At 63.5% G+C, this 56,560-nt stretch carries 52 protein-coding genes, 2 tRNA genes and 1 pseudogene (2 of these 55 cut by a window edge); 28 read left to right on the top strand and 27 right to left on the bottom strand.

The window, feature by feature from the left end; genetic code table 11:
- A protein-coding gene (lon, locus tag CK220_RS08440; RefSeq protein ID WP_095811072.1) for an endopeptidase La crosses the window boundary here: on the top strand, nt 1–749 show its 3' end. The gene continues 1,663 nt to the left of window position 1, outside the view; the window shows 749 of its 2,412 coding nt (coding positions 1,664–2,412); the start codon falls outside the window, past its left edge; its stop codon occupies nt 747–749.
- Between the two features lie 195 nt (nt 750–944).
- Entirely contained in the window at nt 945–1,217 is a 273-nt protein-coding gene (gene hupB / locus CK220_RS08435; RefSeq protein ID WP_027166452.1) for a DNA-binding protein HupB, read from the top strand.
- 83 nt (nt 1,218–1,300) lie between these two features.
- Here hupB and CK220_RS08430 read toward each other — a convergent pair whose 3' ends face one another.
- Entirely contained in the window at nt 1,301–2,323 is a 1,023-nt protein-coding gene (locus tag CK220_RS08430) for an aldo/keto reductase (RefSeq protein ID WP_095811180.1), read from the bottom strand.
- Between the two features lie 188 nt (nt 2,324–2,511).
- On the opposite strand from CK220_RS08430, the gene CK220_RS08425 reads away from it, so the two are divergent.
- On the top strand, nt 2,512–3,078 hold the full coding sequence (locus tag CK220_RS08425) for an SIS domain-containing protein (protein ID WP_095811071.1): 567 nt from the start codon (nt 2,512–2,514) through the stop codon (nt 3,076–3,078).
- 5 nt (nt 3,079–3,083) lie between these two features.
- Nucleotides 3,084–3,827 (top strand): creatininase family protein, encoded by a 744-nt coding sequence (locus CK220_RS08420; protein ID WP_095811070.1) that lies wholly within the window; start codon nt 3,084–3,086, stop codon nt 3,825–3,827.
- Nucleotides 3,828–3,862: 35 nt separating this feature from the next.
- On the opposite strand, the gene CK220_RS08415 is transcribed toward CK220_RS08420, so the two are convergent.
- The 3 genes from CK220_RS08415 to CK220_RS08405 form a co-directional block, all read right to left on the bottom strand.
- Entirely contained in the window at nt 3,863–4,780 is a 918-nt protein-coding gene (locus CK220_RS08415; protein WP_095811069.1) for a carbohydrate ABC transporter permease, read from the bottom strand.
- A gap of 8 nt (nt 4,781–4,788) precedes the next feature.
- Nucleotides 4,789–5,910, bottom strand: a complete 1,122-nt coding sequence (locus tag CK220_RS08410; protein ID WP_095811179.1) for a sugar ABC transporter permease — start codon at nt 5,908–5,910, stop codon at nt 4,789–4,791.
- Between the two features lie 154 nt (nt 5,911–6,064).
- On the bottom strand, nt 6,065–7,729 hold the full coding sequence (locus CK220_RS08405; protein ID WP_095811068.1) for a sugar ABC transporter substrate-binding protein: 1,665 nt from the start codon (nt 7,727–7,729) through the stop codon (nt 6,065–6,067).
- Between the two features lie 279 nt (nt 7,730–8,008).
- On the opposite strand from CK220_RS08405, the gene ugpC reads away from it, so the two are divergent.
- The 4 genes from ugpC to CK220_RS08385 all read left to right on the top strand — a co-directional run bounded on the left by ugpC (nt 8,009) and on the right by CK220_RS08385 (nt 11,020).
- The gene (ugpC, locus tag CK220_RS08400) at nt 8,009–9,067 is read left to right on the top strand and encodes a sn-glycerol-3-phosphate ABC transporter ATP-binding protein UgpC (RefSeq protein ID WP_095811067.1); all 1,059 of its coding nucleotides are present in this window, start codon (nt 8,009–8,011) and stop codon (nt 9,065–9,067) included.
- A gap of 24 nt (nt 9,068–9,091) precedes the next feature.
- Nucleotides 9,092–9,544, top strand: a complete 453-nt coding sequence (locus CK220_RS08395; protein WP_095811066.1) for an RbsD/FucU family protein — start codon at nt 9,092–9,094, stop codon at nt 9,542–9,544.
- A gap of 5 nt (nt 9,545–9,549) precedes the next feature.
- The gene (gene rbsK, locus CK220_RS08390) at nt 9,550–10,479 is read left to right on the top strand and encodes a ribokinase (RefSeq protein WP_095811065.1); all 930 of its coding nucleotides are present in this window, start codon (nt 9,550–9,552) and stop codon (nt 10,477–10,479) included.
- Between the two features lie 295 nt (nt 10,480–10,774).
- On the top strand, nt 10,775–11,020 hold the full coding sequence (locus tag CK220_RS08385) for a hypothetical protein (protein WP_141245102.1): 246 nt from the start codon (nt 10,775–10,777) through the stop codon (nt 11,018–11,020).
- A gap of 454 nt (nt 11,021–11,474) precedes the next feature.
- Here the strand turns inward: CK220_RS08385 and CK220_RS08380 are convergent, their stop codons facing one another.
- Nucleotides 11,475–12,821 (bottom strand): FAD-binding oxidoreductase, encoded by a 1,347-nt coding sequence (locus tag CK220_RS08380; RefSeq protein ID WP_095811063.1) that lies wholly within the window; start codon nt 12,819–12,821, stop codon nt 11,475–11,477.
- Nucleotides 12,822–13,053: 232 nt separating this feature from the next.
- Nucleotides 13,054–13,130 (bottom strand) — tRNA-Asp (locus CK220_RS08375).
- Between the two features lie 218 nt (nt 13,131–13,348).
- Between CK220_RS08375 and CK220_RS08370 the strand changes: the two genes are divergently transcribed.
- Nucleotides 13,349–13,424: transfer RNA gene (locus CK220_RS08370), tRNA-Val, on the top strand.
- Nucleotides 13,425–13,445: 21 nt separating this feature from the next.
- Here the strand turns inward: CK220_RS08370 and CK220_RS08365 are convergent.
- The 13 genes from CK220_RS08365 to CK220_RS08305 form a co-directional block, all read right to left on the bottom strand.
- Nucleotides 13,446–14,216: an SDR family oxidoreductase gene (locus CK220_RS08365; RefSeq protein WP_095811062.1), complete on the bottom strand. Its 771-nt coding sequence runs from the start codon at nt 14,214–14,216 to the stop codon at nt 13,446–13,448.
- A 13-nt stretch (nt 14,217–14,229) separates the two neighbouring features.
- On the bottom strand, nt 14,230–15,225 hold the full coding sequence (locus CK220_RS08360) for an ABC transporter permease (protein WP_095811061.1): 996 nt from the start codon (nt 15,223–15,225) through the stop codon (nt 14,230–14,232).
- A gap of 97 nt (nt 15,226–15,322) precedes the next feature.
- The gene (locus CK220_RS08355; protein ID WP_095811060.1) at nt 15,323–16,363 is read right to left on the bottom strand and encodes a sugar ABC transporter substrate-binding protein; all 1,041 of its coding nucleotides are present in this window, start codon (nt 16,361–16,363) and stop codon (nt 15,323–15,325) included.
- A 40-nt stretch (nt 16,364–16,403) separates the two neighbouring features.
- On the bottom strand, nt 16,404–17,168 hold the full coding sequence (locus tag CK220_RS08350; protein WP_095811059.1) for an ATP-binding cassette domain-containing protein: 765 nt from the start codon (nt 17,166–17,168) through the stop codon (nt 16,404–16,406).
- Nucleotides 17,165–18,331 carry an ROK family transcriptional regulator gene (locus CK220_RS08345; protein WP_095811058.1) on the bottom strand — a complete coding sequence of 389 codons (1,167 nt, stop codon included), beginning with the start codon at nt 18,329–18,331 and terminating at the stop codon, nt 17,165–17,167. Before CK220_RS08345 ends, CK220_RS08350 begins: the two co-directional genes overlap by 4 nt.
- A gap of 138 nt (nt 18,332–18,469) precedes the next feature.
- The gene (locus CK220_RS08340; protein WP_095811057.1) at nt 18,470–19,225 is read right to left on the bottom strand and encodes an ABC transporter permease; all 756 of its coding nucleotides are present in this window, start codon (nt 19,223–19,225) and stop codon (nt 18,470–18,472) included.
- Nucleotides 19,222–19,995 carry an ABC transporter ATP-binding protein gene (locus CK220_RS08335; RefSeq protein ID WP_095811056.1) on the bottom strand — a complete coding sequence of 258 codons (774 nt, stop codon included), beginning with the start codon at nt 19,993–19,995 and terminating at the stop codon, nt 19,222–19,224. The genes CK220_RS08340 and CK220_RS08335 overlap by 4 nt, the downstream gene beginning before the upstream one ends.
- Nucleotides 19,995–21,047: an ABC transporter substrate-binding protein gene (locus CK220_RS08330; RefSeq protein ID WP_176479025.1), complete on the bottom strand. Its 1,053-nt coding sequence runs from the start codon at nt 21,045–21,047 to the stop codon at nt 19,995–19,997. The genes CK220_RS08335 and CK220_RS08330 overlap by 1 nt, the downstream gene beginning before the upstream one ends.
- 64 nt (nt 21,048–21,111) lie before the next feature.
- The gene (locus CK220_RS08325; protein WP_176479024.1) at nt 21,112–21,546 is read right to left on the bottom strand and encodes a VOC family protein; all 435 of its coding nucleotides are present in this window, start codon (nt 21,544–21,546) and stop codon (nt 21,112–21,114) included.
- Between the two features lie 2 nt (nt 21,547–21,548).
- Nucleotides 21,549–22,283, bottom strand: a complete 735-nt coding sequence (locus tag CK220_RS08320) for a FadR/GntR family transcriptional regulator (RefSeq protein ID WP_095811054.1) — start codon at nt 22,281–22,283, stop codon at nt 21,549–21,551.
- Entirely contained in the window at nt 22,280–23,716 is a 1,437-nt protein-coding gene (locus CK220_RS08315) for an FAD-binding oxidoreductase (protein ID WP_095811053.1), read from the bottom strand. The genes CK220_RS08320 and CK220_RS08315 overlap by 4 nt, the downstream gene beginning before the upstream one ends.
- A 136-nt stretch (nt 23,717–23,852) precedes the next feature.
- On the bottom strand, nt 23,853–25,136 hold the full coding sequence (locus CK220_RS08310) for a M23 family metallopeptidase (protein WP_095811052.1): 1,284 nt from the start codon (nt 25,134–25,136) through the stop codon (nt 23,853–23,855).
- A gap of 167 nt (nt 25,137–25,303) precedes the next feature.
- Nucleotides 25,304–25,771 carry a peroxiredoxin gene (locus tag CK220_RS08305; protein WP_095811177.1) on the bottom strand — a complete coding sequence of 156 codons (468 nt, stop codon included), beginning with the start codon at nt 25,769–25,771 and terminating at the stop codon, nt 25,304–25,306.
- Nucleotides 25,772–25,868: 97 nt separating this feature from the next.
- On the opposite strand from CK220_RS08305, the gene CK220_RS08300 reads away from it, so the two are divergent.
- Nucleotides 25,869–29,279: a DUF3971 domain-containing protein gene (locus CK220_RS08300; protein ID WP_095811051.1), complete on the top strand. Its 3,411-nt coding sequence runs from the start codon at nt 25,869–25,871 to the stop codon at nt 29,277–29,279.
- A 9-nt stretch (nt 29,280–29,288) separates the two neighbouring features.
- On the opposite strand, the gene tyrS is transcribed toward CK220_RS08300, so the two are convergent.
- Nucleotides 29,289–30,542 carry a tyrosine--tRNA ligase gene (gene tyrS / locus CK220_RS08295; RefSeq protein WP_095811050.1) on the bottom strand — a complete coding sequence of 418 codons (1,254 nt, stop codon included), beginning with the start codon at nt 30,540–30,542 and terminating at the stop codon, nt 29,289–29,291.
- 351 nt (nt 30,543–30,893) lie between these two features.
- Here tyrS and CK220_RS08285 point away from each other — a divergent pair, with 351 nt between their 5' ends.
- Complete coding sequence (locus tag CK220_RS08285; RefSeq protein WP_095811048.1) at nt 30,894–32,537, top strand: glycosyltransferase family 39 protein; 1,644 nt, start codon at nt 30,894–30,896, stop codon at nt 32,535–32,537.
- Nucleotides 32,538–32,543: 6 nt separating this feature from the next.
- On the top strand, nt 32,544–33,425 hold the full coding sequence (locus tag CK220_RS08280; RefSeq protein WP_176479023.1) for a phosphatase PAP2 family protein: 882 nt from the start codon (nt 32,544–32,546) through the stop codon (nt 33,423–33,425).
- A 29-nt stretch (nt 33,426–33,454) separates the two neighbouring features.
- On the opposite strand, the gene CK220_RS08275 is transcribed toward CK220_RS08280, so the two are convergent.
- Nucleotides 33,455–34,129 (bottom strand): alpha/beta hydrolase, encoded by a 675-nt coding sequence (locus CK220_RS08275; protein WP_066995082.1) that lies wholly within the window; start codon nt 34,127–34,129, stop codon nt 33,455–33,457.
- A 246-nt stretch (nt 34,130–34,375) separates the two neighbouring features.
- On the opposite strand from CK220_RS08275, the gene CK220_RS08270 reads away from it, so the two are divergent.
- From CK220_RS08270 to CK220_RS08235, 8 genes are all read left to right on the top strand, one after another.
- The gene (locus CK220_RS08270) at nt 34,376–35,536 is read left to right on the top strand and encodes a cysteine desulfurase family protein (protein WP_095811047.1); all 1,161 of its coding nucleotides are present in this window, start codon (nt 34,376–34,378) and stop codon (nt 35,534–35,536) included.
- A 237-nt stretch (nt 35,537–35,773) separates the two neighbouring features.
- Nucleotides 35,774–37,291, top strand: a complete 1,518-nt coding sequence (gene sufB, locus CK220_RS08265) for a Fe-S cluster assembly protein SufB (RefSeq protein ID WP_095811046.1) — start codon at nt 35,774–35,776, stop codon at nt 37,289–37,291.
- Between the two features lie 26 nt (nt 37,292–37,317).
- Nucleotides 37,318–38,073, top strand: coding sequence for a Fe-S cluster assembly ATPase SufC (gene sufC, locus CK220_RS08260; RefSeq protein ID WP_095811045.1), 756 nt, complete (start codon nt 37,318–37,320; stop codon nt 38,071–38,073).
- 25 nt (nt 38,074–38,098) lie between these two features.
- On the top strand, nt 38,099–39,379 hold the full coding sequence (gene sufD / locus CK220_RS08255; RefSeq protein ID WP_095811044.1) for a Fe-S cluster assembly protein SufD: 1,281 nt from the start codon (nt 38,099–38,101) through the stop codon (nt 39,377–39,379).
- Between the two features lie 164 nt (nt 39,380–39,543).
- Nucleotides 39,544–40,785: a cysteine desulfurase gene (locus CK220_RS08250; RefSeq protein ID WP_095811043.1), complete on the top strand. Its 1,242-nt coding sequence runs from the start codon at nt 39,544–39,546 to the stop codon at nt 40,783–40,785.
- 5 nt (nt 40,786–40,790) lie between these two features.
- Nucleotides 40,791–41,183 (top strand): SUF system Fe-S cluster assembly protein, encoded by a 393-nt coding sequence (locus CK220_RS08245; RefSeq protein ID WP_095811175.1) that lies wholly within the window; start codon nt 40,791–40,793, stop codon nt 41,181–41,183.
- A gap of 107 nt (nt 41,184–41,290) precedes the next feature.
- Complete coding sequence (gene sufA, locus CK220_RS08240) at nt 41,291–41,677, top strand: Fe-S cluster assembly scaffold SufA (RefSeq protein WP_066995098.1); 387 nt, start codon at nt 41,291–41,293, stop codon at nt 41,675–41,677.
- The gene (locus CK220_RS08235) at nt 41,678–42,202 is read left to right on the top strand and encodes a DUF2199 domain-containing protein (RefSeq protein ID WP_095811042.1); all 525 of its coding nucleotides are present in this window, start codon (nt 41,678–41,680) and stop codon (nt 42,200–42,202) included.
- Between the two features lie 4 nt (nt 42,203–42,206).
- On the opposite strand, the gene CK220_RS08230 is transcribed toward CK220_RS08235, so the two are convergent.
- Nucleotides 42,207–42,704: a GFA family protein gene (locus CK220_RS08230; RefSeq protein WP_095811041.1), complete on the bottom strand. Its 498-nt coding sequence runs from the start codon at nt 42,702–42,704 to the stop codon at nt 42,207–42,209.
- 89 nt (nt 42,705–42,793) lie between these two features.
- Between CK220_RS08230 and CK220_RS08225 the strand changes: the two genes are divergently transcribed.
- A complete protein-coding gene (locus CK220_RS08225) occupies nt 42,794–43,117 on the top strand; it encodes a TfoX/Sxy family protein (protein WP_095811040.1) in 324 nt (107 codons plus the stop codon).
- A gap of 249 nt (nt 43,118–43,366) precedes the next feature.
- Here CK220_RS08225 and CK220_RS08215 read toward each other — a convergent pair whose 3' ends face one another.
- Both CK220_RS08215 and CK220_RS08210 read right to left on the bottom strand, forming a co-directional pair.
- On the bottom strand, nt 43,367–44,284 hold the full coding sequence (locus tag CK220_RS08215) for a pseudouridine-5'-phosphate glycosidase (protein ID WP_095811039.1): 918 nt from the start codon (nt 44,282–44,284) through the stop codon (nt 43,367–43,369).
- Nucleotides 44,285–44,334: 50 nt separating this feature from the next.
- Nucleotides 44,335–45,273 carry a carbohydrate kinase family protein gene (locus CK220_RS08210; protein ID WP_095811038.1) on the bottom strand — a complete coding sequence of 313 codons (939 nt, stop codon included), beginning with the start codon at nt 45,271–45,273 and terminating at the stop codon, nt 44,335–44,337.
- A gap of 279 nt (nt 45,274–45,552) precedes the next feature.
- Between CK220_RS08210 and recA the strand changes: the two genes are divergently transcribed.
- Together recA and alaS are read left to right on the top strand one after the other, a co-directional pair.
- The gene (gene recA / locus CK220_RS08205) at nt 45,553–46,650 is read left to right on the top strand and encodes a recombinase RecA (protein WP_095811037.1); all 1,098 of its coding nucleotides are present in this window, start codon (nt 45,553–45,555) and stop codon (nt 46,648–46,650) included.
- A gap of 265 nt (nt 46,651–46,915) precedes the next feature.
- Nucleotides 46,916–49,585: an alanine--tRNA ligase gene (gene alaS, locus CK220_RS08200; RefSeq protein WP_095811036.1), complete on the top strand. Its 2,670-nt coding sequence runs from the start codon at nt 46,916–46,918 to the stop codon at nt 49,583–49,585.
- A gap of 9 nt (nt 49,586–49,594) precedes the next feature.
- Here the strand turns inward: alaS and CK220_RS08195 are convergent.
- The 3 genes and pseudogenes from CK220_RS08195 to CK220_RS08185 form a co-directional block, all read right to left on the bottom strand.
- Nucleotides 49,595–50,175, bottom strand: a pseudogene (locus tag CK220_RS08195) (demethoxyubiquinone hydroxylase family protein).
- On the bottom strand, nt 50,168–50,782 hold the full coding sequence (locus CK220_RS08190; protein WP_095811035.1) for a glutathione S-transferase family protein: 615 nt from the start codon (nt 50,780–50,782) through the stop codon (nt 50,168–50,170). The pseudogene CK220_RS08195 and the gene CK220_RS08190 overlap by 8 nt, the downstream one beginning before the upstream one ends.
- Nucleotides 50,783–51,525: 743 nt before the next feature.
- Nucleotides 51,526–52,737 (bottom strand): NADP-dependent isocitrate dehydrogenase, encoded by a 1,212-nt coding sequence (locus CK220_RS08185; RefSeq protein WP_095811034.1) that lies wholly within the window; start codon nt 52,735–52,737, stop codon nt 51,526–51,528.
- A 203-nt stretch (nt 52,738–52,940) separates the two neighbouring features.
- On the opposite strand from CK220_RS08185, the gene CK220_RS08180 reads away from it, so the two are divergent.
- The 5 genes from CK220_RS08180 to rpsD all read left to right on the top strand — a co-directional run.
- Nucleotides 52,941–53,780: an RNA methyltransferase gene (locus CK220_RS08180; protein WP_095811033.1), complete on the top strand. Its 840-nt coding sequence runs from the start codon at nt 52,941–52,943 to the stop codon at nt 53,778–53,780.
- 79 nt (nt 53,781–53,859) lie between these two features.
- Nucleotides 53,860–54,468 (top strand): hypothetical protein, encoded by a 609-nt coding sequence (locus tag CK220_RS08175; protein ID WP_095811032.1) that lies wholly within the window; start codon nt 53,860–53,862, stop codon nt 54,466–54,468.
- Between the two features lie 106 nt (nt 54,469–54,574).
- Entirely contained in the window at nt 54,575–55,375 is an 801-nt protein-coding gene (gene murI / locus CK220_RS08170) for a glutamate racemase (protein ID WP_095811031.1), read from the top strand.
- Between the two features lie 59 nt (nt 55,376–55,434).
- Complete coding sequence (locus tag CK220_RS08165; RefSeq protein WP_066995133.1) at nt 55,435–55,617, top strand: DUF3008 family protein; 183 nt, start codon at nt 55,435–55,437, stop codon at nt 55,615–55,617.
- 407 nt (nt 55,618–56,024) lie between these two features.
- Nucleotides 56,025–56,560 carry the 5' portion of a 30S ribosomal protein S4 gene (gene rpsD / locus CK220_RS08160; RefSeq protein WP_095811030.1) on the top strand. The gene runs 82 nt beyond the window's last position, so 536 of the gene's 618 nt are visible here — the first part of the coding sequence; its start codon is at nt 56,025–56,027; its stop codon lies off the right edge, out of view.

Below are 56,560 nucleotides of genomic sequence, written 5' to 3'. Positions count from 1 at the left end.
GCAAGGCGGTGACCGAGATCCTGAAGACGAAGAAGAAGACGGTAAAGATCACGGCGGACAACCTCGCCGATTATCTCGGCGTGCCGCGCTTCCGCTTCGGTCAGGTGGAGGCCGACGATCAGGTCGGCGTCGTCACGGGTCTTGCCTGGACGGAAGTCGGCGGCGAGCTGCTGACGGTCGAAGGCGTCATGATGCCCGGCAAGGGCCGCATGACGGTGACCGGCAACCTGCGCGACGTGATGAAGGAATCGATCTCCGCGGCTGCCTCTTATGTCCGCTCGCGGGCCATCGATTTCGGCATCGAGCCGCCGCTGTTCGACAAGCGCGACATCCACGTCCACGTGCCGGAGGGCGCGACGCCCAAGGACGGCCCGTCGGCGGGTGTGGCGATGGTGACGGCGATCGTCTCCGTGCTCACCGGCATTCCGGTCCGCGCCGATGTGGCAATGACCGGCGAGGTGACGCTGCGCGGCAGGGTGCTGCCGATCGGTGGCCTGAAGGAGAAGCTGCTTGCCGCGCTGCGCGGCGGCATCAAGAAGGTGCTGATCCCGGAAGACAATGCCAAGGACCTGGCGGAGATCCCGGACAATGTGAAGAACAACATGGAGATCATTCCGGTGTCGCGGGTCGGCGAGGTGCTGAGGCACGCGCTGGTCAGGATGCCTGAGCCGATCGAGTGGGTCGAACCGGTCAATCCGCCGGCTGGTCCGGATGCCGCCGACGACGCCGGCAAGTCGCTTGCGCATTAGTTTCTTCTAACGTTGCGACGCACAAAGAGAGAGCCGGGCTTTCAGCCCGGCTTTTTCATGTGAAAAATCTCCGAAAAAGTGGAAAAAAGCCCGGAATTCTGCGGTTTTCGGCTTGGGTTCCGGAACGCTTCTTTCTAAAGTCCGTTTCCTGCCGGATGAGTCGTAGTTCCGGTTTTCTCATGGAAGGGAATTTTTATGAACAAGAACGAATTGGTGTCCGCTGTCGCCGACTCCGCAAGCATTTCGAAGGCTGATGCGCAGTCCGCCGTCGATGCGGTGTTCTCTGTGATCACTGGCGAACTGAAGAAGGGCGGCGATGTCCGGCTTGTCGGCTTCGGAAATTTCACCGTGTCAAAACGTGCTGCTTCGACCGGCCGCAACCCGCAGACCGGCGCGGAAGTGAAGATTCCGGCGCGCACCGTGCCGAAGTTCTCGGCCGGCAAGGGCCTCAAGGACGCGGTCAACTAAGACCTTTTCTTTTTAAGATCAGATGAGCCGGGCTTGCCCGGCTCTTCCTTTTTGTGACCCTCGGCAGGGGCACGTGTGCGGCATCAGGCGGTAGGCGCGTCGGCGCGCATCAAGCCTTCCTGCTTGAGATCCGCCCACAAGGCTGTCGGGATCTTGACGTCGAGCAGCGCACGGTTGCTTTCGACTTCGGCCGGCCGTTGGCCGCCGGGGATTACCGACATCACGGAAGGGTGCCGCAGCGGGAACTGCAACGCCGCCTCGATCAGCCGCACGCCATGGCGCTTGCAGACCGCCTCGATGCGCGCCACGCGATCGAGCACGTCTTTCGGCGCCTCTGCGTAGTTGTAGAAGGCGCCGGGCTTCGGCCCTGTCGCCAGGATGCCGGAATTGTAGGGCCCGCCAAGAACGATGCCGATGCCGCGCTTCTCACAGAGCGGCAGGAAGCTCGCAAGCGCATCCTGCTCGAGCAGCGTATAGCGGCCGGCGAGCAGGAAGAGGTCGAAATCGCCGCGCTCGGCGAGCGTCTGGCAAACCTGCCACTCGTTGATACCGCCTCCGAAAGCCTTGATCACCCCCTGGTCACGCAGTGCAAGCAGCGCGTAATAGCCCGAAGACATAAACTCCTCGATGCGCCGGTCGGAAGCCTCCTTGCTGCCATGGGTGAAGATGTCGACATCGTGCACATAAAGGATGTCGATGCGGTCGACGCCGAGACGCTCGAGCGAGGCCTCGAAGGAGCGCATCACGCCGTCGTAACTGTAATCGTAGACTTCCCGGCGCGAGGGCGTCTCGAAGAACTTGCCGATGCCGGTTCGCTCGTCGGGCGCAGAGACGCGCATGAGACGGCCGACCTTGCTCGACAGAACATAGTCGTCGCGCTTCTTGCCGCGCAGGAACGGGTTGAGCCGGGTTTCGGAGAGGCCGAGGCCATAGAGCGGAGCGGTGTCGAAATAGCGGCAGCCGGTCTTCCACGCCGCCTCCAGCGTGGCATTGGCATCCTCATCCGAGACGGCGCGGTAGAGATTGCCGAGCGGCGCGGTGCCGAAACCAAGCTCGGTGAAGGTGATGCCGCCATTGCCGATGCGGTCGAAATGCCTTGTCTTCATATCCGCAATGATGTCCTGGATTGATTTGTCTGACATGACACTATCACGCCGGTGGCACAGCAAAAGCGCCGAGGCTCGTTGGACACGAATTTTCGCGGTGATAGCATGAACAAAAACAAGTGTTTCGCGCCGAACGCGACCGCAAAGCCGCATGCCTATTAAGACATCAGCAGACAGGATGAGCAGCCATGGCGCAAGCCGGATCGGAGTTGTTTGCGACTGCGCTGGACGAGCTTGGCGCCGTGATGGGGCGCATCGATGACGGTCGGGTCGACGCCGCCTGCGCGATGATCGCCGGCGCTGGCAAGATCGTCGTCTATGGCTGCGGCCGCGAAGCGCTGCAGGTCAAAGGCTTTGCGATGCGGCTGTTCCATCTCGGCTTGCCGGTCTCCGTAGTCGGCGACATGACCACGCCGCCGCTCGGCGAGGGCGATATTTTCCTGGCGAGTTCCGGACCGGGCGAGACCCCCACCGTTCTCACCTTGATGCGTGTGGCCCGCGCGGCCGGCGCCAAGGTGCTGCTGCTCACGGCCGAACCGGCGGGTAGCGCGGCAAAGCTTGCCGACTTCACGCTGCTCGTTCCGGCCCAGACCATGGCCAGCGACCAAGGCGCCGCCAGAAGCTCGGTGCTGCCGATGGGCTCACTGTTCGAGGGAGCGCTTTTCCTGTTGTTCGAGGTGATGGTGCTGAAACTCAAGGCGCTGACCGGCGCAACGCCGGAGGCGATGCGCGCCCGGCACACCAACATGGAGTAGGGGACATGCGCTACGAACTGATGCTGCCGCACCAGATCCGCAAGACGATCGAGGAGAACTGGCCGGTCGCGCTGCCGCTCGGCGTGCTCGAATACCATGGCGAGCACATGGCGGTCGGCATGGACACGCTCGCCGTCATCAAGACGCTCGAACTTGTCGAGAAGGAGCGGGACATCGTCATCCTGCCACCCTTCTATTATGGCGCGGCGAGCTATGCCGTGGCGCCGCCGGAAGGCAGCGGCTCGGTTCAGGTCGGCGGTCCGGTGCTGGCGCCTTTCGCCGAGGAGCTGTTCTACGGCCTGCTGCGCATCGGCTTCCGCAACATCCACGCCATCATCCATCACCAGACCGAGAATTTTGTTGCCGGCATGCCGACCGATCTCGCCTTCAAGACCGCCGGCCGGCAGGCGATCTTCCGCTTCCTGGAAAACGAACGCGGCGAGGGATGGTGGGGCTCGGACACGATGGTCGACTACTATGCCGGCCATGCCCAGGGCGAGAACGTCTTCAACTGGGTGCAGGTGCACCCGCTGATGCCGGCCGCAATGACCGGCAAGTATCCATTCGACCATGCCGGCATCGGCGAGACCTCGCTGATGCTGGCGCTCTGTCCCGAAGCGGTGGATGCCGGTCATTTCGCGGACAATACCGGCTGGTACACAAAAGGCGCATCGGATGCCTCGGCCGAGCTGGGCCGGAAGGGTGTGGCGATGATCCTCGAGCATTTGCGGGCGATATTGCGGGCCTAACTCCCCCTTCTCCCACAGGGGGAAGGGGAAGGCGCCTACTTCACCGAACCGGCCGTCATGCCCATGATCAGATAGCGTTCGAGCGCGATGCCGATGATCGCCAGCGGTGCGATGGCTGCCGTCGCCAGGGCCGCCATCGACCACCAGTTGATGCCTTGCGAGCCGGTCTGGCTCGCCACCATGACGGGAATGGTCTTGGCGTCCGTCGATGTCAGAAGGGCGGCGAAGAAATACTCGTTCCAGCACAGCACCATCGCCAGGATGAAGGCGGCGACCATGCCGGGGAGCGCGATCGGCATGACAATGCGGAAGAAGGCGCCCCAGATCGACAGGCCGTCGACGAGTGCCGCCTCTTCGAGCTCGACGGGAATGGAGTTGAACTGGTCGCGCATGATCCAGATGACGATCGGCAGAACCATCAGCGTATAGAGGAGCACAAGGCCAATGCGGGTGTCGAGCAGGGCCACTTCGCGGTAAAGCACCAGGAACGGCAGCGCCAGCACCACCGGCGGCAGGATCAACTGCGAGAGGAAGAAGAAGGAGATGTCCTCGTTCTTGAACCAGGCGAACTTGTAGCGGTAACGGGTCAGGCCATAGGCGGCGAGGCTGCCGATGATGATGGCGAGGCTCGACGCGCCGACAGAGGTAATGACCGAGTTCATGAAGCGTTTCAGGAACTCGTCGCGCACCGTCGAGGTCTGGAAGATCGAATCCGGCGACAGGCCGAGTGAGCGCCAGCCTTTCCAGTCGGGCCGGAAGTCGACGAACGGGATGAGGTGCCCCTGCGTGACATCGACCGCCGACTTGAACGAGGTAGTGATCGTCCAATAGATCGGGAACAGGCAGATGAAGGACCAGAACACCAGCGCGCCATAGATGAAGACGCGGCTGGCGAGGAAGGCCGCCGGCGACCGGATATCGGAAACGGTATATTCGGTGGTCTGGACGCTCATATGGACGCTCAGTTGACGTTGCGCACGAAGCGGCTGGCGAGCTTCAGCAGCCAGGTGACGAACACGACGATGATGATCAGATAGACCATGGCGAGCATGGTGCCGTAGCCGACATTCGAACGGTCGCGATATTCGCGGTAGATGAAGCTCGAAACGGAATCGGTGGCGCCGCCGGGCCCGCCGGACGTCACCGTGATGATGATGTCGGCTAGCTTCAGCTTGAAGATGATGCGCAGGATCACCGCCGTCACAGACACGGGCAGCATCAGCGGGAAGGTAACCTGCCAGAAGGTCTGCCACGTCGTCGCGCCATCGACGCGCGCCGCCTCGATCACCTCGCGCGACATCGCCTGGAGGCCGGCGAGCAGCATGATCATCATGAACGGAATGAAGGTCCAGGCGTCGAGCACCATGATCGAGATGCGCGCGATGATCGGGTCGGAGAAGAAGGCGGGATTGTCCCAGCCGAGATGGCGCGCCAGCGTCGATGCCGGTCCGAACCGGTATTCCATCAGCGATTTGCCGACCATCCAAGAGACCGCGACCGGCGACAGCATGAGCGGCAGCAGGAAGACCACGCGGAAAAACTTTCTGGCGCGGATCTGCGCGTTGAGCAGCAGCGCAAGTCCGAAGGCGATGACATATTCGACCAGCACCGCCAGCACATAGAGCACCATGTTGAAGAGCGCGTTGCGGTAGTAGGGGTCGGCCAGCATCTGCCAGAAATTGTCGAGCCCGTTGAACCTGCGGCCAGCGAAGGAGCTGAGATTCCAGTCGGTCAGCGCGATATAAAAGCCGAACAGCGTCGGGAAGATCACCATGGCGACGGTGAAGAGCAGTGCCGGCAGCAGGAACAGCGCGCGCTGGCCGTCCTCGCCACGCGTCAGCACTTGCCAGGCGCCGAGCGCCACGCCCCACAGCACATAAGCGTAGACCACGGGACGCCACGTATAGAAGCCGATCGTGTCGACCTCAGTCTTGTAGAGGATCTGCATCACGATCGTCGCCAGCAGCACGAGCGTCGCGGCGATCATCAGGGCCCAGCCGAGGCGCTTGCGGCCTGGCGGGATCAGATCGGTCGCTGCGGAGTTAGCCGGCCATGCATTGGCGGTCGAAGTCTGCTCAGCCACGCCTCTCGCCTCAATCTTTTCGTTTTGATGCAATTCCGGAGGAAAACCGCTTCACGTTTTCCTGAAATTGCTGGAAGTCCAAATGACCGGCCATTGCCGGTCAACATGCGGCCCGGCGACGAGGTCGCCGGGCCGCGACTTCTCATGAGACAGCCTACATGCCGAGCGAGGCTTTGTAGAGCTTGATCTGATTCTCGCGGCCGATCTGGTCGGTCAGTTTCTCCCAGGCGGCGGCGATGGCATCCGCACCTTCCTGCGCCTTCATCTTGCCGGCGAAGGTGTTGGCCAGGATGTCCTCGGCGGCGCTGTAATACTGGAAGATGCCGGGGATGCGCGGCTCGATCGCGGCGTTCGGGTGGTTGTAGGAGTCGCCCTCCGACTTCAGATACGAGGTAATGAAGGCCTCGTCATAGCCGGCCGCCACCCATTCCGGAATGTTGAAATGGGAGTTGCGATAGGGCTGGAAGCCTGATGGATAGGCCGCGCACCACAGCGACAGATCCTTGCCGCCGAGATGGGCCGCCGCCGACCAGGCCGCCTTCTTCTTCTTCTCGTCGCTGTCGACGCGGGCCATGACATAGACGCCCCAGCCGAGATAGGCGCAGTTCGGCGCATAGTTCGGGCCGCTGGCCAGCTTGTCCCACTTGCCGGTCTTCGAATTGTAGACGTCGTCCGAGCCCGGCAGGATCGAAAAGCCGGTGACATCGCCCACGACCGAGGAGTCGTTGGTCTTGACGTTGGAGCCGATATCCCCCCACCACGGGATCATCGAGCCCGTGCCGGCCAGGAACTGCTGGAAGCCGGTGGTGTTCGGATCGGCGTTGATCTGATCCGGCGGCTCCGAGGGCAGGGCGTCGATCACGTCCTGAATGGCCCGTACCCAAGCCGGGTTGTTGATGCGCGGCTTCATCGTATCCGGATCGAACAGCCAGGCCTTGTCGTCGGGGTGCTTGGCATAGGCCGAGGCGCGGCTGCCGAGGAAGTAGAAACCGAAGCCGCCCCAGGGCTTGGGCGCGTCGAGATAGCCATAGACGTCCTGGCCCTTGAACTGCTTGCCCTTGAGGAACTTGGTGACGGCCTGCACTTCCTGCCAGGTCTTGGGCACGCCCCATTCCGTCGTCGCGCCGCTCTCCTTCCAGGCCTTGGCGAGGTCGGGATCGGAGAATACGTCGGTGCGGTAGTTGAAGTTGTGCGTATCGCCGTCGATGGTCACGCGATACTGCTTGCCGTCCCAAGTGCCGACCGGCGGCTTGAGGTAGTTGACGAGATCGTCCATGTCGATCTGCTTTTTGACCCAGTCGGGCATCTCCGAGGTAAGGCCCTTGCCGCAGACGTCGCCCTCGAAGGGCGCACCCATCTCGATAATGTCGAAGTCGACGGTTTTGGTCGCGATCGACTGCTGCAGACGGGCATTGTAGTCGGCCTGGGCGAGGTCGATCCAGCTGATCTTGGCGCCGGTATAGGCTTCCCACGGCTTCAGGAAGCCGCGGAACAGCACGTTGTGCAGGTTCTGGTTGTTGAGGCCCATGAAGGTGAGCTCGACACCGGCGAACTCACCTTGCTTGACGTTGGCCTTGGTCGCTTCCAGGCAGAGCTCACCGACTTTCTGGAAGTCGGCGTCTGTCGGCTGGCCTTTGCCGACGCCGGGTATCTGCAGGATTTTCGCGCGCAGGTCGTCGGCGGCAGCCGCCGGCCTGGTCAGCGCGCCAAGCCCGGTGCCGGACGCCGCTGCGAGCGCCGCCATACTGGCTGCGCCCTTCAGCAAATCGCGGCGGGTCGCCCCGGCACGCACCAGTTTTTCGTAAAGATCGACTCTCATCTCAAGGTTCCTCCCAAAACTTCAGTCGTGAATTGATTCTGCCAATCTCTCGGACGTCGAAACGTCTGCGGTTCTCCTATACCATAGGGGAGCGTGGGACCCCACCCTGCGTCGCCTGGAGATCCGATTTTCGGGACAAGGACCGGCATTCGGATTGGCACTCGCCACTATTTGCGTAATCGATTACCTTGTCAACAAGATCGGCTTTTTATCTATAAGATACCGACTTGCCCTTGCCGTTGGCAATGGCTAGCTTCACCGAAAAAGATAGGGGAGACAATGGCTCAAGTCGCGATCGCCAATGTGGCCAAGGCTTTCGGAACCGTCAAGGTTCTCCATGAGGTCAGCGTCGATATCGCCGACGGTCAATTCGTCGTCCTGGTCGGCCCTTCGGGCTGCGGCAAGTCCACGCTGCTGCGGATGGTGGCGGGGCTGGAAACAGTTTCCGGCGGAACGATTTCGATCGGCGACCGCATCGTCAACAACCTGCCGCCGGCGAAACGCGATATCGCCATGGTGTTTCAGAACTACGCGCTCTATCCGCACAAGACGGTGGAGCAGAACATGGCTTTCGCGCTGAAGCTGCGCGGCACCGATCCGGCCATCGTCGCCGAGCGGGTGAAGCGGGCGGCCGACATCCTCGACCTCAATCCTTATCTCAAGCGCTATCCGCGCCAGCTTTCCGGCGGCCAGCGTCAGCGCGTCGCCATGGGCCGCGCGATCGTGCGCAACCCGCAGGTGTTTCTCTTCGACGAGCCGCTCTCAAACCTCGATGCCAAGCTGCGCGTGCAGATGCGCACCGAGATCAAGGAACTGCATCAGCGGCTGAAGACCACCACCATCTACGTCACACACGACCAGATCGAGGCCATGACCATGGCCGACAAGATCGTGGTGATGCGCGACGGCCGCATCGAGCAGATCGGCGCGCCGCTGCAACTGTTCGACCGGCCGGCCAACCTGTTCGTCGCGGGCTTCATCGGCTCGCCCGCGATGAACCTGCTCAAGGGCACGGTGAAGGAGGGGCAAAGCCCCGAAGTCGACATAGCAGGCTCGGCCTTTCCGATGCCTGCCAGCATCACCGCGGCGGACGGCCAGGCCGTCGTCTATGGCGTGCGGCCGGAGCATCTGGAGATCCATCCCGACGGTGTGGCGTCCACGATTTCGGTGGTCGAGCCGACCGGCTCGGAGACGCTGGTGTTCGTGCGCTTCGGCGAGGGCGAGATGGTGGCGCTGTTCCGCGAGCGTCACGACTTCAAGCCGGGCGATACGCTGAAGCTCAGGCCGCGCCTCGACCACGTCCATCTCTTCGACGCAGGGACCGGCAAGCGTCTCTGACTGCAAACACACATCGAGGAAACCATGCTCAAAGGGATCAATCCGCTGCTCAATGCCGACGTGCTCCAGGCGCTGCGGGCGATGGGGCACGGCGACGACCTGATCATCGCCGACACCAATTTCCCATCCGACTCCGTCGCAAAGCATACCGTGCTCGGCAAGCTGGTGCGCATCGATGCGCCGGCGGCTGAAGTCGTGAAGGCGGTGCTGTCGCTCTATCCGCTGGACAGCTTCGTCAACGACGCGGCCGCGCGCATGGAGATCGTCGGCAAGCCGAACGAAATCCCGCCGGTGCAGAAGGAGGTGCAGAAGGAAATCGACGCGGCCGAGGGCAAACCCTGGCCAATGATCTCGATCGAGCGCTACGCCTTCTACGAGCGGGCCAAGAAGGCCTATTGCGTCATCCAGACCGGCGAGCGCCGCTTCTATGGCTGCTTTGCCTTCCGCAAGGGCGTCATTCCGCCGGATGCGGAGTAAGGGAGATGTCCGCCAGCAAGCCAGTCCTCATCCTGGGTGTGTTCGTCGCCGACACTGCCTATCGCGCTGACCGCCAGCCGCGCATGGGCGAGACGATCCTCGGCAATTCGTTCAAGCTCGGACCCGGCGGCAAGGGCTCGAACCAGGCGGTCGCGGCCGGCAAGCTCGGCGCCGACATCACTTTTCTGACCCGGCTCGGCATCGATGCCTTTGCCGACATGGCCAAGCAGACGTGGAAGGATGCAGGCGTCAAGAGCGCGGTCATCGATACGCCGGACAGCTATACCGGGGCGGCTTATATCTTTGTCGAGGAGGGCAGCGGCAACAACGCCATCATCGTCAGCCCGGGTGCTGCGATGCTGATCTCGTCCGCTGACATCGAGGCGCATGCCGACCTGATCCGCTCGGCGGGCGTCTTCGTCACCCAGCTCGAGCAGCCGATCGACGCGGCGCTGAAAGCCTTGCAAATTGCGCGCGGGGCAGGGGTGACTACCATTCTCAACCCGGCGCCGGCCGCCACCCTGCCGGACAGCATCTACGCGCTTTGCGACTACGTCACGCCCAACGAGTCCGAGGCCGAGGGGCTGACCGGTATCTCCGTCTCTTCGGTCGATGATGCCCGTCGCGCTGCCGACGCGCTGCTGGCGAAGGGCGTCGGCGCCGTCATCGTGACGCTTGGCGAGAAGGGCGCGCTGCTGCACACCAGGGAGCGATCCGATCATGTCGGCGCCGTCGATGCCGGCCCTGTGATCGAAACCACGGGGGCGGGCGACGCATTCAATGGCGGACTGGCGGCAGCGCTTGCTAAGGGCGTCGAGCCGCTGGAGGCTGTGCGCTTCGCCTGTGCCGTCGCAGGTATTTCGGTGACCCGGCCCGGCACCGCGCCCTCCATGCCGACGCTCCAGGAAGTGGAGGCGCTGCTGGCGAGGGGTTAAAGCCGCCAAACTCGCGTGCCGCCTCAGCGACGCTAGCCGGCCATCGGCTCGACCACCTCACAGAAGTTGGCCTCTCACGCCCCCCAAGGGTGGCATATTAGCCACAGTTAATATTATTCGGCGCCAACGGCTTGCATCAAGGGCATAGGTGTCCCGTAATGGGTCACCGTGTCTGGCATCGCAATTGCAATGTCAGCAATGCCGGGGTGGACCGCGCTCCGGTAGCCGGGGGGCTAATTTGGGGGCCCCGCCGCTCCGCGACGGAGCGGCGGGCGCTTTAAGGGTCGAGGGTACTATGTATTTTCCACAATTTCTGGTGGGCATGTTCGCGACGTCGTTCACCGTGGCAATCTGGGTCGGGCTGCAAACCGGCTCCGCCTGGAAGGCGCTTGGCTGCGCTATGCTTGCCATGATCATTCTCCAGATTGGATATGCCGGACTGGTCATGCGGCTCATCTACAAGCGGGGATCGGAAGGTACTGAAGTAGACCTTGTATCCGCGAATGCAGCGGCACCAGTGCAGCGAGCGCGTCCACGCTAGAGGGGCTCACCCTCTCACGCGAGTGCAGACCGCATCCCTTGGCGACGACCGAAAACCGTCCCGCCCCTTCTCCTGGAATTGCGCGACCGGGCAGCAGTCCGAGCTGACAAGGCTCTCAAAACCTGGGTTTCGGGAACGCAAAGCTGTGGCGATTACCGGCACTGGTTGGTGACCGGGCCCGGCCAAGGCTGGCCCAACCCGCCAACGCGCCCTGCGGAACGCAAGCAGTGCCAGCGCGTTCACCGTCTTGACCAAAGCACTGCCAGCCTGGTTTCCGGAACGGTGAGATGAAAAAGCCTTATAAAAAGCCCACGCTTGTAAAGCGCGAGAAGCTCACCGCCCGAACCGCGCAGATTGTCGCCTCCGGTGTGATATTGGGTGAGTGAACAGGGGAGCCCAAGCGCAGCTGAAGGATTTTGCTGCTCAGCGCAGGCCGGCCGGATGGTGAACCGCTCTAGAGGGCCGGGCCCGGCCGAATGGCGCTTCCGTCAGAAAAGCGCGACAGGCGAAAGCGGGTGAGATCGTGCCCGATCTGGTTTCCCTGGATCATGTCGGAAACGACGCGGCCGATTCCGGGCCCGATACCGAAGCCGTGACCGCTCATGCCCGTTGCGACGACGAGGCCAACGATCGCCTGCACTTTGTCCACAATGGGAACGACATCCGGCATCGCGTCGATCATGCCAGCCCAGCTTGCCTTTAGGCGCACCGTGTCGAGCTGTGGGAACAGGCGCCTGAAATTGCGCTCGATCGAACGCAGACCGGAACGTTCGGGAGCCGGATTTAGCACCCGCATTCTTTCGAAAGGACTTTGCGAATCCGGCGCCCAGTGACGCGGCGTCGACCAGCCATCCGGGTAGCCCGCCGGCGCAGCCGGCGAATAGCGTGAGCCGAAAGGATTGGCCATAAGCGCGGGAAGGTATTTCCTCGCATGCCGGAATGCGTCCGGACCAAGGTGGAGCAAGTGACTACCTCCGGCGGCTAGCGTGTATCCGCCATCCTGTCGGCGTCTGAAAGCGATATGCTCTCCTGCCGCGGCGCCTGCATGGATTTCAGGCATCGGCTCGGTTGCAGCAACGGTCGACCTTACACTGAGCTGGGGAATGGATACCCCATGTCTTCTCAGGAACAGGGAAGACCAGGCTCCGCCGGCGAGCAGAACGCTCGACGTCTCGATGTGACCCGCCTCTGTCCACACACCGCTCACCCTCACGGCCGAGATTTCCAGGGTTCGCGCCGCGCAATTCTCCACAATCTTGACGCCCTTGCGGGCCGCAAGCCGGGCCAGTGCGGGTACGGCCAGCCAAGGCTCGGCCCGCATGTCGGAAGGTGTTGTCATCGCGCCCTTGAAACTGCGCGACATGCCTTTGATGAGCCCTGCGGTTTCCCGCGCGTTCAGAAGGCACGTATCGATCTCGTTGGCTACGGCGATCTTCATGAATTTTTCGAAGCGGGCCATTTCGCGGTCGGAGCTTGCCAGGTAAGTCACGCCTGTCTGGTTCAGGCCGATGTCTTCGCCGCATTCCTCAGCCAACTGCCGCCAGTGACGGGACGCCTCGATCACGATCGGCAACTCGTCCGCATCGCGTCCCTGCTTGCGGATCCATCCCCAATTTCGAGAGGACTGCTCGGCTGCGATCCGACCCTTCTCGACCAGCGTTACGCAGATGTTTCGCCGCGCAAGAAAAAGCGCTGTCGTCACGCCGATGACGCCGCCGCCGACAATGACGACGTCAGAGCTTTTTGGTGGAGGGCCGGGATATTGAATCGGATCTGCTTCGGAGAAGGGGAAAGTAGGCAAATGAGGGCATCCTGAAAAAAAGCGATGCCAGCTATGCCCACCGGCAGCCACTTTTCTTGAGGCAGTTCAGGGGCAAGGTGGAGCACAGGCCGCCTGACAAGCGGCGGCGTATTCGCCCAATCAGACAAAGGGAGACGCGAACGTTCACCGCAACGAAATCGAAAAGTTGACACTCTCCGGAAAATGAAAGTTCTAATTTTTTGGAGAGCAGGGCCTAAGCCCTTGAAAAAACTGGCGCGAGTGACGGGGCTCGAACCCGCGACCTCCGGCGTGACAGGCCGGCACTCTAACCGACTGAGCTACACCCGCGCACTGACGAGCACGTGTCAGGCGTGTTCGTCGTTGGGGCGCTGGATAAGGGGTTCGTTTGCGGGTGTCAAGCGCGGCATGTGAGCATAACAGCAATCAGCAGAAGGTTTTTTGACAAGCGCGCCGGCATTGGGGAAATCCGTCCGACAGCGGGTGCGCCGGCTGTTCATTGGGCCTTGCGAATAGAGCCCTAACTGCTTAAAGGTCCGGCTCGGAGCGGGCGATTAGCTCAGTTGGTAGAGCGCTTCGTTTACACCGAAGATGTCGGCGGTTCGAGCCCGTCATCGCCCACCAGTTTCCCGGCACAATCAAGACTCACGGCGGGTTCAGGCGAAAATCCTGGCCTTCGGGCAGGAGTTGGCCGCCATCGACGACGATCGTCGTGCCGGTGATGTAGCTGGCGTCGTCGGAGGCCAGGAACAGGAAGGCGTTGGCGACGTCGCGCGGCGTGCCCAAGCGGCCCAGCGGCACAGCGTCCTCCATGCTCTTGATGAAGGCGGCATCGCGGTGCAGCTTCATGCCTTCCGTCAGGATGTTGCCGGGCTCGACGCCGTTGACGGTGATGCCATAGCCGGAAAACTCCAGCGCCGCCGAGCGGATGAAGCCGTTGACGCCGGCCTTGCTTGCTGAATAATGGCCGTGGCCGGGGCTGCTCACCTGCGGGCCGGTGATGGAAGAGGTGAAGAGCATACGACCGCTGCCCTGAGCCTTCATCGGTGGAAGCGCTGCCCGGGCGGCGTTGAAGCTGCCGCGCAGATTGACTGCCATAACCCGGTCCCAGTCCTCCGGGCTGGTGTTCTCGATCAGTTGCCAGGGGTAAATGCCGGCGTTCTGGACGATGATGTCGAGGCGACCGTGGCGCTGCAGTGCCAATGCCACCACCGCTTCGGCGTCGGCCATCTTCGAAATGTCGGTGTGGATGAAGGCGGCGCTCAGTTCGTCGGCGCTCGCCTTGCCGGCATCGGCGTCGCTGTCGGCCAGCACCAGTCTGGCGCCTTCCTCGGCGAAGCGCTCAGCAATGCCTTTGCCGATGCCGCGCGCGGCGCCGACGATCGCCGCCACCTTGCCTTGGATGCGTCCGGTCATGCGAGCCGTCCTGTCATGCGAGTTTTTGGCGAATGGTTTGCTTGAAGGCATCGAGCAGCACGGCCGCCAGCACAAGCAAGCCGTGGATGACCTGGGTGAAGTTGGCCGGCAGGGCCATGAGGTTGATGGCGGTGTTGATGGCCGATAGAAGCAGCACGCCGGCATAGACGCCAGGCAGGGTGCCGACGCCGCCCTTCAGGCTGACGCCGCCAATGACGACGGCAGCGAAGGCGTTGAAGAGCAGGCCGACGCCGAGATTGGCGGTGGCGCCGGAGGTGCGGATGGCGAGCAGCCAGCCGGCGAGGCCGGCGATGGCGCCGGCAAGCACAAAGGCGATGATCAGGTTGCGGTTGACGCGGATGCCGGCGCGGAACGTCGCGGTCTCGTTGCCGCCGATCATCACGAGATGCCGGCCGAACGGCGTCTTGGCGAGAATCAGCGAGAAGACGACGAAGCAGCCGACCGCGATCCAGGCGGTGAGCGGCAGGCCGGCGAGCCGCTGGATGCCGAACCAGCGTATGGCCGGCGCCAGATCCTGCGCCGAGCGTCCGCCGGAGACGACGAGCACGAGGCCGCGCACCCAGATATAGGAGGCAAGCGTGATGATGAAGGCGCTCATCTGCAGCCTGACGATGAGGAAACCGTTGATGACGCCGATAATGGCTCCTACCGCCAGGGCTACGGCGAGCGAGACAGGCACCATCAGCCAGTCCGGATGCAACTGCAGGCCGAGGCCGATGCCTGACGAGCAGAACATGATGCCGACCGCCATGGCGCTGAGCGCCGCGACCGATTCAACCGACAGGTCCATGTGACCGGCAATGATGACCAGCGCCAGGCCGATCGACATGACGCCCAGCACGCTCGAAGCCTCGATGATGTTGGCGAAGATGCCGAGCTGGAAGAAGTTCGGAATGAAGGTCGAGAACACGGCCAGCACGAAGACCAGCATGAACCAGACGAGATTGTCGAGCACAAGCTCGAGACTATGGCGGGTGCGTGGGCTCATCGACCGATCCGTTTAGCGTCGAGTTTGAATATGCGGCCGCCGCGGGGCGGGGCCGCGAGGCTCCGGGCCGGGAGGCCCGGAGCTCGATGGAAAATGCCTACTCGACGGGCTTGACGGTATCCGTCGGCGGCTTCAGGTTGCCCCAGAAAGCGGGGTTGTCGACATTCTGCTTGGTGATCGCCGCGCCCGGGATCTTGATGTTCGGGCCCCAGGCTTCCTTGGTCACCACCGACTTCAGGCCGAGCACGTCATAATCGCCGGGCTTGATCTCCTGCTTGTTGACGACCTTGTCCATGAACATGGCGACGGCCGCGGCCTGGGCGTAGAGCGGCTGTTCGACTTCGACGTTGAGCCAACCCTTGCGGATCAGGTCGAGGCCGACCGGCGCGCCGTTCGAGCTCATCATCATCACGTCGCCCGGCTTCTTACCGGCAGCCTCCAGCGAGGCAACGCCCGCGACCGAAAGATGCGCTGCGTGGCTGAAGATCAGGTCGATGTCGGGATTGGCCAAGATCTGGTCGGCGACGATGGTGCCGGCGTTGCTCGCCTCCCACTGCATGGCGGGCAGCGAGATGATCTTGACGTCCGGAAACGCCTTCATCTTCTCCTCGAAACCCTTCTGGATGTCGAGCGTGTAAGGATCGCCGGGATCACCGAGCACCTGCAGGATCTTGCCCTTGACCGAGCCATTCTTGGCCTTCAGCAGCGCTTGAGCCTGCTCCGCCGCAATGTGGCCGATCTCGACCGTGCCGGCGACGGAGGTGAAGTCGGATGGCGTGGCGGTGATCTGGCGGTCGAACTCGACCACCGGGATGCCGGCCGCGCGGGCGGCTTCAACGGATGGCTTCAACGCATTGAAATCGACCGCAGCGAGGATGATCGCTTTCGGCTTCAGCGCGATCACGTCGTTCATCTGCGATTGCTGAGCGTCGGTCTTGTTGTCGGCGTTCAGCGTCTTCATCTCGTAGCCGACCTGTTTCAGGAACAGTTCCAGCGCGCTCACCGAGCCGGTCTGGAATTCGTCGAGCAATGTCGGCACCAGGTAGTAGACGGTACCCTTGGACTGGGCGAATGCCGGCGTGAGCGTGGCAATGGCCAGGGCCAGGATACCGAAGACAGAAAGTAGCATTCGCTTCATGTCGTTCGCTCCTCTTTTCGCCGGACCCCTCATTTGTCCCTCAGCCCGCCGGTCCGGCACCGGCGAGCGTTTCCCCGGTGATCATGTTGATCACCGCATCGGGACTTGTCTTGTTGCGGGCAACGTCGCCCGCCACGACGCCCTGGCGGATCACCACGATCCGGTCGGCGACCTGGAAGGCCTGCTGCATGATGTGGGTGATGATGACGACGCCGATGCCTTGGCTCGCCACTTGGCGGATCATGTCGAGGCCGCGGCGCGTCTGCTCGACGCCGAGCGCGGCGAAGGGCTCATCGAGCAGCACCAGCTTGCCGCCCCAATGGACGAAGCGGTTGAGCTCGATCGCCTGCCGCTGGCCGCCCGAGAGATGCTCGACCTTGGTGCGCAGCGAGGGAATGCGGGTGCCGGCGTTGGCCAGCGCCTTCGCCACTACTGACTCCATAGCGCGCTCGTCGAGCACCGGAACGCCCAGCACCTTGCGGGTGATTTCGCGGCCCATGAAGAAGTTGGCCACCACGTCGACATTGGTGCAGAGCGAAAGGTCCTGGTAGACGGTCTCGATGCCTGCGGCCTTGGCCTCGGCGGGGGTTTTGGCGAGGAACTCCCTGCCTTCGAACAGCATGCGGCCCGAGGTCGGCTCGAGTCCACCGGCGATGATCTTGACCAGCGTCGACTTGCCGGCGCCGTTGTCGCCGAGCAGCGCCACCACCTCGCCGCGCGCGATCGAGAAGCTGATGCCCCTCAGCGCCCGGATGGCGCCGTAATTCTTGGTGACGTTGTCAAGGACCAGCAGGGGTTCGCTCATGCCGCGATGTCTCCGCCGTTCAGAAGGTCGCCTTCGCGCTGCCGCTTGGCGGTGAAGATCTGGCCGAAGCGCGGCGAAAGCACGCCGGAAACGGCAAGCGCCGCGGCGCCGCGCAATACGGCATGCTGCCCGCCCTGCGCCACGAGGATACGCGGCGCCGCTCGATCCTTGCGGGCCGAAACCGAATTGTGCAGCGGCTCCGCCAATTCCGCCAGCCGTTCGAGCAACTGAGGCGAGGCGAGGCCCCCAAGCACGATCGTCTCGGGGTCGAAAAGGTTCTCGATCACGGCGATGGCGTTGCGGAAAACCGGGGCGACTTCGGCGACCCATTCGGCGTCGCTGCCGTTCCAGCGGCCGCGCGCCTCGAGCGAGAGATAGCGTTCGAGGCAGCCCCGGTTGCCGCAGGGGCAAGGTTCGCCATCCGGAACGACGGGGATGTGGCCGATCTCGCCGGCATTGCCCCAGGCCCCGCGCAGCACACCGCCGTCATGCACCATGGCACCGCCAAGCCCGACGCTGAAATAGAGATAGTAGTAGTCGGAACGCTGGAGGCCGAGGCCGTAGAGGCGTTCCCCCATGGCCGCCGCCGCCATGTCGGTCTCGAAGAACGCGGGCAGGCCGGTCGCGGCGGCAAGGCGCTCGCGCAACGGTACGCCTTTCCAGCCGGCCATTGTGGTCGGTCCGACGAAGCTCATGGATTCGACGCCGAACGGGCCGGGAAGCGCCATGCCGACGCCGATCAGCCGTCCTCCGGCCCGGCGCCCGGTCAGATCGGCAACCATGGCGCCGATCGCCTCGAAGGCGAGATCGGGTGTCGGGCTCGGCGCCTCGCGATGGATACTCTCGATCACGTCGCCGCTCAGGTTGATGAGCGCGGCGTCTATCCCCAGCGGGGTGAGGTGGATGCCGACGGCATAGCCGCCTTCCGGGTTGATGCGCAGCGTGGTCGGCGGTTGGCCGCGGCCCTTCGGCTCCTCGCGGACCGACAGTATATAACCCTGTTCCTCCAATTCGCGCACGATGGTCGACACCGTCTGGACGGTGAGCCCGACATGCTGGGCGATGTCGCCCCGGGCGATGGGACCGAAGCGGCGGATGGATTCGAGCACGATGCGCCGGTTGTATGGCCGCCCGAACTCCTGATTGGTTCCCCGCAACGCCATGGCTTGCGCTCCTGACTGACGCAAGGTTCGCAGAGAAGATTTATTCAGTCAAATGGAATTCAAAAATAAGTTGCGCAGGCCGACGATAGCCACTTTCCCTGCGGTCCCAGCGCTTGCGACCCGGTCAATGTGCGCAAACTAGTATCGGATGACGCGACGCTCGATCAGTACGACGATGCAGAAGAGCGCGATCGATAGCGACGACGACAGCACGATCGCGGCGTAGAGCCGGTCGGATTGATAGTTGAACGTCGCCTGGATGATCAGCGCGCCGAGACCTTTGTCCGAGCCGATCCATTCGCCGACGATGGCGCCGATCACCGCAGTGGCCGAGGCGATGCGCAGCGAGGAGAACAGCATCGGCAGGGCGCGGGGCAGGCGCAGAGCCCAGAAGATCTCCGAGCGGGTCGCCGACAGCACGCGGAACAGCTCGTGTTCGCTGTCGCTTGCCGAATCCAGGCCTCGGATCATGTTCACGAGGGTCGGGAAGAAGCAGATCACGGCGGCGATGACGATCTTCGGCGTCATGCCGAGACCAAAGATCAGGATGATGATCGGGGATAGGGCCAGGATCGGAATGGTGTTGAAGAACAGGACGATCGGGAAATAGGCGGCCTGCAGGATGCGGCTGTGCACGAAGACCACGGCAAGCAGCACGGCTGCCAGATTGCCGATGACGAAGCCCGCCAGCGCCTCGATCAGCGTCGGTCTGAGATTGTCGATGAGCAGGGCGAAATTCTTCTGGAAGACGCCGAAGATCGCCGTCGGCGTCGGCACGATATAGGCGGGCACGCCGAGCAGCGGCAGGAGGTACTGCCAGGCAATCAGGATCGACGCGGCGCCCAGAACCGGAAGCGCAATCGCCATCTGCGGGGTAAGCGGCGCCGGTCTCACGATGCGCGCTCCAGCGCTGCACGCAGCTCGGCCATGGCGGCGACGATCGCCGCATCCTCGCGCTTGCAGCGGTTGCCTTCCTGCTTGAGGGGTCTCATGTCGAGGTCCTTCACCACCCGCCCCGGATTGGCAGCCAGCACAATGACGCGCTCGCCGAGATAGGCGGCTTCGGCGATTGAATGGGTGACGAAAAGGATGGTTGTGCCGGTGCGCCGCCAGAGCGTCAGCAGTTCGTCGTTGAGGCGATCGCGCGTGATCTCGTCCAGCGCGCCGAACGGCTCGTCCATCAAAAGCAGCTTGGGCTCGCCGAGCAGGGCGCGCGCGATGGCGACGCGCTGGCGCTGGCCACCCGAAAGCTGATGCGGCAGGCGTTCCCTGAGTCCGCCAAGCCCCATCAGCTCCAGCAGTTCGCTGCTGCGGTCTTCGATTTCGCGGCTCAAGCTGCGCTGGCCGACGCCGAGCGGCAGCCGCACATTGTCGCGCACCGTGCGCCAGGGCAGCAGGGTGGAATCCTGGAAGACGAAGCCGACGTCGCGGCGCGAGCGCACCGTCTGCGGTGAGGCGCCGAGCACGCTGATTGTGCCGTCGAGCGGGTCGAGCAGGTCCGCCACCACTCGAAGCAAGGTCGACTTGCCGCAGCCCGACGGACCGAGGATCGACAGGAAGGAGCCGGCCGCGACCGTGAGGTCGAGGCCGGAGAGCACTTTGACGGCCTTCTGACGGCCGCCATAGCCGACATCGAGCTTTTGCGCTTCGATCGCGTTCGGCATTAGGCCGCAGGCGCATCGAGCTTGGGTCGGTCCGCGGCCGAAAGCTCCAGGATCTTCGTGGTATAGACATCCTTGGCCGCCGGACGTCCGTTCGGATACTGGCCGACCTTGTCGAGCAGCGCCAATTGCTCCTCGATCGAGGCGGGGTCGAACGTGCCCCAGCCCTCCTTGGCGGTCGCGCCGTCGAAGGAGAGTTTCAGCACCAGGTTGACCGTCTTCTGCTCCCAGCCCAGATCCATCTCCGGATAGGCGGCGACCATCTTCTTCACCGCTTCCTGGGGGTTGGCGTGCACCCAACCCCAGCCCTTGGCGACGGCGCCGATGAACTTCGCCAGTGTGTCTGGGTCCTTTTCGATCGCCGCGTCCGTGGCGAAATAGACGTCGGCGTAGGAACTCAAGCCGAGATCACGCACCAGGAGGTCGATACGGTCGTCGCCGACGACGCTCAGCGCCTGCGTGTTGGTGATCCAGCCGCCGATGGCGTCGACGTCGCCGCGCACCAGAGGCGCCTTGTCGAAGCCGACATTGACGATGGTGACCTCGGATGGATCGATGCCGTTCTTGGCCAGGATCTCATCGATGACGAAGCGCGCGGTCGGCTGGATGCCGATTTTCTTGCCCTTGAGGTCGGCAACATTGCGGATTGGTTTGCCCGGTTTCGAGGTCAGCGCGTAGGGGCCGGTGCGGAAGCCGCAGGCGATGATTTTGATCGGCACGCCGCTGGCGCGCGCCGCATAAAGCTGCGGCGTTTCCGAGAACTGGCCGAGCTGCGCGGCGCCGGAGATCACCGGCGGCACGGTCGAAGCGTTGGGGCCGCCAGGGCTGAACTCCACCTCGAGCCCGGCATCCTTGAAATAGCCGTTGGCGACGGCCGCGATGTCGCCGATCTGGCCATTGGACATCAGCCAGTCATACTGGATGACGACCTTGCCGGCGGCCCTGGCGCTCGGCGTCAGCACCAGTTGCATACCGGCTGACGCGGCTGCGACCGCCGCCAGGCCGCCCTTCACGAAAGCGCGGCGATTCAATTCGTAGTCTCGGTTCCCACTCATTTTCGCTCCTGTTGCAGACTTCTCGTCTCTTCTTGCCAAGCGCCGCTCCCTCGGCGCGGCGTCGCTACGGCTGTTCGTCGTGGTAGTCGCCAGGGCCGCCATCGAGCCAGGCGTAAAGCTCCCAAAGCGTGTCGTCCGGATCGGTGAAATAGGCGCAGCGCGCGTTCCAGACGTAGTTTTCGGGCGGTCCATAGAAGGGCACGCCCTTGGCGCTCAATTCGCCGTGCAGCCGGTCAATCTCGGCCGGCGATCCGAGCTGGACGGCGACGCAAACCTTGTGCGCTTGGCGCGGCGATCTGTGGTTCGAGACGCCGGTGTGCCGGTTGATGTGGTCGAGTTCCCAGGCGGCGAGCGTCACGCCCTCGCCATGGAAATCGGCAAATCCTTCGGCACGGCGACGCAGGCGGAAACCGACTTTGTCGACATAGAAGTCGACCGTACGCTCGATATTTTCCACCAGCAGGCAGACGTCGGAGATGCGGGTGAGGTTCGCCGGCATGGCTATTTCGCCCCGCTGGTCTTGGAGAGTGGCAGCTTCACGCCGACGCGGTTGGCGGCGCCGATGATGTGCGCGCGCATCGCGCTTTCCGCTGCCGCCGGATCGCCTGCCACCAGCGCCTCGTAGATGCGTACATGCTCGCCGACATTGATCTCGACGAGATCGTGCAGCGGGTTGGTCATGCGGGCATAGTGGATCGAGTGGCGGATCTGCTCGCAGACAAAAGAGATGAAGGTGTGGATGTAGCTGTTGCCGGTCGCCCGCGCGATCTCGCGGTGGAAGAGCAGGTCGGCGTCGATGCTGCCTTCTTCCCAGCGCTCCTCGCCGCCCATGCGGTCGAGCGCCTCCTTGATCGAATCGAGATGCGCCTGTCCGCGCCGCGCCGCGGCGAGCGCCGCCGACTCGGCCTCGAGGATGCAGCGCAGCTCGAACAGCCGCTCCATATTGTGGGTGTCCTTGAGCGCCTCGCGGTCGATGCGGATTGCGGCCCTTTGCTCCGGCGCCAGAACGAAGGCACCGATGCCTTGCCGCGCTTCGATCATGCCGTCGGCTCTGAGCTGGGCGATCGCCTCGCGCACCACGTTGCGGCTGACGCCGAATTTTTCGGACAATTCCTGCTCGGTCGGGAGCCGCGTGCCGGGATTCAACTCGCCGGATTCGATCTCGCGGCTGAGAAAGGCCGCGACCCGGTGCGGCAAGGTTTCGACGGTGCCGATGGCGGCCAGTCGTTGCTTCATGGGAAGATCTCCATCGAGGGCAGCAGGCAGCCGGGATTCATCAGCCCCTTGGGATCGAGCGCGTTCTTCAGCGCGGTAACCATGCGGCGGTGCGCCGGCGAAAGCCCTGCCCAGAATTCTCGGGCACGGCTGCGGCCGATGCCGTGCTCGGCGCTGATCGAGCCGCCCAGGCTGATGGCGATGTCATAGAGTCCCGCCGTGATTTCCTCGCCGCGCACCCGGGCTTCGCTATCAACGAGATCGAGCGGCGGCAGCACATTGAAATGGATGTTGCCGTCGCCGGCATGGCCATAGGCCAGTGCGATCCAGCCCGGATGTTCGGTGGCGACGAAGCGACGGGCGTGCTCGACGAGGGCAGGAATATCGGAAATGCGCACCGAGAGATCGGTGCGCACGTGATAGCCGCGCTTCGCCTGGCCCTCGACCAGTCCCTCGCGGATCGCCCAGAAGGCCTTAGCCTGCGCGTTGCTGGTCGCGAGGACTGCGTCGGCCACCAGGCCGTCTTCGATTGCATCGGTAAGAAAACTGGCGAGCACGCTGTTGAGGTCGATGGTCGGCCCGGAGGACAATTCGATGAGCACATGGACGGGTGCTGCGACAGGCGCCGTCATTCCAGGATCAACCAACCGGGCCGACTCGATGCATTCCGAGCCGATGATCTCGAAGGCTGAAATCAGATCGGAGCAGGCGCGGCGCGCTCGGTTGAACAGGCCGATGGCGGCTTCGAACGAGATGAGGCCGAGATAGGCGGTCTCGACACGGGCCGGCTTCGGGAACAGCTTGACCTCGACACCGGTAATGATCCCGAGCGTGCCCTCGGAGCCGATGAAAAGCTGCTTAAGGTCATACCCGCTGTTGTTCTTGCGCAGCCCGGAGAAGCCGTTCCACAGCTCGCCATCGGCCAGAACAACCTCCAGCCCTAGGATCAGGTCGCGCGCCATGCCGTAGCGCAGCACGTTCACGCCGCCGGCATTGGTCGCGGCATTGCCGCCGATCTGGCAACTGCCTTGCGCGCCGAGCGCCAGCGGAAACAGGCAATCTTCGGCCTCGCTTACATCTTTGATGGTCTGCAGCACGCAGCCTGCGTCCGCCTCAAGTGTGAAGTTCGCACGATCGATCCGGCGGATGGCGTTCAGCCGCTCCAGGCTGACGACAACAAGGCCGGTGCTGGTGCCATCGATGGCGCCCGAAACCAAGCCGGTGTTGCCGCCCTGTGGAATGACGCCCAGTCCCAACTCGCTGCACAGACGCATCAGCGCCTGCACCTCGGCAACCGACGCGGGGCGCAGAACGGCCTGCGCGCTGCCGCGATAGTCGCCGGCCCAATCGCCGAGATACTTCGCCATTCCAGCAGTGTCGGCGATGAGACCGCTCGGCCCCACTGCGTCTTCGAGGACGCTGAGGATGTCCGGTGAGAGGCTGCGAATGGTCATCAGCGGCGCAATCGGTGTAAGGCGACAGGGTGATGCATATCATCCTACAACTTGAATTGAGTCAATCCGAAGCGAGCGCTGCCAGGCAAACAGTGGATAAGTCTGGAGGGATCTCCGGTCGGCCGCGAGGCGTGCGCTAAAGGTACTGCGCGACTTTCTTGCCGACGGCGAGGAAGCGCAGCGGGTCGACCGCCTCGCCGTTATGGCGCACTTCGTAGTGGAGATGCGGGCCGGTCGAGCGGCCGCTGCTGCCGGTCTTGCCGATCACGTCGCCCGCGGCGAGCTTCTGGCCGACAGTCACGTCGATCTCGCTGAGGTGGCCATAGCGCGTTGCAAAGCCGTTGCCGTGGTCGACTTCGACCATCCTGCCGTAGCCGCCGTTCCAGCCGGCCTTGGTGACGATTCCGGCAGCGGTGACCTTCGCCGGCATGCCGATCGGTGCCCTGAAATCCATTCCCGTGTGCAACGCGGCCGTGCCGAGGATCGGGTCGGTACGCACCCCGAATGGGCTGGTCACAGTATGGCCCGGCGCGGGATTGCTGAGCGGCAGCTTGCGCGCTTCCTTCTTGACTTGATCCAGCGCATCAAGAGCTTCATCCAGCTCTTTGACTTTGCTGTCGAAGATCATTGAAGAATCGAGCGGCACCAGCGGCCCGCCGACATCGTTCTTGTCGAGCTCGGTGTCAACCGGCAGCCCGGCGGCTTGCAGCGCCTGCGAGATCGCGTCCGCGTTGCGGTAAGCGTTGTCGGCGAGCGTGGTGATGCGGGTAAGCTGCTGGTTCTCGATGGCCTTGAGCGAAGCGTTGATCGACACGAAGAGCTTGTCGGCGCGATCCGCTGCCGTTTCGTTGTCGAGCGACTCGGAGCGTGTCGACCACAGGGAGAATGGCCTGGTATCGCCGGCGCCCAAAGACGCGACGGAGTAGGTCGTGGCCTGCGGAAGGCTGCCGCTGATCTCGGCGTGCTCGTCGGGTTTCGTCGCGTTGGCGTTGGCCGCGGCGGGCACATCGCCGACCTCGCTCTCGGCGCGTTCGAGGATCGGTCCGAGCCGGCCATGACGCTGGCTGAGCTGGCTTTGCCTGGCCAGCAGCTCGCTGACCTTGGTTTCCATGAGCTGCTGGTCGAGAAGCTGGCGGCTGGTGATGCGGTCGACCTGGGCGCGAAGCGCGGAGATGCGATCCTCATAGGCCTGCTGCAAGCGCGCCTGCCTGGCTGTGGTGGCGCCGATCAGGTCATCGCGCAGCACCAGGTAGGAGGTGGCGAGGAGATAGCCGATGGCGATCGCCGCAAGCGCCGACCCGATGAAGGCGGCAAGCCACGGGCGGATGGTGAAATGCCTGATCTCGTTGCCCCGGGCGATAATGACCGTATGGGGCTCCTTACGCCTGCCGAAGACCGCTGACTGACCGTTTGAATTCACGGGACCAAGCTTTCGTTACGACTCCAACGACAGCTCGATTACACATTATTAGGGTTAACAAAGCTTTGCTGACCGCGATGTCGGTGTAAACCAATTCCCGCAACGCGGGTGACGGGTTGCAGGGAGAGGGGGTCAGCAAAATCGCGGAAGCTTTGGATCTGCCCGCTTCAGAGCGCACGCACCGCCTCCAGCACCTCTTCGGCATGGCCCTTGACGCGCACCTGCCGCCAAATGCGGGCGATGCGTCCGCCCTTGCCGATCAGGAAGGTGGCGCGCTCGACGCCCATATACTTGCGGCCGTACATCGTCTTCTCGACCCACAGATGATAGGCCTCGATCACCTTGCGCTCGACGTCGGCGACGAGATCGACGGTCAGATCGTATTTCGCCTTGAATTTGTCGTGTTTTTTTACGCTATCCGGAGACAGCCCAACCACCACGGCGCCGGCCTTCTCGAATTCCGGCTTCAGCTGCGAGAAGCCGATCGCCTCGTTGGTGCAGCTTGTGGTGTCGTCCTGCGGATAAAAGTAGAGTACGACAGGGTTTCCCCGGATCGCGGCGAGGCTGAGGGAGCCGCCGCCGTCGCGCGGAAGATCGAATTGCGGCGCAACGTCGCCCACGTCGAGATCAGCCATGTCGATGCCCTTGTTTGCGGTTACGCGCGGATCGAGCATCGATATAACGTGAGGCGGGGATTCGTCCACGACGAGTACGTTTACAACGGAATATTGCTTGGATCAGGAGCAACCGCAGCACGAGAAGATCAGGTTCAGGCGTGACGAGATCACCGACCTGGGAGCCTTTCCGTCCGCGTGCAGCGTGCCGCCGCTCGGCCGTGCTTCGGTGCGCCGGCGCTTCCGCATCCTCGGTCGGGTGTTCGCCGGCCTCTGCGCGCTGGTGCTTCTGGCGGCAATTGGCGTCTATGTGCTTGGCACGTCAGGCATCGGCACCGAGCGACTTCGCGCCGAAGCCGAGACGGCCATCGAGAAGCTCGCAGGCGTCGATCTCAACGTCACCGTCGGGCCGGCGCGGCTGACGCTCGACGGGTCGAGCTTCGTCGCCCTGCAGGTCAGCGACGTTAGCTTGAAGACGGCCGACGGCAAGCCGATGGCCGACGTCGGGCGCGTCCGCTTCGGCATGCGCCTGCTGCCGCTGCTATCCGGCCAGGTCAAGCTGACCAGCGCCCGGTTTTCCGATGCCCACATCATGGTCGCCGCCATGCCGTCCGGCGGCGGTGATTTGACGACGGCGTTGCGCAACGAGGATGGTCTCATCGATCCCGAGAAAGTATCGGCGGCCGTGTTTGGCGGCGTCAACGAGGCGCTGGATGCGGTGCGCGCGGAATCGATGCGCCAGATCGACCTCCGCAACGTCGAGTTCGAATTGCCGCCGGGCGGGCCCGTCCAGCGTGTGACCGTCGCCGAGGCCACGGTTGGGCAGACGGGCACGGGCAGCATGGAATTGTCTTCAAATGCCGATGTCGACGGCCGGCATGTCAGCTTGAACGCCTCCGCGGCGCGCGATCCGAACGCCAGGCGGATCGCATCGCTGGACGCCAGCCTCGCGATAGCGGACGTCGGCGGAACGCCCGCTCAGGGAAGCTCCGGCGGCGGGAACTTCGCCTCCCATGGCGGCAAGCTTGGTTCTCTTGCGCTGAAGCTTTCGGGCGCTGAAGCGTCCGGTGAGACGCCGTCGCGGCTGACGGCGTCGCTGTCGCTCGGCGGCTCGGTGCTCGATCTCGGCTCTCGCGGGCAGCTGCCGGCCGACGTCGATGCCAGTGCCACGCTTGTCGAGGGATCGAACAAGATCTCCATCGATAAACTGCTGATCAGGACCGGCCGCTCGACATTCGATTTCTCAGGCTCGATCGGGCCGAAGCCGGCAGCCGAGGGCGAGGAGCCGTCCTACCGCTATGACCTTGTCAGCGACGGCTCGACGCTCGCGCCTTCGGAATCGCCGGAGCCGGCGCTTCAGTTCCTTGCCCGGGTCGCCGGCGTCTACCAGACCAAGAGCCGCAAGCTCGTCGCCGAGCAGATCGGCGTCCGCTCCGGCGGTCCGAGCGAGGTGCTGGGCACGGCGTCGCTCGCCTTCATCGACAATGGCCCGCCGGGTGTGTCGCTGTCGCTCAATGTGCACGACATGCCGGTTTCGCATGTGAAGCAGTTGTGGCCCTGGTTCTCCGCCCGCAATGCGCGGCTTTGGGTGCTGGACAATCTGTTCGGCGGCCGCGTGGTCGACGCCAAGCTGCAGTTCCAGGTCGTGCCGGGGCGGCTTGGCAACGGCGTTCCGCTTTCCGGCGACGAGGTGTTCGGCCGCTTCCAGGTCGAGGGCTCGCGCTTCGACACGGCGGGGCGCATTCCGCCGATCCGCGATGCGGCCGGTGTCGTTGCCTTCCACGGTAACGATGTCGACATCACGCTGTCCTCGGGCAGCGTCTTTATGCCGAGCGGCCGCACCGTGGCGGCAAGCGGCGGCACGCTGACGGTGAAGCAGGCAAATGTTTCGCCCGTGATAGGCTCGCTCGCCATCGATGTCGCCGGCGAAGCACCGGCGATTGCCGAGCTCGCCTCCTTTGAGCCGATCAATGCCATGCGCCATGTCGGGCTTGCGCCGGAGGATTTGAGCGGCACCGTCACCGGGCATGTGCGGGCCGATATTCCGCTGACCTCCGGCGTCGATACTTCGACGCTCGACTGGCTGGTGGCGCTGGACTACCAGGATCTTTCCCTAGCGAAGCCGTTCGAGGACCAGACGGTGACCGAGGCCGACGGGTCGATAACCGTGAGCCCCGACCGTGCGGTGATATCGGCCAAGGCGAAGCTGAACGGCATTCCGGCCGAGCTCGACCTGGTCGAGCCGCTCGAGGACAGCGGGCCACCGCGTAGCCGTAAGGTCGCGTTGGTGATCGACGACAAGACGCGCGCTGCAGCAATGCCCGGCCTGTCGCCGCTGCTTTCCGGAACCATCAAGGTGGCGATCGACAAGAGCGGCGAGGGCGTCCAGAACGTCTCGGCCGACCTGACCAACGCAAGGCTCGACATCCCCTGGGCAGGGTGGAGCAAGGGCGCCGGCATTCCGGCCAAGGTCACCTTCACGATGGCGAAGTCCGGCAGCACGACCACGCTGTCCGACTTCGATCTCGACGGGAAGAGCTTTTCGGTCGACGGCGACGTGACACTGGTCAACGGGGCGCTGTCCTCGGCACGCTTCAGTAAGGTCGCGCTCAACAGAGGCGACGACGTCGCGGTCTCGGTGAAACGATCGGGCAAAAGCTATGCGGTCAATGTCAGCGGCGACGCTCTCGATGCACGCTCGCTGATCAAGCAGTTCACCTCAGACGTCGATACAGCCACAAAAGGCGCCGGCGCCGACGCGATCTCGGTGAGTGCCGACGTGAAATCGCTGACAGGCTTTCACGACGAGGTGCTGTCGAACCTCAAGCTGAATTACAGCGCTGCCGGCTCCCGGGTGAATGGTCTCGATGTCAGCGCGACGGCGAGTTCGGGCGCCGCCATTGCCGTCCGAAACACCACCGGCGACGGCGGCAGGTCCCTCAGGATGAAATCGGCCGATGCCGGCGCTATCCTGCGCTTCCTCAACATCTACGAGCATATGGAGGGCGGGACCATCACGCTGTCGCTGGCGGGCGACGCCGACGGGCCAATGAAGGGCCAGGTCGACGCCAGCAATTTCTATGTCGTCAACGAGCCGAAGCTTGCGTCGATCGTTTCGACCAGGCCGGCCGGCGACACGCGCAGCCTCAACCAGGCGGTGAAGGCCGACATCGACACCTCAAGGGTGCAGTTCGAGCGCGGCTATGCCGAGATCGACAAGGGCTCCGGCTATCTCAGACTGGCAAACGGCTTGTTGCGCGGTCCGCGCATCGGCACCACCTTCCAGGGCACGCTCTACGACCAAGACAACAATATGGACATGACCGGCACCTTCATGCCGGTCTATGGGCTGAACCGCATCTTCGGTGAGCTGCCGCTGTTCGGCCCGCTGCTCGGCAACGGCCGCGACCGCGGCCTGATCGGCGTCACCTACCGGCTGCGCGGCAACGCCAACAAGCCGACGCTCAACATCAATCCGCTGTCGGTGGTGGCGCCGGGAATATTTCGCTCAATCTTCGAATATCGGTGATGACGCCGACTAGATCGGCCGTACCAGAACGTGCTTCTTCCTGCCGAACGAGAGTTTTGCAACGCCCTGTGCGCCCAGGTCCTGAAGCGTCACCACGCGCCGGTCGTCCGTGACCGCCTGGTCGTTGAGGCGCACGGCGCCGCCCTGGACATGTCGGCGCGCTTCGCCATTGGAGCCGGCGAGCCCGGCGCTTACGAACAGCGACAGGATGCCGATGCCGGCCTCGAGATCAGCCTTGGCGACGTCGATGCTGGGCAGCGCGTCGGCGAGCGCGCCTTCCTCGAAAGTCTTGCGCGCGGTTTCGCTTGCCGTCTCGGCCGCCTCGCGGCCATGCAGCATGGCGGTGATCTCGGTGGCGAGAATCTTCTTCGCCTCGTTGATCTCCGAGCCGCCGAGCTTTTCGAGCCGCGCGACCTCATCGAGCGGCAGTGTCGTGTAGAGCTTCAGGAAGCGTCCGACATCGGCGTCCTCGGTGTTGCGCCAGTACTGCCAGAACTCGTAAGCCGACAGCATATCGCCGTCGAGCCAGACAGCGCCCGAGGCCGACTTGCCCATCTTGGCGCCCGACGAGGTGGTGAGGAGCGGCGTCGTCATCGCAAAGAGCTGCACGCTTTCCATGCGATGGCCGAGATCGATGCCGTTGACGATATTGCCCCACTGGTCCGAGCCGCCCATCTGCAGCCGGCAGCCGACGCGCTTGTAGAGCTCGACGAAGTCGTAGGCCTGCAGGATCATGTAGTTGAATTCGAGGAACGACAGCGACTGCTCGCGGTCGAGCCTGAGCTTCACGGAATCGAAGGCAAGCATGCGGTTGACGGAGAAATGCCGGCCGACATCGCGCAGGAAATTGACGTAGTTGATCTCCATCAGCCAGTCGGCATTGTTGACCATCACCGCGTCGCCGGCGCCGCTGCCGAATCTGAGGTAAGGCGCGAAATTGCGGCGGATGCCGACGAGATTGCTCTCGATGTCCTCAGGCGTCAGCAGCTTGCGCGCTTCGTCCTTGAAGGAAGGATCGCCGATCATCGAGGTGCCGCCGCCCATCAGCGCGATCGGCCGGTGGCCGGTCTGCTGCAGCCAGTGCAGCATCATGATCTGGATCAGCGATCCGGCATGCAGGCTTTTTGCCGTCGCATCGAAGCCAATATAAGCGCTCACCGTTTCCTTGGCGAAAAGCTGGTCGAGGCCGGTTTCATCCGAAATCTGGTGGATGAAGCCGCGCTCGCTCATGATGCGCAGAAAATCGGACTTGTAGGCGGACATCTTTTGTTCCCGGAGATCGCACGGCATTTGGCCGAGCTTGACGTGAAGGGGCGCGTTTAGCATCCAAGCGCGATCAGCAAAAGTGGTTTCCGGTTTTGCGTAAGATCGCGCTTCAAGAAGCGAAACAGGCGATCAGCAAAAGTGGTTTCCGGTTTCGCGTAAGATCGCGCTTCAACCGGCAAGCGGGCGATCAGCAAAAGCGGCTTGCGGCTTTGCGTGCGGTCGCCAACTATGAGCCGCATTCTTGCTTCGCCCGTTCTGCTGGCGTAATGAGGCGCCCGCGCAAGGGTAGCACGACCCGACGCGCCGCGACGGGGCTATCCCGCAGATCAGATCGGACAAGCTCCCGCGATGAACAGGAACTATCTCCTCCTCTTTCTGTTCAGCATCCTGATGACCGTCAGCGGGCTGGCAAGCCTGCCGCCGGTCGACCGGGACGAATCCCGCTTCGTCCAGTCGACCAAGCAGATGGTCGAGACCGGCGATTATATCGACATCCGTCTGCAGGATGTGACGCGCTATAAAAAGCCGATCGGCATCTACTGGCTGCAATCGGCGGCCGTCGCATTGAGTGGTGAGGGGGCCGAAGCGCCGATCTGGGTCTATCGACTGGTTTCGATGCTCGGCATCGCGCTCGCCGTCGTCGGCATCGGCTGGACGGGCACAAAACTCTTCGGCGCCAATGCCGGCCTTGCCGCCGGCCTGATGATGGCCGCCATCTTCGCCACCGCCTTCGAGGGCCGCGACGCCAAGACCGACGCCATGTTGCTCGCCTGCTGCGTGGCCGCGCAAGGCGCGCTGGCGCAGGTCTATCTGGCCGCGCGCCGCAAGGAGCCGGTTGCCGGCCATCTGCCATGGATCTTCTGGATCGCGCAGGGACTGGGTATTCTGATCAAGGGTCCGGTCGCTCCGCTGTTGTCGCTGCTGACGGCCGGCGCGCTGTTCGCCTTCGAACGCGACTGGCGCTGGCTTTTGAAGCTGAAGCTGGTGCGCGGTGTCGCAATCGTGCTCGTCATCGTGCTGCCCTGGATCATCCTCATCAGCTGGAAGAGCGGCGGCGCCTTCTTCCAGGAGGCGGTCGGCAAGGACATGCTGAACAAGGTGGCGCAAGGCGAGGAATCGCATGGCCTGCCGCCGGGCTTCTACATGCTCACCTATTCGCTGTTCATGTGGCCTTTCGGCCTGATCGCGGTCGGCGCCGGGCTGCAGGCCATCAACCGCTTCTGGGACGACCCGCGCCTGCGCTTCTGTCTCGCCTGGTATATCCCCTTCTGGCTGGTGTTCGAGGCGATCCCGACCAAGCTGCCGCATTATGTGATGCCGGCCTATCCCGGCATGGCGCTGCTGATCGGCTGGCTCCTCACCTTGCCGGCGGACAAGGCCAATGCGCCGCTCAAGCGCTGGCAGAGCTGGCTGTGGTGGTCGACCGCCTTCGGCGTCGTCGTCGTGTCGATCGGGCTGGCGGCAGTGTGCATCGGCGCGCCGCTCTATTTGGCAAAAGCCTTTTCCTGGTGGAGCATTCCGGCGGCAATCGCCGCGCTCGTGACCGGCTATCTGGCTTTCCCGCGGCAATTGCAGGTGCCGCTCGAACGCCTTGCAGCAATTGCGGCCGGCGCGGGCATAACGTTCAGCCTGCTGTTCGGCGTGATTGCGCCGTCGCTGAAGCCGATCTGGCTTAGCCCGGCCATCAAGGCCGCCATCGACGCGAACCGTCCTTGCGACATCACGGTGCTCGCCTCGTCCCCCTATCACGAGCCGAGCCTGGTGTTCCTGGTCGGGACCAAGACCGTGCTGACCGACGTCGCTGGCGTGGCAAAGCACCTGTTGGCCGATCCGACCTGTGCGCTGGGACTCGCGCCGGTCAAGGAGGAGCAAAAGCTCAACGAGTTGCTTGCCGGGCAGGGCAAGTCGGCGAAGCGGCTGACCGAGATCGACGGGCTCAACTATTCGTCAGGAGACAAGCTGGCGCTCGGCCTTTATCGAGTGGCCCCGTGAGGAATAATGTCGGAGCTCGAAGACCCCTATAGAGCCATGTCCGCCGTTTCTCTTTACCGCCGTTCGCTCGGCAACTTCCTCGACACGATGCGCATCGTGCAGCGGCGTTTTGCAGTGCGTCCCGCGCGCTACCCCGAGATTCCCTGGCTCGTCTGGGTCTCTGTATGGCTTCTGCTGGCCATAGCCATTGGCCTAACCCTGGACAGCGCCGCCGGCAGGATGCGCGGCGGGTGGACGCCAGGCATCGTCCGTGTCACCGACTTCCTCACGGATTTTGGCCTGGGCGGCTGGTATCTCATCCCCGCGGCTCTCTGCCTCGTCGCCGCCAACCTGACGGACTGGCGACCGCTTTCCAGGCAGTCGCGTCTGCTCGTCTACAACTGGACCTGCTTCGCTTTCCTGGTGCTCTGCGCGGTCGGTCTTTCCGGGCTGGCCGTCAACTTGCTGAAATACGGCATCGGCCGGGCACGGCCGCTCTATTTCAACGATTACGGGGTGCTGTCGCTGCATCCCTTCGCCATGGATGCGCGCTTCGCCGGCTTTCCGTCCGGCCATGCCACGACCATGGGGGCGGTGTTCGGCGTCCTGTTGCTGCTGTTTCCAAGGCGCTGGCACATCGCGCTCGCGGTCACGGCCTGCATCGCCTCGACGCGCGTCTTCGTCGGCGCGCATTATCCGAGCGACACAGTGGCGGGCTTTGGGCTCGGCCTTGCCCTTGCAATCGCCGCAGGGCTGGTCTTCGCGCGGCTCGGTTTCATCTTCCGGCGGCCGTCGTCGACCAGACCCGTGCCCAAGCGCACGTTCCGGCTGCTGTCTTCCAGCGGGTCCAAGAACAAAACATCGCTGGCGAGGCGGAGCCGCGAGCAATTGTCGGCTGACCGCCCGTAGAGCTGTTTGGTCGCAGGATCGCCCGAAATCTACCTCAGCCGCTTCGGCCGTGGATCGGCGAGCTCGCCCGCCAGCCGCCGGTCGAGGTAATCGGCGCATTCGTCGATCAGCAGTTCGGCGTGGTTGGCGAAGAAATGGTTGGCGCCGGAGATAGTTTTCTGCGTGATGGTTATGCCCTTTTGCGTGTGCAGCTTGTCGACCAGCGTCTGCACGTCCTTGGGCGGCGCCACTTTATCGGCATCGCCATGGATGATGAGGCCGGACGACGGGCAGGGTGCCAGGAAGGAAAAATCATAGGTGTTGGGCTGCGGGGCGACCGAGATGAAGCCCTCGATCTCGGGCCGGCGCATGAGCAGCTGCATGCCGATCCATGAGCCGAAGGAATAGCCCGCGACCCAGCAGCTCTTGGAATCCGGATGCAGCGACTGCACCCAGTCGAGCGCAGCGGCCGCGTCCGACAATTCGCCGGTACCGTGGTCGAACTCGCCCTGGCTGCGGCCGATGCCGCGGAAATTGAAACGAAGCGTGGTGAAATCGCGCTTCTGGAACATGTAGAAGAGGTCGTAGACGATCTTGTTGTTCATCGTGCCGCCGAATTGCGGGTGCGGATGCAGCACAATGGCGATCGGCGCGCTCTTTTCCTTGGAAGGCTGGTAACGGCCCTCCAGGCGACCAGCCGGACCGGCGAAAATGACCTCAGGCATAAAATACTCCACGTGGCATACGAAGGTGCGGGCCCGGACTCTTCCTTTGGCCCATTCTGTGGCCTTGACGCCGGGCAAGCGTCTTCCTAGAAGCTAGTTTAGAATTGTTCAAAACTGGGTGCCGAAAACGCATTTTCTCGGCCGCCGCGCCGCAAGCCGGGTAAATAGGACGGCTCGCCTTGCAATTTCAAGGAAATAACGCGCTGTCCTCGCGGAATGGCTGCTGACAGGATCGACTGAAGGAAAATGGCCGCAACTCGCGCCTATCTCGACTACAACGCCAGCGCACCTCTCATTGCAGAGGCGCGGTCGGCGATGGTCGCGGCGCTCGATGCCGCCAATCCGTCCTCGGTCCACAGCGAGGGCCGCGCGGCGCGGCGGCTGATCGAGGATGCAAGGCGTGACGTGGCGAGACTGGTCAATGCCAGGCCCGAGCACGTCGTGTTCACCTCCGGCGCGACGGAGGCCTCTTCGACGCTGCTTACGCCCGACTGGCAGATGGGGCGCGGCTCCGTCCGCATGAGCCACCTCTATGTCTCGGCTGCCGACCATCCCTGCATTCTGAATGGCGGGCGGTTCTCGGCGGCGCAGGTGACGCGGATCGGCGTCGATGGAAACGGCATTGCCGATCTCGAGGCGCTGACCACGGCGCTCTCCGCACATGACAAGGCCGCCGGCCTGCCGCTGGTGGCGGTCCATGCCGCCAACAACGAGACGGGGGTGATCCAGCCGATCGGCCGCATCGCCGAGGTCGTCAAGGAAGCGGGCGGCGTGCTGGTCGTCGATGCCGTGCAGGCGGCGGGACGGATTCCGATCGACATGTCAGCCGGTTATGCCGATTATCTGATCCTGTCCTCGCACAAGATCGGCGGTCCGAAGGGCGTCGGCGCCATCGTCGCTCGGGCCGACCTGATGATGCCGAAGCCGCTGATCAATGGCGGCGGCCAGGAGAAGGGCCATCGCGCCGGCACCGAGAATCTTCCCGGCATTGCCGGTTTCGGTGCCGCGGCGCGGGCGGCACTCGCCGGATTGGAGGACATGGAAGCGGTCGCGCGCCGTCGCGACGAGGTCGAGGCGATCGTGCGGGAACTCGTCCCGGACGCGGAAATCTTTGGAGCGGCAGCGTCGAGGCTTGCCAACACGACATTCTTCGCTATTCCCGGCGTCAAGGCCGAGACGGTGCAGATCGCCTTCGATCTCGCCGGCGTTGCGCTTTCAGCCGGTTCCGCCTGCTCGTCGGGGAAAGTCGGGCCAAGCCACGTGCTGAAGGCGATGGGCCACGGCGACAGCCTCGGCGCCTTGCGCGTCTCGATTGGCCGCGCTACCGGCGCCGAGAATATCGAGGCGTTCCGGGCGGCTCTGGCGGGCATAGCCGCGCGTCGGGGTGCGAAAGAAAAGGCTGCCTGACGGCGGCAAGGCATCGGACAAGAGATCCCCGGCGGCTCTTGAAATCCGGCGCTCGAAAAACGAATTCAGGCCATTCGGCCTGGTAGAGCCGTGCGTTTCGTTTGGACGGGTGAATTTCCGGCCGGAACGCACTATATGGAGCTTACTCCGCAGCGAGTCCTTTCCTGGGGCGCGTTTCTGCGGTGCCATAGTTTGAAAACTGCCGGGCCTTGACCCCGGCGTGGATGGAGAACGCTTATGCCTGCTGTGCAGGAGACGATCGATCGAGTCCGAAAGATCGACGTCGACCAGTATAAATACGGATTCCAGACAGAGATCGAGATGGATAAGGCCCCCAAGGGCCTGAGCGAAGACATCATTCGCTTGATCTCCGAGAAGAAGGGCGAGCCGGACTGGATGCTGGAATGGCGTCTGGGCGCCTATAGGCGCTGGCTGACGCTGGAAGAGCCGACCTGGGCGCGCGTCCACTATCCGAAGATCGACTTCCAGGACATCCACTATTACGCGGCACCGAAGAGCACGCCGGGACCGAAGTCGCTGGACGAGGTCGATCCCGAATTGCTCAAGGTCTACGAGAAGCTCGGCATTCCGCTGAAGGAGCAGGAGATCCTCGCCGGCGTGCAGAAGCCCGACGCTTCGGAGCTGGAGGAGGCCAACGACAACGTCTACAAGTCCGGCCGCGTCGCGGTCGACGCCGTGTTCGATTCCGTCTCGGTCGTCACCACCTTCAAGAAGGAGCTGGCTCAGGCCGGCGTCATCTTCTGCTCGATCTCGGAAGCGATCCGCGAGCACCCGGAACTGGTGCAGAAATATCTGGGCTCGGTCGTGCCCACTTCCGACAATTTCTACGCGACGCTGAATTCGGCCGTGTTCACCGACGGCTCCTTCGTCTTCGTGCCGAAGGGCGTGCGCTGCCCGATGGAGCTGTCGACCTATTTCCGCATCAATGAGAAGAATACCGGCCAGTTCGAGCGCACGCTGATCATCGCCGAAGAGGGGGCCTATGTCTCCTATCTCGAGGGCTGCACGGCGCCGCAGCGCGACGAGAACCAGCTGCATGCCGCGGTGGTCGAGCTGATTGCGCTCGACGATGCCGAGATCAAATATTCGACGGTGCAGAACTGGTATCCGGGCGATGCCGAGGGCAAGGGCGGCATCTATAATTTCGTCACCAAGCGCGGCGACTGCCGCGGCGCCCGTTCGAAGATCTCATGGACGCAGGTCGAGACCGGCTCGGCGATCACCTGGAAATATCCGAGCTGCATCCTGCGCGGCGACGATTCCTCGGGCGAGTTCTATTCGATCGCGGTGTCGAACGGCTACCAGCAGGTCGACAGCGGCACCAAGATGATCCATCTCGGCAAGAACACGTCGAGCCGCATCATCTCCAAGGGCATTGCCGCCGGCTTCTCGCAGAACACCTATCGCGGCCAGGTCTCGGCGCATCGCAAGGCGACCAACGCGCGCAACTTCACCAACTGCGATTCGCTTCTGATCGGCGACCAGTGCGGCGCGCACACCGTGCCCTACATGGAAGCCAAGAACGCGACGGCGAAGTTCGAGCACGAAGCGACGACGTCGAAGATCTCCGAGGACCAGAAGTTCTACGTCATGCAGCGCGGCATCCCCGAGGAAGAGGCGATCGCGCTGATCGTCAACGGCTTCGTCAAGGACGTCATCCAGCAGCTGCCGATGGAGTTCGCCGTCGAGGCGCAGAAGCTGATCGGCATCAGCCTAGAGGGTTCGGTCGGCTGACCGCAGAAGATATTCAGGAAGAAAATATGCTTGAGATCAAGAATTTGCATGCCCGCATCGTCGAGGACGGCACCGAGATCATCCGCGGCCTGAACCTGACGGTCAAAGCTGGTGAGGTCGCGGCCATCATGGGCCCGAACGGTTCCGGCAAGTCGACGCTGTCCTACATCCTCGCCGGCCGCGAGGATTACGAGGTCACCGAAGGCGACATCCTCTATAACGGCCAGTCGATCCTCGAAATGGATCCGGCCGAACGCGCCACTGCCGGCATCTTCCTTGCCTTCCAGTATCCGATGGAGATACCGGGCGTCGCGACCATGGAATTTCTGAAAGTAGCGATGAACGAGCAGCGCAAGGCGCGCGGCGAGGAGCCTCTGAAGGTTCCGGAATTCCTGAAGCGCGTGAAGGAAGCCGCCGCCTCGCTCAATATGGACATGAACATGCTGAAGCGGCCGCTCAATGTCGGCTTCTCCGGCGGCGAGAAGAAGCGCGCCGAGATCCTGCAGATGAAGCTGCTCGAGCCGAAGCTCTGCGTGCTCGACGAAACCGATTCCGGCCTCGACATCGACGCGCTCAAGATCGTCGCCGATGGTGTCAACGCGCTGCGCTCGCCTGAGCGCGCGATCGTCGTCATCACCCACTACCAGCGGCTGCTCGAGCACATCGTGCCGGACAGCGTGCACGTGCTTTACAAGGGCCAGGTCATCAAGTCGGGCGACAAGTCGCTGGCGCTCGATCTTGAAACCAACGGCTATGCCGGCGTGATCGGGCAAGCCGCGTGAGATGGGGCCAACTGAGGCAAGAGCAATGAACATGCACGCACAGCCCCAGCGGACATTGGCCGAAACGGCGCTGATCGACGCCTTCGGCGAGCGGCTGTCGCTGCTGCCCGGCGACGGCGCGGTGATGGTCAAGCGCGACGACGCGATCGAGTCCATCAAGCACGGCCTGCCGACGCGCCGCGTCGAATCCTGGCACTATACGGACCTGCGCCGGCTGCTGACCTCGGTGCCGGCCTTCGAGGCTGACGCGATCGCGAAAGCCCTCGAGCCGGTTCTCGACGGTTCCGCGGTGCTGCCGGTGCTGAATGGCGTTTCGAGTGCCAAGGTGCCGGAGATCGAAGGCGTCACGGTGCAGCGCCTGTCGGAGAAGCTGACCGACGGCAGCGTCGCGCCCGGGCTTGATCGCTACGGCGCCGACGACGCGATCGGCGCGCTGAACACGGCCTTCGTCGCCGACGGCTATTTCGTCGACATCGCCGACCGCACCGAGCTGGAGAGGCCGATCGAGCTGCAGAACCTGCAGGCCGGCGGCCAGGCGCATGTGCGGCTGCTGGCACGTGTCGGTGCCGGAGCCAAGGCAATCATCGTCGAGCGCCAGGCGGGCGCGGCAAACGAAGACGGCGGGGCGCTGGTCAGCTCGGTGAGCCAGCTCGTGGTCGGAGACGGCGCCGAGGTGACCTGGCTGATCGTGCAGGAGCAGCCGGACACGGCAACGCATCTTGCCCAGTTCAAGGCGCATATCGGCAAGGACGCCAAGCTGACGCTGTTCGTAATGAACGCCGGCGGCAAGCTGGTGCGCCAGGAAGTCGTGGTCAGGACGACCGGCGAGGGCGCCGATTTCAAGCTGCGCGGCATCAACCTTCTGGCCGGCGACACGCATACCGACACCACCATGGTGCTCGACCATGCCGTGCCGCACACGGCCTCGACCGAAGTGATCCGCAACGTTGTCACCGGGAAGGCGCGCGGTGTGTTCCAGGGTCGCATCAACGTCCACCAATACGCGCAGAAGACCAACGCCAAGATGGCGTGCAACACGCTGCTCCTGTCGGACGAGGGCGAGTTCTCGACCAAGCCGGAGCTGGAAATCTTCGCCGACGACGTGGTCTGCGGCCATGGCGCCACCGTCACCGAGATCGACCACAACCATCTGTTCTACCTGATGGCCCGCGGCATCGACGAGAAAGCGGCTCGAGGGCTGCTGGTGAAGGCTTTCGTCGCCGAGGTGATCGAGGAACTGGACGACGAGGCGCTGGTCGATGCGCTCGAAGCGCGGCTCGACGGCTGGTTTTTGACGCACGGGTGAAGTGGTCGAGGCATGCCTCGACCAAACCCCTCATCCGGCCGCTTCGCGGCCACCTTCTCCCCCTGGGGGAGAAGGTCTAGCGCTTTACCTTCTCTCCTTGTGGGAGAAGGTGGATCGCCAAGACGGATGAGGGGTTGGTGACGGATTGAGGCTTTGAGCTTGTGATGGATCAGAAGATCGAAACCACTCCCTATGATGTCGAGGCGATCCGCCGCGACTTCCCGATCCTGTCGCGCCAAGTCTACGGCAAGCCGCTGGTCTATCTCGACAACGGCGCCTCGGCGCAGAAGCCGCAGGCGGTGCTCGACACGATCCAGCACGCCTATTCCCAGGACTACGCCAATGTCCATCGCGGCCTGCATTTCCTGTCGAATGCCGCGACCGATGCTTATGAGAAAGCGCGGAAATCAGTGCAGAGGTTTCTCAACGCGCCGAGCACCGACAACATCGTCTTCACCTCCAACACGACGTCGGCGATCAACACGGTCGCCTACGGCTGGGGTATGCCGAGGATCGGCGAGGGCGACGAGATCGTGCTCTCGATCATGGAGCACCACTCCAACATCGTGCCCTGGCATTTCATCCGCGAGCGGCAGGGTGCCAAGCTGGTCTGGGTGCCGGTCGACGATCTCGGCGCTTTCCATATCGAGGAATTCGAGAAGGGGCTGACTTCGCGCACGAAACTCGTCGCCATCACCCAGATGTCCAACGCGCTGGGCACGGTGACGCCGATCAAGGAGATCGTGCGCGTCGCGCATGCGCGTGGAATTCCCGTACTCGTCGACGGCAGCCAGAGCGCCGTCCATATGCCGATCGACGTGCAGGACCTCGACTGCGACTTCTTCGTCTTCACCGGCCACAAGGTCTACGGTCCGTCGGGCATCGGCGTGCTCTACGGCAAAAAGCACATGCTGGAAGAGATGCGGCCCTTCATGGGTGGCGGCGAGATGATCGAGGAGGTGACCGAGGATATCGTTACCTATAACGAGCCGCCGCACCGTTTCGAGGCCGGCACTCCACCAATCGTGCAGGCGATCGGGCTCGGTGCCGCGCTCGAATATATGGAAAAGGTCGGCCGTGAGCGCATCGCCGCGCACGAAGCGGATTTGAAGACCTACGCGCATGAGCGGCTGCGGGCCATCAACTCGCTGCGCATCTTCGGCGATGCGCCCGACAAGGGCGCCATCATCTCGTTCGAATTGCAGGGCATCCACGCCCATGACGTGTCGATGCTTATCGACAGGCAGGGCGTGGCCGTGCGCGCCGGCACCCATTGCGCCCAGCCGCTGTTGAAACGCTTCGGCGTGACCTCCACATGCAGGGCATCGTTCGGCATGTATAACACCAGGGCCGAAGTGGATGCTTTGGCCGAGGCGCTGGAAAAGGCGCGAAAGTTCTTCGGGTGACGATGATGGACGATGTGACCACCACCGCAGAGACCGCGCCGGAAACGGCCGGCAACGGAATCGTCTCGGCCTCGGCGATCCCCGCCGACGAGCTGGCGCGGCTGACGGACGACATCGTCTCGGCGCTGAAGACGGTCTACGATCCGGAAATCCCGGCCGACATCTACGAGCTCGGCCTCGTCTACAAGATCGACATCGAGGACGACCGCACGGTCAAGATCGACATGACGCTGACGGCGCCGGGCTGCCCGGTGGCCGGCGAAATGCCGGGCTGGGTCGAGAACGCCGTCGGCGCCGTGGAGGGTGTTTCGGGCGTCGAGGTCAGCATGGTGTTCGACCCGCCATGGACCCCCGACCGGATGTCGGAAGAGGCTCAGGTCGCGGTCGGGTGGTACTAGCCAGCGACCCAACGAAGATTGGCTGTCTTGCAGCATAGGTGAAACTTCACCATCTTAAGGCAGACTCATTCCGCGGGCCTTGAACCCGCGCGAACGTGGAGAATGACATGGGACGCTTCGCCGTCATCACTATGACCGACAAGGCCGCTGACCGCGTGCGTGAGATCGTCGCTACGCGCGACAACGCGCATGGCATCCGTCTTGGCATCAAGAAGGGCGGCTGCGCCGGCATGGAATACACGGTCGACCTGGTCACCGAGCCGAACCCCAAGGACGACCATATCGAGCGCGACGGCGCGCATGTCTATGTCGCTCCGGAAGCGGCGCTCTTCCTGCTCGGCACCGAGATGGATTTCGAGCAGACGACACTGCGCACCGGCTTCACCTTCAGGAACCCGAACCAGAGCTCGGCCTGCGGCTGCGGCGAATCCGTCGAATTGAAGCCGGCCGATCTCAAGGCGCTGGCCGAGGCGCGCGCTTCAAGCGCTGCTTAGGTGAGCGCCGAGGCATATCGCTGGCGATGTGCCTGCTGTGACCGGGAGTTTACCGGACTTCCCACCGATATAGCCTTTGGCGCTCCGGTGAATCCGGACGCGCTTGACGAGGTAGCTCGGTCGACCTTCCGCAAGAACGACGATTTTTGCGTGGTGAGCTACGCGACGGGGCAAACAGACCGCTTCATTCGTTGCCTGCTGCCTTTGCCCGTGCCTCAGTTGTCCGAAGAGTTCTGTTTCGGTGTTTGGATGTCGGTCTCGGAAAGAAGCTGGAATGTCTATCGCGAAGGCTTTGACAGCGGGGAATACGAAGACGAACTGTGTTTCGGGTACCTGATGCACGACATTCCCGAGTATCCAAGTTCGATGCTGATGCATGCGAATGTCGTGTTTCAGCCTGGCAACATGCGCCCGAGGGTGTTTCTGCATGAGGCAGATCATCCCTTGGTTGCGGCGCAACGAGATGGGGTGGATGTGACTCAGATCGAGCGCTGGGTTGCGCTCACGCATCAGTCCGAGGCCTAGGGTCTCACTCCACCCACATGCCGGTGCGCTTGTGCCAGTCGGCGATCGATTCCTCCGGGTAGACGTCGAACACCTTGTCCTTCTTGCCGATCACCGGCTCGACCCAGTTCGCCTTGTATTTCAGCATCAGATGCACCTTTTCAGATGGCTTCGGCAGGTCGCTGTCGATCGCCGAGGCGAAGGGATGGACGAGGTCCGGCCAGGTCGGGTCGTAGAGCCAGAGCGCGGCGCCGCATTTCTTGCAGAAATTGCGCTCGCCGGTCGAGACCTCGCAATGCGGATGCTCGTCGTCCTCGATCTCGGCGCGGTAGACGCCGAGATCGGGCCTGCCGGTGACCTTGAGCGTTTCGTTGTCGGCGCCGAGATTGATCGCAAAACCGCCGCCGCCCTGCTGCTTGCGGCAGATCGAGCAGTAGCAGAGCATGAACGGCACCGGCGTGTGGCTTTCGACTTCGAAGGCGACGGCGCCGCAGCGGCAGGAGCCTTTGAGCAGGACAGGCATGGCGGGAACTCCATTTCCAGGTCTCAACCTGTCAGCATGCTTTTGGTTGCGGCGATGACAAGGCCCATGCCGGATGAGATGATTGCGGCATGGACAATGCGCGCCTCGAAGAATTGTTCGAGAGCCTGGGGCCGGTCAGCATCCGAAACATGTTCGGCGGCAAGGGCATCTATTGCGACGGCGTCATCGTCGCGGTGGTCGTGCGCGGCGAACTGATGCTGAAGGCGGACGAGGAGACGATCCCCGAATTCGAGGCCGCCGGCTGCAGCCAATGGACCTATACCGGCTCGCGGCACGGCAAGGAGGTCGCGATGCCTTATTGGTGCGTTCCTGACAGCGCCTTCGACGATCCCGACGAAATGGCGGTCTGGGCGCGGCGCGCTTATGAGGCAGGGCGGCGGGCGGGGAAATAGCGCGGAATTGTCGAGATGCTGGCGGGACAGCACCCCCATCTGTCCTGCCGGACATCTCCCCCGCAAGGGGGGAGATTGGACGCCGCCGTCGCTTTCGCCAATCGCCAACGTTGAAGGAAGAACGCCGTCAGCCGAAGCTGCTGATCTCCCCCCTTGCGCCCCCTTGCGGGGGAGATGGCCGGCAGGCCAGAGGGGGGTGTGAAGGAACTCGGCCATTGTGGTTGGCCGGAGTACCGTAGCCTGAAAGCGCTACAGCGCCTTCGCGATCTCCGCCGCCAGCCGCGCATTGTTCTCGACAAGCGCGATGTTGGTCTTGAGGCTGCGGCCGCCGGTGAGCTCCAAAATCTTCGACAGGAGGAACGGCGTCACGGCCTTGCCGGCGATGTTCTGCGCTTCGGCCGCCTTTTGCGCGGCCTGGATGTAGCCGTCCATCTCGGCAGCCGGGATCTCGTCACTCTGCGGCACCGGATTGGCGACCAGGATGCCGCCGCCGAGGCCCAGCGCCTGCCGCGTATGGTAGAAATGCGCGATATCTCCAGGCGCATGCAGCGTCAGCGGCGCAGGGAAGGGCGATTGCCTGGACCAGAAGGCCGGCATGGTCTCGCAGCCATGGCCGATAACGGGCACGCCGCGCGTCTCCAGCACTTCCAGCGTCTTTTCGATGTCGAGGATCGCCTTGGCCCCGGCCGAGACGACGATGACCGGCGTGCGCGCCAGCTCGTCGAGATCGGCCGAAATGTCGAAACTCTTTTCCGCGCCCTTGTGGACGCCGCCGATGCCACCGGTGGCGAAGACCTTTATGCCGGCCATGTGCGCGGCGATCATGGTGGCGGCCACGGTGGTGCCGCCGGTACGCTTTTGAGCGACGGCAAAGCCGATATCGGCGCGCGACAGCTTCATGGCGTCGCCGGTCATGGCGAGCGATTCGCGCTCGCCGTCGGAAAGGCCGATCTTGATGCGGCCATCGACCACCGCGATCGTCGCCGGCACCGCGCCGCCATTGGCGATGATCTGCTCGACCTTGGCCGCCATCGCGCCATTGTCGGGGTAGGGCATGCCGTGGGTGATGATGGTGCTTTCCAGCGACACCACCGGCCGCCCGGCGGCAAGCGCCTCCGCCACCGGCGGGTGGATATCGATGAAGGGGCGGGCGGTTTCGGGGGTCATGCCTGTTCTCCACTCCGGAGAAAACACTCCGGCAAGATAGTCTGGTGGCCCTATGCCACCTCCCGTGCCTCCGGCACAAGGGCAAGCGCCTGGCCAAAATTGCCGGCGGTGAACGACGGCACTGCCTCGGCGCTCTCGATGGCGAGCATCGCCGCGGCAACGCCTTCCCGCAGTGCCGTCCGCAAAGGGAGCCCGCGCAGCAGCGCGGCAACCGTGGCTCCGGTCAGGGCGTCGCCGGCGCCGGTTACGTCGGCAACTTGTCGCGGGGCGGGCGGGTCGATGGCGAAGACGCCCGATTGGTCGAAGCCGAGCACCGGAGCACTGCCGGCTGTCACCACGCCCGTAGCCAGCCCCGCGCGTTTCAGCGCATTGACAAGATCCTGCCCGGACATATCGGCGCCGGCAAGCGCCGCTGCCTCGCGGCGGTTCATGAACAGCAGCGAGAGATTGCCGAGCAGCGGCGCCAGCCGCACGACCTTGGCCGGCGAAATGGCGATCGCGAAAATTGGTTTGCCGCCGGCTTGCGCAACCAGACGCTCGAGCGCCGCCGTCGGCAGGTTCGCGTCGCAGAGGACCGCGTCGGCCTCGGCGATAGCCTCGCGCACCTTGGCGCGGCGGATCTGCTTGGGGAAGGCGAGATCGTAGAGATCCATATCGGCAAAGCCGACGATCAGCTCGCCCTCGCTGTCGATCAAGGCCGTGTAGCTCGGCGTCGTGCGGTCGAGGAACACCACCGAAAGATCGGCAATGCCGGCCTCGCCGATTGCCGATGCAACCGTCTCACCCGCCGCGTCGCCGCCGCGCACCGAAAGCAGGGAGGCCGAGACGCCGCGCTTCACTACGCTGCGCAGCGCGTTGAAGACGCCGCCGCCAACATCCTCGCGCATGATGCCGGGATTGGATGCGGCGGGCACGTAAGGGCCTGACACTTGGCCGCGCCGGTCGATGTGAGCGCCGCCCAGCGCCAGGATCTTTGGGGATGTCGGCATGCCGCGGACTGGACCTCGTTGATTGTTTGCGTGCGCACACTAGGTTTGCGCGCATCGCCCCGCAATCGGGTCGCGATTCGGGCCGCCTAGATAACGAAATCCCGCTTGGGCCAGCAGCACTGGTTTACGCCATCTCTTGTGAGACAAAAATGGAACAAATCCAGATATTGTTTGTTTTCCAGTCATTTGCTGCCTCTTGCCAAATGAGAACAAAAAAGGTACAAACTGGCAGGGACACGGATTGTCCGGCCTTCATTGACGACCAAGGGGTGATGTATCATGGCTCAGAATACTTTGCGGCTTGTAGAGGATAAGGCAGTGGACAAATCAAAGGCTCTGGATGCGGCGCTGTCGCAAATCGAGCGCGCTTTCGGCAAGGGCTCGATCATGCGGCTCGGCGCCAACGAGAAGGTGGTCGAGATCGAAACCGTGCCGACTGGCTCGCTCGGCCTCGACATCGCGCTCGGCGTCGGCGGGCTGCCGCGCGGCCGCATCATCGAGATCTACGGGCCGGAAAGCTCGGGCAAGACGACGCTGGCGCTGCACACGGTTGCGGAAGCCCAGAAGAAGGGCGGAATTTGCGCCTTCGTCGATGCCGAGCACGCGCTCGATCCGGTCTATGCCCGCAAGCTCGGCGTAGACCTCGAAAACCTGCTGATCTCACAGCCCGACACGGGTGAGCAGGCGCTGGAGATCTGCGACACGCTGGTGCGTTCCGGCGCCATCGACGTTCTGGTGGTCGATTCGGTCGCAGCACTGACGCCGCGCGCCGAAATCGAGGGCGAGATGGGCGACGCGCTGCCCGGCCTGCAGGCCCGCCTGATGAGCCAGGCGCTGCGCAAGCTGACTGCTTCGATCTCGCGCTCCAACACCATGGTCATCTTCATCAACCAGATCCGCATGAAGATCGGCGTCATGTTCGGCTCGCCGGAAACCACCACCGGCGGCAACGCGCTGAAATTCTACGCCTCGGTGCGCCTCGATATTCGCCGCATCGGCTCGGTCAAGGATCGCGACGAAGTGGTCGGCAACCAGACCCGCGTCAAGGTGGTGAAGAACAAGCTGGCTCCGCCCTTCAAGGTGGTCGAGTTCGACATCATGTATGGCGAGGGCGTGTCGAAGACCGGCGAGCTCGTCGATCTCGGGGTCAAGGCCGGCGTGGTCGAGAAGTCGGGTGCCTGGTTCTCCTATAATTCGCAGCGTCTCGGTCAGGGCCGCGAGAACGCCAAGCTTTTCCTGCGCGACAATCCGGATACGGCACGCGAGATCGAGCTGGCGCTGAGGCAGAATGCCGGGCTGATCGCGGAAAAATTCCTCGAGAACGGCGGCTCCGAAGGCGGTGACGACGGCTTCGAGGACGAGGCCGGCGCGATGTAGGCAACTGCCGGAGTTCGGCCATAATCTGCATCTATTATCCAAAGCTTATGTAATCGAGTTCCCTAGTACTGCGTTCGAGCCGCCGGCCTTCGTGCCGGCGGTTTGCGTTTGGGGGGCGAGAGTACACGCCGCCCGGCCGGTGGATTGGCCTGGTTCCGTGTTTCTGGACAGGGTCAAGAGCTACGGCTAAAAGGCCTATCTTCTGACACACGAAAGCCCATTTGCCGCCGGCCTAGCCGGCGGTTCTCGCGAAAAGGCAGTATCAATGAGTGGCGTGAACGAGATCCGGTCGACATTCCTCGACTACTTCCGCAAGGAGGGCCACGAGATCGTCGCCTCCAGCCCGCTGGTGCCGCGCAACGATCCGACGCTGATGTTCACCAACGCCGGCATGGTGCAGTTCAAGAACGTCTTCACCGGCCTGGAGAAGCGGCCCTATTCGCGCGCCGTGACCGCGCAGAAGAGCGTGCGCGCCGGCGGCAAGCACAATGATCTCGACAATGTCGGCTACACTGCGCGCCATCTCACTTTCTTCGAGATGCTCGGCAATTTCTCGTTCGGCGATTATTTCAAGGAGCGCGCGATCGAGCTTGCCTGGAACCTGATCACCAAGGAATTCGGCCTGCCCAAGGACAAGCTTCTGGTCACCGTCTATCACACCGACGACGAGGCGGCCGGTTACTGGAAGACGATCGCCGGCTTCTCGGACGACCGCATCATCCGCATTCCGACCTCTGACAATTTCTGGGCGATGGGCGACACCGGTCCCTGCGGTCCGTGCTCGGAGATATTCATCGATCGCGGCGAGCATATCTGGGGCGGACCGCCCGGCAGCCCGGAGGAGGACGGCGACCGGTTCCTGGAATTCTGGAACCTGGTGTTCATGCAATATGAGCAGGTGACGAAAGAAGAGCGCATCGACCTGCCGCGCCCATCGATCGACACCGGCATGGGCCTGGAGCGCATGGCTTCGGTCCTTCAGGGAGTGGAAAGCGTCTTTGAGACCGACCTGTTCCGGCATCTGATCGATGCGGCATGTTCGGCGCTCGGGCACGGTCACAACCAGGAGAACGTAGCATCCTTCCGCGTGATTGCGGATCACCTGCGCTCGTCATCCTTCCTGGTGGCCGACGGCGTGCTGCCCTCCAATGAAGGCCGCGGCTATGTGCTGCGTCGCATCATGCGTCGTGCCATGCGCCACGCTCAGCTGCTCGGCGCCAAGGAGCCGCTGATGTGGAAGCTGGTGCCCGCACTGGTGCGCGAGATGGGCCAGGCCTATCCGGAACTGGTGCGTGGCGAGGCACTGATCACCGAGACGCTGAAGCTCGAGGAGACGCGTTTCCGCAAGACGCTGGTCCGCGGTCTCGGCCTGCTTTCGGAGGCGACGGAACAGCTTCACGCCGGCGACATGCTGGATGGCGAGACCGCGTTCAAGCTCTATGATACCTATGGCTTCCCGCTCGACCTGACGCAGGATGCGCTGCGCCAACGCGACATCTCGGTCGATGTTGTCGGCTTCACCGCTGCGATGGAGCGGCAGAAGGCGGAAGCGCGCGCGCATTGGGCGGGATCGGGCGAAGCCGCGACCGAGACGGTCTGGTTCCCGGTACGCGAGCAGACCGGCGCGACCGATTTCCTCGGTTACGAGACGGAAGAGGCGGAAGGCCTGATCCAGGCCTTGGTGAAGGACGGTAAGACGGTCGACAGCGCCGGGCAGGGCGACGCGGTTGCCATCGTCGTCAACCAGACGCCGTTCTATGGCGAATCCGGTGGCCAGATGGGCGATACCGGCATGATTTCCGGCGACGGCTTCTCGATCGAGGTCACCGACACGCAGAAGAAGGCCGACGGCCTTTTCGTGCACATGGGCAAGGTGACGCGCGGCACGGTCAAGGCCGGCGCTGCCGTGGAGCTCAAGGTCGAACACGCGCGCCGTTCGAAGCTGCGCGCCAATCATTCCGCGACGCATCTCATCCACGAGGCGCTGCGCGAGGTGCTGGGCACCCATGTCGCGCAGAAGGGCTCGCTGGTCGCGCCTGATCGCCTCCGCTTCGACATCTCGCACAACAAGCCGATCTCGGCCGAGGAGCTCGAGGATGTCGAGCGCATGGCGAACGAGATCGTCGTGCAGAACAGCCCGGTGACGACGCGGCTGATGTCGGTCGACGATGCTATTGCCGAGGGCGCGATGGCGCTGTTCGGCGAGAAATACGGCGACGAGGTGCGCGTGGTTTCGATGGGCACCGGCCTGCACGGCGCCAAGGCCAACCGTCCCTATTCGGTCGAGCTCTGCGGCGGCACGCATGTCAGGTCGACCGGCGATATCGGCCTTGTGCGCATCCTGTCGGACAGCGCGGTCGCCGCCGGCGTGCGCCGCATCGAGGCGCTGACCGGCGAGGCGGCGCGCAGGCATCTCGACGAGCAGGACAAGCGCCTGAAAGCGGCCGCGGCGACCTTGAGGATCTCGCCGGCCGACGTGCCGGCGCGCGTCGAGACGTTGCTCGAGGAGCGCAAGAAGCTCGAAAAGGAGCTCACCGAGGCGCGCAAGAAGCTGGCGCTTGGCGGCGGCGCGGCCGTTGCCGATGCTCCGGCCACCAACGAGACGGTTGCGGGTGTCGGTTTCCTCGGCAAGGCGGTCAGCGGCGTCGCACCGAAGGACCTGAAGCCGCTTGCCGATGCCGGCAAGAAGACGCTGGGCTCGGGCGTGGTCGTCTTTGTCGGCGCCGGCGAGGACAACAAGGCGAGCGTGGTGGTCGGCGTCACCGACGACCTGACCGGCCGCTTCAGCGCTGTCGATCTCGTCCGCGTCGCGTCCGCCGCGCTTGGCGGGCAGGGCGGCGGCGGGCGTCCCGACATGGCGCAAGCCGGCGGCCCCGACGCCTCCAAGGCTGACGACGCCATCGCGGCGGTAAAGGCGGCGCTCGAAGCCGCTTAGTCAGAAGCGTCAGGGAAGCTTTGCCGCTTTCAGGGCGCGCGCCATTCTGACAGAGTCGCCCCAAGTGGACAGCCAGATGAGGCAATCCGTGGCGACGGCGATCATCGCGCGCAGGAGGAGAAGCAGCGGGCCTGGGGCCGGCAGCTGCGCCTCGGCGTAACGGAGATGGGCCAGCTCTTCCTCGCGGATCGATAGGATGATGGCGTGCAGTCCGGGATCGCGCCCGGCTAGATAGTAGAGCTGGTCGTCGAGATGGCGGTGCACTGTCGCTTCGACAGCGGCGGTGCATGCCCAGATGCCTTGTGGGTCGAGCAGGGCGGTGAGAAAGCCCAACAACCAGCCCCCCAGCTCCAGAATTGCATCACGCGACATGGACGCGAATTTCGCACCGGCATGGCGGCACGGAAGGCGGCGCAATGCTGGCGCTCGTGTCCAAGCATCCCCGACAAAGACGGCACGCAATCGGGCCAGAAGTGCCGGGCGACAAAGATTTGCGCTGAATAGATCCTGATCGCTCCAAATTCGCCTGCGTGGTTGACCCGGACTATCCTGGCTGTAGTCAGCGCTTCGCGGCCGGAAAGCTCATCCATTGGAGAAGCTTGCCCGCCTGACGATGCGATCCCACCAGTCCTGCAAGTCTGAGAAGTGGGCAAGCAGCTTTCGCCCTTCGGCGACCTTGAGGAAATAGCCGATAATCGACGCCGCGTGCAGATCGGCCAGCGTCAACTGATCGCCGAGCAGCCACGGGCCCGGGGTGCTCAACGAAACAAGCGTCCGCAGCACCGTCTCCGCCTGCGAAATCCCCCGCGCGATCAAAGCTTCGTCCGGCGCCGCCTTTTCCAGCCGCTCGACGGCGACGTCCCAGACCATGGGGCGGTAGGCGTAAGCATCGAGCAAGCCGATGATCTGGTTCATCCTTGCGCGGCTGCGCGCTTGCGTCGGCTGGAGGACCGGGCCGTCGAAAGCTTCGTCGACATAGCGCGCGATCGCGCCGGTCTCGAAGAGGCGAAAACCGTCATGCTCGAACGCCGGGATGCGGCCGAACGGGTGATGCTCCAGGTACCAGGACGGAATGCCTTCGGCCGCGAAGATGTCGAGAGGGACCAGCTCGTAGTCGACGCCCTTTTCCTCAAGCGCAAGTCGCGCGATGCGCACATAGACGCTGTAGTGGGCGCCGTAGAGAAGAGGCTTTGCCACTTGCTATTCCTCTTTGCCTGGCTGTCCCGTATCCAGACGCGCAGTGTGCCGGTGGTCTGAAAGCCGCAGGCCAGTGCGTCATCCAGCCCGCCGCCGCGGTCATACCCGACCAGCGCGCGACCTTCAGCAAACGTATTGGCTGCGGCTCGCACAGCATCTCGATAGGTCGGATTGCCATCCGTGGCAAAGACATTTGACAACCCGATCACGAGCTCGGATCTATTGGCTATGCAGCCGGCGGTGGAGCCGTCGGCCGTCCGTCGGCCCAGGATGGCGATGGCGGGGTCGGCCAGAACTGCAGTCGGAAAGACACGGCCGCTGGAGGAACCTGCGCCATCCGTCCAGGCAAGTTCCCACATCTCCAAGCTGGCTGTGTCCCCAACACGTTCCCAACCGGAGGGGGTCGCCGTTGGACGACTTAGGTCCATCCAGATCCAGCTTGCTTCGAAGAGTTGGCTGAACCCGAGCGGTCGGAGATCCAGACGGCAGAACCCATCCTTGACCGAAAAGCTGGTGGCAAGAACAGATGTCAGTCTGGCTACTTCTGCAAGTTGGATCGGTACGGCATCGGCATCCAGAGTGGCGGCATTGGGGTAGTAAGGAGGTGCTTGCTCGTCGCTGGACCACACGGAGCGGCTCCTCCGGTCGCTTAGGCCGTGCACCTTGAAAATAGCCTGACAGAGGTCGGCATTGTTGCCAGCGCAAAGGCGGACCCTTTCGCTGGCAACAAGGCTCGGCACTTCTCACCCCATCGCCTTCTGCAGGTTCTCGTCGATCTTGTCGAGGAAGCCGGTGGTCGACAGCCAGGGCTGGTCGGGGCCGATCAGCAGCGACAGGTCCTTGGTCATGAAGCCGGCCTCGACGGTCTGGATGCAGACCTTCTCCAGCGTCTCGGCGAAGCGCTTGAGCTCGGCGTTGTCGTCGAGCTTAGCGCGATGGGCGAGACCGCGCGTCCAGGCGAAAATCGAGGCGATCGAGTTGGTCGAGGTTTCCTCGCCCTTCTGATGCTGGCGGTAGTGGCGGGTGACGGTGCCGTGGGCGGCTTCCGCTTCCACCGTCTTGCCGTCCGGCGTCATCAGCACCGAGGTCATCAGGCCGAGCGAGCCGAAGCCTTGCGCGACGGTGTCGGATTGCACGTCGCCGTCATAATTCTTGCAAGCCCAGATATAGCCGCCCGACCATTTCAGGCTGGAGGCGACCATGTCGTCGATCAGGCGGTGCTCGTACCAGAGTTTTCTCGCCTTGAACTCGGCCTCGAATTCCTTCTCGTAGACCTCCTGGAAGATGTCCTTGAAGCGGCCGTCATAGGCTTTGAGGATGGTATTCTTGGTCGAGAGATAGACCGGGAAGTTGCGCAGCAGGCCATAGTTCAGCGAGGCGCGAGCGAATTCGCGGATCGACTCATCGAGGTTGTACATGGCCATGGCGACGCCGGCGCCGGGCGCATCGAAGACGTCATGCTCGATCACCTTGCCGTCCTCGCCGACGAACTTGATCGTCAGCTTGCCCTTGCCCGGGAAGCGGAAGTCGGTGGCGCGATACTGGTCGCCGAATGCGTGACGGCCGACGACGATCGGCTTGGTCCAGCCGGGCACCAGGCGCGGCACGTTCTTCATGATGATCGGCTCGCGGAAGATGGTGCCGCCGAGGATGTTGCGAATGGTGCCGTTGGGCGACTTCCACATCTTCTTCAGCTTGAATTCCTCGACGCGCTGTTCGTCGGGCGTGATCGTCGCGCATTTCACGCCGACGCCGTATTTCTTGATTGCGTTGGCCGAGTCGATGGTCACCTGGTCATTGGTGGCGTCGCGGTTCTCGATCCCGAGATCGAAATAGTCCAGCTTGATGTCGAGATAGGGGTGGATCAGCTTGTCCTTAATGAACTGCCAGATGATGCGGGTCATCTCGTCGCCGTCGAGCTCGACGACCGGGTTCGCCACCTTGATCTTCGCCATGGAAAAATGCCTCGTTGCTGGGGATCTGAACGGCCTTGCCCGTGGCTTCGGCCGGGGTTGGGCAGCGTATATCAAAGCCTTTTTGAGCGCGCAAACCGCGATCAGCCGATGGCAGCCCGTTGTCGCGCTTGTGAATGCTTCATTTTCCGGGCCGGATGTGGCAGGGGACGCCGAAACGCCGCAAACCCCATGTACGGAGAGCCATGCCAGCCGCAAACGACGCCGCCAAGACCGCCGGACCGGCGATCATCCTTGTCGAGCCGCAGCTCGGCGAGAATATCGGCATGGTCGCGCGCGCCATGGCGAATTTCGGCCTTTCGGAGCTGCGCCTGGTCAATCCGCGCGACGGCTGGCCGAGCGAGAAGGCGCGCGCCGCCGCGAGCCGCGCCGACCACGTCATCGATGCGACGACGGTGTTCGACGATCTTGCCTCGGCAGTGGCCGACCTCAACTTCGTCTTCGCCACCACCGCCCGCGAGCGTGACGGTTTCAAGCCGGTGCGCGGCCCGGTGGATGCGGGCAGGGCGCTCCGGGCCCGCGAGCAGGCGGGGCTGCGCACCGGAATTCTTTTCGGCCGTGAACGTTTCGGCCTCTACAATGAAGAGGTTGGTCTGGCTGACGAGATCGTCACCTTTCCGGTCGATCCCGGCTTCTCCTCGCTCAACATCGCGCAGGCTGTGCTTTTGATGTCCTATGAATGGATGAAATCCGGCCTTGCCGAAGAGACCGCGACCAACTTCGCCGGACCGGAGCTCGTTCCGGCGACCAAGGAACAGCTGCACAGCCTGTTCACCTATCTCGAAGGCGCTCTCGAGGCGCGCGGCTATTTCCGCCCGGAAGAGAAGAAGCCGAAGATGGTCGACAATCTGCGCGCCGTGCTGACGCGGGCGGGATTCGCTGAGCCCGAGTTGAAGGTGCTGCGCGGCATCATCTCATCGCTCGACAGGTTTTCGCCGGCAATGCCGCGCGGCGACGGCTCACCGGGGGATGATCCGCGGCGGGCGCCGGCTACCCGCAAGCGAACAACGGACAAAGAAAGTTAAGATCTGTAAGCTCCGAACCTTCAAGGTAACCGAATATTATGCGGTTTGGTCCATCGTTCTTGAAACGATGGGGCAGTAGATGTTCACGTCCAATATTGGCCGTCTGCGTTTCTTCTTCTATTCGCTAGGTCTGTTCATAGCGGAAGCGGTAGCGATCGTGCTCTGCATTGCCGCAACGACCGGCTTCGCGGGATTGATCAATTCGATGCCGGGTCCGTCGCGGCAAGGCCTGGCCGGCGCCGCGGTGGTTGTGTCGCTCATCTTCGTCGCCCTGCGCGGCAACATCGCCTGGCGCCGCAGCCGCGATGCCGATGGTTCACGCTGGATCCTATGGTCCTATGTCGTCTTTTCCGGCATCTATGGCTTGCTGCAGGCCGGCACGCTTCTGGTCATCGATTTCGGCAATCCTGAGAGCGCGCCCGGTGGCCTGAATCTGCTCGGCCTTGCCATATTCGGCCTCTGGTGCACCATCCTATGGGCAAAGCCTGTGGCAGGCAGCAACATCAATGAGTTGACCGAGGCTTTCGACTTTGAAGGCTCGTTGCCGGCAGCGGCGCGCCCCGAGCGGGCGACAGCGAGCGTTGCTCCAGCTGCGCCACGGACTGCTGCGAAACCCGCGCGTCCGGCGCCGGCGCCGCAGCCGTTTGGCCGGGCGCCGCCCGCCGGCTTCGGCAAGCGTGGGCTCTGAGTTGCGCAAAAGCTGCTGGCATCTGCCACTTCAAGACCACGATCGTTCAGGATAGAAGCGCCGTTGGCCAAATCAGTGGCCAGCTTCTTCCTGTGGTCGGATGACAATGAACGATCGATCAAGCCAGCGCCCGATCCTGATGTTCGATTCCGGCGTCGGCGGACTGACGGTGCTGCGCGAGGCGCGCGTCCTGATGCCCGACCGGCGCTTCGTCTATGTCGCCGACGACGCGGCTTTTCCCTACGGCGCATGGGAAGAGCCGGCGCTCAAGGAACACATACTCGCACTCTTCGGCAAATTGCTCGACCGTCTGCAGCCGGCGATCTCAGTGATCGCCTGCAACACCGCCTCGACCCTGGTGATCGATGCGCTGCGCGAAAAATTCCCCGGTCATCTTTTTGTCGGGACGGTGCCCGCGATCAAGCCGGCGGCCGAGCGCACGCGGTCCGGCCTGGTGTCGGTGCTGGCGACGCCGGGCACGGTGAAGCGCCAGTACACACGCGACCTGATCAGCAAATGGGCGCAAAAATGTCATGTCCGGCTGGTCGGCAGCGACAGGCTTGCCGCACTGGCCGAGATCTATATGCGCGAAGGGTTTGTTGACGAGGAAGCCGTGCGCGCCGAGATCGCGCCCTGTTTCATCGAGCGCGACGGGCAGCGCACCGACATCGTCGTGCTCGCCTGCACGCATTATCCGTTCCTCGCCAACCGCATGCGCAAGACGGCTCCCTGGCCGGTCGACTGGATCGATCCGGCGGAAGCCATTGCCCGGCGCGCCATGTCGCTGCTGCAGCCCATCGGCGAACCGTCGGGCGAGAGCGAGCCCGATATCGCCCTCTTCACCTCCAGCAAGGTGGATTTCGCCACGCGCAGGCTTATCCAGGGCTTTGGGCTGACCGCGCCCTAGCTGGAACTGCGATAGCGCCGCAGCGTTTCTCTTCCTCACCCGGCAAAGGGAGAGATCGCATGCCAGCCAAATCGCAAGCCCAACAAAAGGCAGCCGGCGCAGCCCTTTCGGCCAAGCGCGGGGAGACCAAGAAAACCGAGCTTAAGGGTGCTTCGCGCGAGATGTACGAATCCATGAGCGAGAAGCAACTCGAGGAATTCGCCGAGACCAAACGCAAGGGACTGCCCAGCAAGAAGTCATGAACTCTTAGTGGCTGCTTGGCTCTCAACTTGGTGCCCGGATAGAGAAACCCGCGGCATGCGACGACGCGGCGGATCTGCTTGCGGCCATGCCAGCGCCGTGCCATCGTCGGCTCCGGCGTTGTGACGGAGTCGGTGCGTCGCCGATCACGAGCTTGACACCGATTAAATCTCTGTTTAACAGGGCCACCAACACCGGGCGGCGACGTCCGGTGGTTTCTTTTGCATGGGCAAGACTTCACCGGAAGCCAGTCTGTCGGCGGTCTTGTTCGAACTGACGTGTCCCGTGGGATTTCCGTCGCGTTGCGTGGAAAACCCTGTCAGGCCTCGAAAACGGAGGCCAGAGGAGGGCGCGTTTCCTTCACCCGGAGCCATGGGGTTCCGGGTATATCGTTTTGAAAGGGAATGCGATGAGCAAGCGCGAATCCGCGAAATACAAGATCGACCGCCGTCTCGGCGAAAACATCTGGGGCCGCCCGAAGTCCCCGGTCAACAAGCGCGAATACGGCCCCGGCCAGCATGGCCAGCGCCGCAAGGGCAAGCTTTCCGACTTCGGCCTGCAGCTGCGCGCCAAGCAGAAGCTCAAGGGCCACTATGGCGACGTTTCGGAAAAGCAGTTCCGCAAGGTCTATGAGGAGGCCAATCGCCGCAAGGGCGACACCTCCGAGAACCTGATCGGCCTCCTCGAGTCGCGTCTCGACGCGATCGTCTATCGCGCCAAGTTCGTGCCGACCATCTTCGCGGCCCGCCAGTTCGTCAACCACGGCCACGTCAACGTCAACGGCAAGCGCACCAACATCGGTTCGTACCGCTGCAAGCCGGGCGACGTCATCGAGGTGCGCGAGAAGTCGAAGCAGCTCGTCATCGTGCTGGAATCGGTCGGTCTGGCCGAGCGCGACGTGCCGGACTACATAGAGGCCGACCACAACAAGATGACCGCGACCTA

Source organism: Mesorhizobium sp. WSM3860, from assembly GCF_002294995.1.
GTDB lineage: Bacteria > Pseudomonadota > Alphaproteobacteria > Rhizobiales > Rhizobiaceae > Mesorhizobium.
The sequence above is the reverse complement of the archived record's forward strand: the minus strand, read 5'-3'. Positions and strand labels throughout refer to the sequence as shown.

What these genes read in the sequence shown, in the direction of transcription:
- CK220_RS08385 (WP_141245102.1), top strand. Translation starts at nt 10,775, where the DNA reads ATGTATTTTCCACAATTTCTGGTGGGCATGTTCGCGACGTCGTTCACC.
- CK220_RS08355 (WP_095811060.1), bottom strand. Translation starts at nt 16,363, where the DNA reads ATGAAGCGAATGCTACTTTCTGTCTTCGGTATCCTGGCCCTGGCCATT.
- CK220_RS08315 (WP_095811053.1), bottom strand. Translation starts at nt 23,716, where the DNA reads ATGACCATTCGCAGCCTCTCACCGGACATCCTCAGCGTCCTCGAAGAC.
- sufA (WP_066995098.1), top strand. Translation starts at nt 41,291, where the DNA reads ATGGGACGCTTCGCCGTCATCACTATGACCGACAAGGCCGCTGACCGC.
- CK220_RS08325 (WP_176479024.1), bottom strand. Translation starts at nt 21,546, where the DNA reads ATGCCGGCGAACCTCACCCGCATCTCCGACGTCTGCCTGCTGGTGGAA.
- CK220_RS08345 (WP_095811058.1), bottom strand. Translation starts at nt 18,331, where the DNA reads ATGGCGTTGCGGGGAACCAATCAGGAGTTCGGGCGGCCATACAACCGG.
- CK220_RS08175 (WP_095811032.1), top strand. Translation starts at nt 53,860, where the DNA reads ATGTTCACGTCCAATATTGGCCGTCTGCGTTTCTTCTTCTATTCGCTA.
- ugpC (WP_095811067.1), top strand. Translation starts at nt 8,009, where the DNA reads ATGGCTCAAGTCGCGATCGCCAATGTGGCCAAGGCTTTCGGAACCGTC.
- hupB (WP_027166452.1), top strand. Translation starts at nt 945, where the DNA reads ATGAACAAGAACGAATTGGTGTCCGCTGTCGCCGACTCCGCAAGCATT.
- CK220_RS08420 (WP_095811070.1), top strand. Translation starts at nt 3,084, where the DNA reads ATGCGCTACGAACTGATGCTGCCGCACCAGATCCGCAAGACGATCGAG.
- CK220_RS08305 (WP_095811177.1), bottom strand. Translation starts at nt 25,771, where the DNA reads ATGGCTGATCTCGACGTGGGCGACGTTGCGCCGCAATTCGATCTTCCG.
- CK220_RS08415 (WP_095811069.1), bottom strand. Translation starts at nt 4,780, where the DNA reads ATGAGCGTCCAGACCACCGAATATACCGTTTCCGATATCCGGTCGCCG.
- CK220_RS08350 (WP_095811059.1), bottom strand. Translation starts at nt 17,168, where the DNA reads ATGAGCGAACCCCTGCTGGTCCTTGACAACGTCACCAAGAATTACGGC.
- CK220_RS08430 (WP_095811180.1), bottom strand. Translation starts at nt 2,323, where the DNA reads ATGAAGACAAGGCATTTCGACCGCATCGGCAATGGCGGCATCACCTTC.
- CK220_RS08425 (WP_095811071.1), top strand. Translation starts at nt 2,512, where the DNA reads ATGGCGCAAGCCGGATCGGAGTTGTTTGCGACTGCGCTGGACGAGCTT.
- sufD (WP_095811044.1), top strand. Translation starts at nt 38,099, where the DNA reads ATGAACATGCACGCACAGCCCCAGCGGACATTGGCCGAAACGGCGCTG.
- alaS (WP_095811036.1), top strand. Translation starts at nt 46,916, where the DNA reads ATGAGTGGCGTGAACGAGATCCGGTCGACATTCCTCGACTACTTCCGC.
- sufB (WP_095811046.1), top strand. Translation starts at nt 35,774, where the DNA reads ATGCCTGCTGTGCAGGAGACGATCGATCGAGTCCGAAAGATCGACGTC.
- CK220_RS08280 (WP_176479023.1), top strand. Translation starts at nt 32,544, where the DNA reads ATGTCGGAGCTCGAAGACCCCTATAGAGCCATGTCCGCCGTTTCTCTT.
- CK220_RS08225 (WP_095811040.1), top strand. Translation starts at nt 42,794, where the DNA reads ATGGACAATGCGCGCCTCGAAGAATTGTTCGAGAGCCTGGGGCCGGTC.
- CK220_RS08275 (WP_066995082.1), bottom strand. Translation starts at nt 34,129, where the DNA reads ATGCCTGAGGTCATTTTCGCCGGTCCGGCTGGTCGCCTGGAGGGCCGT.
- CK220_RS08320 (WP_095811054.1), bottom strand. Translation starts at nt 22,283, where the DNA reads ATGAAGCAACGACTGGCCGCCATCGGCACCGTCGAAACCTTGCCGCAC.
- CK220_RS08165 (WP_066995133.1), top strand. Translation starts at nt 55,435, where the DNA reads ATGCCAGCCAAATCGCAAGCCCAACAAAAGGCAGCCGGCGCAGCCCTT.
- CK220_RS08330 (WP_176479025.1), bottom strand. Translation starts at nt 21,047, where the DNA reads ATGAGTGGGAACCGAGACTACGAATTGAATCGCCGCGCTTTCGTGAAG.
- CK220_RS08360 (WP_095811061.1), bottom strand. Translation starts at nt 15,225, where the DNA reads ATGAGCCCACGCACCCGCCATAGTCTCGAGCTTGTGCTCGACAATCTC.
- CK220_RS08230 (WP_095811041.1), bottom strand. Translation starts at nt 42,704, where the DNA reads ATGCCTGTCCTGCTCAAAGGCTCCTGCCGCTGCGGCGCCGTCGCCTTC.
- CK220_RS08250 (WP_095811043.1), top strand. Translation starts at nt 39,544, where the DNA reads ATGGATCAGAAGATCGAAACCACTCCCTATGATGTCGAGGCGATCCGC.
- CK220_RS08270 (WP_095811047.1), top strand. Translation starts at nt 34,376, where the DNA reads ATGGCCGCAACTCGCGCCTATCTCGACTACAACGCCAGCGCACCTCTC.
- CK220_RS08335 (WP_095811056.1), bottom strand. Translation starts at nt 19,995, where the DNA reads ATGCCGAACGCGATCGAAGCGCAAAAGCTCGATGTCGGCTATGGCGGC.
- rbsK (WP_095811065.1), top strand. Translation starts at nt 9,550, where the DNA reads ATGTCCGCCAGCAAGCCAGTCCTCATCCTGGGTGTGTTCGTCGCCGAC.
- CK220_RS08395 (WP_095811066.1), top strand. Translation starts at nt 9,092, where the DNA reads ATGCTCAAAGGGATCAATCCGCTGCTCAATGCCGACGTGCTCCAGGCG.
- recA (WP_095811037.1), top strand. Translation starts at nt 45,553, where the DNA reads ATGGCTCAGAATACTTTGCGGCTTGTAGAGGATAAGGCAGTGGACAAA.
- CK220_RS08180 (WP_095811033.1), top strand. Translation starts at nt 52,941, where the DNA reads ATGCCAGCCGCAAACGACGCCGCCAAGACCGCCGGACCGGCGATCATC.
- CK220_RS08405 (WP_095811068.1), bottom strand. Translation starts at nt 7,729, where the DNA reads ATGAGAGTCGATCTTTACGAAAAACTGGTGCGTGCCGGGGCGACCCGC.
- CK220_RS08285 (WP_095811048.1), top strand. Translation starts at nt 30,894, where the DNA reads ATGAACAGGAACTATCTCCTCCTCTTTCTGTTCAGCATCCTGATGACC.
- tyrS (WP_095811050.1), bottom strand. Translation starts at nt 30,542, where the DNA reads ATGTCCGCCTACAAGTCCGATTTTCTGCGCATCATGAGCGAGCGCGGC.
- murI (WP_095811031.1), top strand. Translation starts at nt 54,575, where the DNA reads ATGAACGATCGATCAAGCCAGCGCCCGATCCTGATGTTCGATTCCGGC.
- CK220_RS08210 (WP_095811038.1), bottom strand. Translation starts at nt 45,273, where the DNA reads ATGCCGACATCCCCAAAGATCCTGGCGCTGGGCGGCGCTCACATCGAC.
- CK220_RS08185 (WP_095811034.1), bottom strand. Translation starts at nt 52,737, where the DNA reads ATGGCGAAGATCAAGGTGGCGAACCCGGTCGTCGAGCTCGACGGCGAC.
- CK220_RS08365 (WP_095811062.1), bottom strand. Translation starts at nt 14,216, where the DNA reads ATGACCGGACGCATCCAAGGCAAGGTGGCGGCGATCGTCGGCGCCGCG.
- CK220_RS08245 (WP_095811175.1), top strand. Translation starts at nt 40,791, where the DNA reads ATGGACGATGTGACCACCACCGCAGAGACCGCGCCGGAAACGGCCGGC.
- sufC (WP_095811045.1), top strand. Translation starts at nt 37,318, where the DNA reads ATGCTTGAGATCAAGAATTTGCATGCCCGCATCGTCGAGGACGGCACC.
- CK220_RS08215 (WP_095811039.1), bottom strand. Translation starts at nt 44,284, where the DNA reads ATGACCCCCGAAACCGCCCGCCCCTTCATCGATATCCACCCGCCGGTG.